The sequence below is a fragment of the Paenibacillus sp. B2(2019) genome, from assembly GCF_008370385.1.
In the GTDB taxonomy this organism is placed as follows: domain Bacteria; phylum Bacillota; class Bacilli; order Paenibacillales; family Paenibacillaceae; genus Paenibacillus_AQ.
This window is the reverse complement of record NZ_VTZR01000036.1, coordinates 1-47,661: the sequence shown is the minus strand read 5'-3', so window position 1 is coordinate 47,661 and position 47,661 is coordinate 1. Positions and strand designations below refer to the sequence as shown.

General features: G+C 45.4%; 43 protein-coding genes and 5 tRNA genes. 45 read left to right on the top strand and 3 right to left on the bottom strand.

From position 1 onward, the window contains the following. The first annotated feature begins 102 nt into the window (after positions 1–102). The 12 genes from PAENI_RS31510 to PAENI_RS31455 all read left to right on the top strand — a co-directional run bounded on the left by PAENI_RS31510 (position 103) and on the right by PAENI_RS31455 (position 9,020). A tRNA-Asp gene (locus tag PAENI_RS31510) sits at positions 103–180 on the top strand. A gap of 66 nt (positions 181–246) precedes the next feature. Further along, a tRNA-Phe gene (locus PAENI_RS31505) sits at positions 247–319 on the top strand. A 9-nt stretch (positions 320–328) separates the two neighbouring features. Continuing rightward, positions 329–414, top strand: a tRNA-Tyr gene (locus PAENI_RS31500). A 5-nt stretch (positions 415–419) separates the two neighbouring features. Next, a tRNA-Lys gene (locus tag PAENI_RS31495) sits at positions 420–492 on the top strand. Positions 493–641: 149 nt separating this feature from the next. Beyond that, complete coding sequence (locus PAENI_RS31490; protein ID WP_042183986.1) at positions 642–1,736, top strand: PucR family transcriptional regulator; 1,095 nt, start codon at positions 642–644, stop codon at positions 1,734–1,736. Between the two features lie 114 nt (positions 1,737–1,850). After that, positions 1,851–2,972, top strand: a complete 1,122-nt coding sequence (locus PAENI_RS31485) for an ABC transporter ATP-binding protein (protein WP_042123255.1) — start codon at positions 1,851–1,853, stop codon at positions 2,970–2,972. A gap of 210 nt (positions 2,973–3,182) precedes the next feature. Beyond that, positions 3,183–4,121, top strand: coding sequence for an HPr(Ser) kinase/phosphatase (gene hprK, locus PAENI_RS31480; protein WP_042183988.1), 939 nt, complete (start codon positions 3,183–3,185; stop codon positions 4,119–4,121). Between the two features lie 12 nt (positions 4,122–4,133). After that, complete coding sequence (gene lgt / locus PAENI_RS31475) at positions 4,134–5,165, top strand: prolipoprotein diacylglyceryl transferase (RefSeq protein WP_149647959.1); 1,032 nt, start codon at positions 4,134–4,136, stop codon at positions 5,163–5,165. Positions 5,166–5,170: 5 nt separating this feature from the next. Further along, complete coding sequence (gene ppaX / locus PAENI_RS31470; protein ID WP_076286834.1) at positions 5,171–5,827, top strand: pyrophosphatase PpaX; 657 nt, start codon at positions 5,171–5,173, stop codon at positions 5,825–5,827. Next, the gene (locus PAENI_RS31465; protein ID WP_179281711.1) at positions 5,824–6,333 is read left to right on the top strand and encodes an acyltransferase; all 510 of its coding nucleotides are present in this window, start codon (positions 5,824–5,826) and stop codon (positions 6,331–6,333) included. Before ppaX ends, PAENI_RS31465 begins: the two co-directional genes overlap by 4 nt. A gap of 293 nt (positions 6,334–6,626) precedes the next feature. Next, entirely contained in the window at positions 6,627–7,823 is a 1,197-nt protein-coding gene (locus PAENI_RS31460) for an acyltransferase (protein WP_149647958.1), read from the top strand. A gap of 42 nt (positions 7,824–7,865) precedes the next feature. Beyond that, complete coding sequence (locus PAENI_RS31455) at positions 7,866–9,020, top strand: acyltransferase (protein WP_149647957.1); 1,155 nt, start codon at positions 7,866–7,868, stop codon at positions 9,018–9,020. Positions 9,021–9,092: 72 nt separating this feature from the next. Here the strand turns inward: PAENI_RS31455 and gntK are convergent, their stop codons facing one another. After that, positions 9,093–10,622 (bottom strand): gluconokinase, encoded by a 1,530-nt coding sequence (gene gntK, locus PAENI_RS31450; RefSeq protein WP_149647961.1) that lies wholly within the window; start codon positions 10,620–10,622, stop codon positions 9,093–9,095. Between the two features lie 379 nt (positions 10,623–11,001). On the opposite strand from gntK, the gene PAENI_RS31445 reads away from it, so the two are divergent. The 27 genes from PAENI_RS31445 (at position 11,002) to PAENI_RS31315 (ending at position 39,167) form a co-directional block, all read left to right on the top strand. Then, positions 11,002–12,219, top strand: a complete 1,218-nt coding sequence (locus PAENI_RS31445; RefSeq protein WP_149647956.1) for an ATP phosphoribosyltransferase regulatory subunit — start codon at positions 11,002–11,004, stop codon at positions 12,217–12,219. A 69-nt stretch (positions 12,220–12,288) separates the two neighbouring features. Then, a complete protein-coding gene (hisG, locus tag PAENI_RS31440) occupies positions 12,289–12,927 on the top strand; it encodes an ATP phosphoribosyltransferase (RefSeq protein WP_149647955.1) in 639 nt (212 codons plus the stop codon). Between the two features lie 36 nt (positions 12,928–12,963). Beyond that, entirely contained in the window at positions 12,964–14,274 is a 1,311-nt protein-coding gene (gene hisD, locus PAENI_RS31435; RefSeq protein ID WP_076286830.1) for a histidinol dehydrogenase, read from the top strand. Continuing rightward, positions 14,261–14,869: an imidazoleglycerol-phosphate dehydratase HisB gene (gene hisB, locus PAENI_RS31430; RefSeq protein ID WP_036687073.1), complete on the top strand. Its 609-nt coding sequence runs from the start codon at positions 14,261–14,263 to the stop codon at positions 14,867–14,869. Before hisD ends, hisB begins: the two co-directional genes overlap by 14 nt. 1 nt (position 14,870) lies before the next feature. Continuing rightward, positions 14,871–15,494 carry an imidazole glycerol phosphate synthase subunit HisH gene (gene hisH, locus PAENI_RS31425; RefSeq protein ID WP_149647954.1) on the top strand — a complete coding sequence of 208 codons (624 nt, stop codon included), beginning with the start codon at positions 14,871–14,873 and terminating at the stop codon, positions 15,492–15,494. A gap of 42 nt (positions 15,495–15,536) precedes the next feature. Beyond that, on the top strand, positions 15,537–16,274 hold the full coding sequence (gene hisA, locus PAENI_RS31420) for a 1-(5-phosphoribosyl)-5-[(5-phosphoribosylamino)methylideneamino]imidazole-4-carboxamide isomerase (protein WP_076286827.1): 738 nt from the start codon (positions 15,537–15,539) through the stop codon (positions 16,272–16,274). A gap of 675 nt (positions 16,275–16,949) precedes the next feature. Then, positions 16,950–17,708 (top strand): imidazole glycerol phosphate synthase subunit HisF, encoded by a 759-nt coding sequence (gene hisF / locus PAENI_RS31415; protein WP_042123282.1) that lies wholly within the window; start codon positions 16,950–16,952, stop codon positions 17,706–17,708. Next, complete coding sequence (hisIE, locus tag PAENI_RS31410) at positions 17,705–18,421, top strand: bifunctional phosphoribosyl-AMP cyclohydrolase/phosphoribosyl-ATP diphosphatase HisIE (RefSeq protein WP_149647953.1); 717 nt, start codon at positions 17,705–17,707, stop codon at positions 18,419–18,421. The genes hisF and hisIE overlap by 4 nt, the downstream gene beginning before the upstream one ends. A 15-nt stretch (positions 18,422–18,436) precedes the next feature. Continuing rightward, a complete protein-coding gene (gene hisJ, locus PAENI_RS31405) occupies positions 18,437–19,264 on the top strand; it encodes a histidinol-phosphatase HisJ (protein ID WP_149647952.1) in 828 nt (275 codons plus the stop codon). Between the two features lie 23 nt (positions 19,265–19,287). After that, on the top strand, positions 19,288–20,238 hold the full coding sequence (locus PAENI_RS31400; RefSeq protein ID WP_042123288.1) for a ribose-phosphate diphosphokinase: 951 nt from the start codon (positions 19,288–19,290) through the stop codon (positions 20,236–20,238). A gap of 234 nt (positions 20,239–20,472) precedes the next feature. After that, on the top strand, positions 20,473–22,209 hold the full coding sequence (locus PAENI_RS31395) for a tetratricopeptide repeat protein (RefSeq protein ID WP_076286824.1): 1,737 nt from the start codon (positions 20,473–20,475) through the stop codon (positions 22,207–22,209). Positions 22,210–22,249: 40 nt separating this feature from the next. Next, positions 22,250–23,203: a thioredoxin-disulfide reductase gene (trxB, locus tag PAENI_RS31390; RefSeq protein WP_149647951.1), complete on the top strand. Its 954-nt coding sequence runs from the start codon at positions 22,250–22,252 to the stop codon at positions 23,201–23,203. 178 nt (positions 23,204–23,381) lie between these two features. Beyond that, the gene (locus tag PAENI_RS31385) at positions 23,382–24,152 is read left to right on the top strand and encodes a class I SAM-dependent methyltransferase (RefSeq protein WP_223179047.1); all 771 of its coding nucleotides are present in this window, start codon (positions 23,382–23,384) and stop codon (positions 24,150–24,152) included. 212 nt (positions 24,153–24,364) lie between these two features. Beyond that, complete coding sequence (uxaC, locus tag PAENI_RS31380; protein WP_149647949.1) at positions 24,365–25,792, top strand: glucuronate isomerase; 1,428 nt, start codon at positions 24,365–24,367, stop codon at positions 25,790–25,792. A 57-nt stretch (positions 25,793–25,849) separates the two neighbouring features. Then, complete coding sequence (locus PAENI_RS31375; protein ID WP_042184018.1) at positions 25,850–26,848, top strand: LacI family DNA-binding transcriptional regulator; 999 nt, start codon at positions 25,850–25,852, stop codon at positions 26,846–26,848. Positions 26,849–27,009: 161 nt separating this feature from the next. After that, a complete protein-coding gene (locus PAENI_RS31370) occupies positions 27,010–28,479 on the top strand; it encodes a tagaturonate reductase (protein WP_149647948.1) in 1,470 nt (489 codons plus the stop codon). 34 nt (positions 28,480–28,513) lie between these two features. Further along, complete coding sequence (locus PAENI_RS31365) at positions 28,514–30,004, top strand: UxaA family hydrolase (protein WP_149647960.1); 1,491 nt, start codon at positions 28,514–28,516, stop codon at positions 30,002–30,004. 201 nt (positions 30,005–30,205) lie between these two features. Beyond that, complete coding sequence (locus PAENI_RS31360) at positions 30,206–30,433, top strand: DUF1858 domain-containing protein (RefSeq protein WP_149647947.1); 228 nt, start codon at positions 30,206–30,208, stop codon at positions 30,431–30,433. Positions 30,434–30,473: 40 nt separating this feature from the next. Beyond that, positions 30,474–31,736 carry a DUF438 domain-containing protein gene (locus PAENI_RS31355; protein WP_076286818.1) on the top strand — a complete coding sequence of 421 codons (1,263 nt, stop codon included), beginning with the start codon at positions 30,474–30,476 and terminating at the stop codon, positions 31,734–31,736. Positions 31,737–31,945: 209 nt separating this feature from the next. Next, a complete protein-coding gene (locus tag PAENI_RS31350; protein WP_042184026.1) occupies positions 31,946–32,896 on the top strand; it encodes an ROK family glucokinase in 951 nt (316 codons plus the stop codon). Positions 32,897–32,941: 45 nt separating this feature from the next. Next, complete coding sequence (rapZ, locus tag PAENI_RS31345; RefSeq protein ID WP_042123306.1) at positions 32,942–33,841, top strand: RNase adapter RapZ; 900 nt, start codon at positions 32,942–32,944, stop codon at positions 33,839–33,841. Positions 33,842–33,898: 57 nt separating this feature from the next. Continuing rightward, on the top strand, positions 33,899–34,846 hold the full coding sequence (locus tag PAENI_RS31340) for a gluconeogenesis factor YvcK family protein (RefSeq protein ID WP_179085868.1): 948 nt from the start codon (positions 33,899–33,901) through the stop codon (positions 34,844–34,846). A gap of 144 nt (positions 34,847–34,990) precedes the next feature. Further along, positions 34,991–35,920, top strand: coding sequence for a DNA-binding protein WhiA (whiA, locus tag PAENI_RS31335; protein ID WP_042123310.1), 930 nt, complete (start codon positions 34,991–34,993; stop codon positions 35,918–35,920). 97 nt (positions 35,921–36,017) lie between these two features. After that, positions 36,018–36,287, top strand: coding sequence for an HPr family phosphocarrier protein (locus PAENI_RS31330; protein ID WP_036687106.1), 270 nt, complete (start codon positions 36,018–36,020; stop codon positions 36,285–36,287). A gap of 148 nt (positions 36,288–36,435) precedes the next feature. Then, on the top strand, positions 36,436–37,191 hold the full coding sequence (locus PAENI_RS31325) for an SIMPL domain-containing protein (protein ID WP_042184030.1): 756 nt from the start codon (positions 36,436–36,438) through the stop codon (positions 37,189–37,191). 127 nt (positions 37,192–37,318) lie between these two features. Further along, positions 37,319–38,419 (top strand): PdaC/SigV domain-containing protein, encoded by a 1,101-nt coding sequence (locus PAENI_RS31320; RefSeq protein WP_149647946.1) that lies wholly within the window; start codon positions 37,319–37,321, stop codon positions 38,417–38,419. 109 nt (positions 38,420–38,528) lie between these two features. Next, on the top strand, positions 38,529–39,167 hold the full coding sequence (locus PAENI_RS31315) for a GDSL-type esterase/lipase family protein (RefSeq protein ID WP_149647945.1): 639 nt from the start codon (positions 38,529–38,531) through the stop codon (positions 39,165–39,167). Positions 39,168–39,262: 95 nt separating this feature from the next. Here the strand turns inward: PAENI_RS31315 and clpP are convergent, their stop codons facing one another. Both clpP and PAENI_RS31305 read right to left on the bottom strand, forming a co-directional pair. After that, the gene (gene clpP, locus PAENI_RS31310) at positions 39,263–39,859 is read right to left on the bottom strand and encodes an ATP-dependent Clp endopeptidase proteolytic subunit ClpP (RefSeq protein ID WP_060626469.1); all 597 of its coding nucleotides are present in this window, start codon (positions 39,857–39,859) and stop codon (positions 39,263–39,265) included. Positions 39,860–40,052: 193 nt separating this feature from the next. Beyond that, positions 40,053–40,127: transfer RNA gene (locus tag PAENI_RS31305), tRNA-Arg, on the bottom strand. A gap of 335 nt (positions 40,128–40,462) precedes the next feature. On the opposite strand from PAENI_RS31305, the gene PAENI_RS31300 reads away from it, so the two are divergent. From PAENI_RS31300 to eno, 6 genes are all read left to right on the top strand, one after another. Next, on the top strand, positions 40,463–41,515 hold the full coding sequence (locus PAENI_RS31300; RefSeq protein WP_042123320.1) for a sugar-binding transcriptional regulator: 1,053 nt from the start codon (positions 40,463–40,465) through the stop codon (positions 41,513–41,515). 102 nt (positions 41,516–41,617) lie between these two features. After that, complete coding sequence (gene gap / locus PAENI_RS31295; RefSeq protein WP_036687120.1) at positions 41,618–42,628, top strand: type I glyceraldehyde-3-phosphate dehydrogenase; 1,011 nt, start codon at positions 41,618–41,620, stop codon at positions 42,626–42,628. Positions 42,629–42,744: 116 nt separating this feature from the next. Beyond that, positions 42,745–43,926 (top strand): phosphoglycerate kinase, encoded by a 1,182-nt coding sequence (locus tag PAENI_RS31290; protein WP_042184036.1) that lies wholly within the window; start codon positions 42,745–42,747, stop codon positions 43,924–43,926. A 27-nt stretch (positions 43,927–43,953) separates the two neighbouring features. Next, positions 43,954–44,706: a triose-phosphate isomerase gene (tpiA, locus tag PAENI_RS31285; RefSeq protein ID WP_149647944.1), complete on the top strand. Its 753-nt coding sequence runs from the start codon at positions 43,954–43,956 to the stop codon at positions 44,704–44,706. Position 44,707: 1 nt separating this feature from the next. Then, positions 44,708–46,252, top strand: coding sequence for a 2,3-bisphosphoglycerate-independent phosphoglycerate mutase (gene gpmI / locus PAENI_RS31280; RefSeq protein WP_042123328.1), 1,545 nt, complete (start codon positions 44,708–44,710; stop codon positions 46,250–46,252). Positions 46,253–46,320: 68 nt separating this feature from the next. Then, positions 46,321–47,607, top strand: a complete 1,287-nt coding sequence (eno, locus tag PAENI_RS31275) for a phosphopyruvate hydratase (protein WP_042123330.1) — start codon at positions 46,321–46,323, stop codon at positions 47,605–47,607. Positions 47,608–47,661: the final 54 nt, after the last annotated feature.

Here is a 47,661-nt window from a genome sequence, read left to right as displayed (position 1 = left end):
GCGGGGTGGAGCAGCCCGGTAGCTCGTCGGGCTCATAACCCGAAGGCCGCAGGTTCAAATCCTGCCCCCGCAACCAATTTTTATCAAGTAATTATATCATGCGGAACCGTGGTGTAGTTGGCCTAACATGCCTGCCTGTCACGCAGGAGATCGCGAGTTCGAATCTCGTCGGTTCCGCCATTTTTTTCCACAAGACTAGGGTGGGAAGTTTAATGCTACCACTTTATTTTTATGTCAATTTAATATGGCTCGATAGCTCAGTCGGTAGAGCAGAGGACTGAAAATCCTCGTGTCGGCGGTTCGAATCCGTCTCGAGCCACTTTTCCCTGGGGGATTAGCGAAGTGGCCAAACGCATCAGACTGTAAATCTGCTCACGTACGTGTTCGGTGGTTCGAATCCATCATCCCCCACCATTTATGAGCCATTAGCTCAGTTGGTAGAGCACCTGACTTTTAATCAGGGTGTCGAAGGTTCGAGTCCTTCATGGCTCATCCCAAACAGAAAGTCATCACCTTATGGTGGTGGCTTTTTTTGTGTTTTATGGTTGTATTATAGTAGCGCGCTACTGTAGCGATTAACATAATATAAGAGAATATGCTAAAATAGGCGAAAAGAGCAAAAGTGGTGGAGCATGGTGACTATGGATAGTGAGACATTGCGGAAAAAATTAGAGCAGCTCACCGGAAAGAGAACCGGAATCAAGCAGTTAGGGAGGCAGCATTCAGCTTCTCTTTTTAGCATGGGATTAGAAGGACAGGATCAGCTGGTAATCCATGAGGGTCATCTCTGGGCACCTTTGTATGAGAGTGACGGACGTATAACCGCTGTCTGGGTAGAAATGGAGGGGCTCACCTCTCTGGAAGTACAACTGGTCAACTATGCAGTTCGAAATTTTGCTATTGCACTTAAAGCTACAGGGCTTAGAGAAGAAGGTGAAGTGGAGGCGCGGCAGCTTGGCGCTTGGTTGAACACGGAGCTAGAGCAAGAGAAGAATGACACTGAAATTCCCGATGAGATCACCCTAAAGGGACGTTTGTTCGGAGATATGATTCCATTCCTCCTTAGTAGTGAGATTGCCCATAGTCCACAGATCTCCTATCGTTCACTGATGAAATTACTGCGTAGCTATTTTGAGAACGAAATTCTGCTCATTCCCCTTCAAGAGAAGGAATGGTTAATTTTAGCTCGAAAAGAATTACTTACGGGCGGGGATGATAAGGATGATGAAGAAGAGAGTGTAGATGATCTTCTAGCACAGACTAGTATGGGGTTACATGAGCTGATAGCTAGTGAATGGGTAGGGGTATTCCATTTGGCAGTAGCTCCGGCTATAGTCCCTGTTAAGGGATTGACTGGATCTGTAGCTTTGCTCAGGGAGACGATTGTACTCGGTCGTATTTTTCAAGTAGGAGAGTATATTCATTTACCTTGGGAACTGCATTTGGAACGTCTGGTTAACAGCATTCCTGATGTACGCCGCAAACAGTTGCTTGGACAAATTGGTGACTATTCCTCTGTACTATCAGATAAAGAAATGCTGCTGACTTTGGAGACCTTTTTTGAGATGGACTGTAATGTAAGTGAAACCGCCAAGAAGTTGTATATCCATCGAAATACGCTGCTTTATCGTCTGGATAAGATAAAACAAGAGACCGGAGCAGATGTACGAAGCTTTGGGGACGCTGCTATTGTTAAGCTTACTATGCTTTTGTATAAAGTGACGAAAAGGAAATAGGTTTTTTGTGAACCTTACAAATAGCCATAGTGTCCCGACTGGGGTAATATAAATGTACAAGGAAACAGAATTTTTATATTAACTAATTAATAATTAACTCGAGGGGGAAATACAATGGCAGGCGTACGTTTAGAGCATATTTTCAAAAAATACCCGGGTTCAGATAAAGCAACAGTAATCGATATCAATCTTGATATTAAAGATAAGGAATTTCTAGTATTGGTTGGACCTTCCGGTTGCGGTAAATCCACAACTTTGCGTATGATCGCTGGTTTGGAAGAAATCTCCGAAGGTAAAATGTACATTGGCGATCGTGTAGTTAATGACGTTGCACCTAAAGACCGCGATATCGCGATGGTATTCCAATCCTACGCCCTGTATCCGCATATGAGCGTATACCAAAACATGGCTTTCGGTTTGAAACTTCGTAAAGTGAAGAAGGATGAAATCGACAAGAAAGTTCGCGAAGCTGCTAAAATTCTTGATATCGAGCATTTGCTAGATCGTAAACCAAAAGCGCTTTCCGGTGGTCAACGCCAACGTGTCGCTTTGGGACGCGCTATCGTACGTGATCCACAAGTCTTCTTGATGGATGAGCCTCTTTCCAACTTGGATGCTAAACTTCGTGGTCAAATGCGTGCTGAAATCACTAAACTGGTTAAGCGCCTTGAAACTACTTGTATCTACGTAACGCATGACCAAACAGAAGCTATGACAATGGGTGATCGCATCGTAGTTATGTATGATGGTATCATTCAACAAGCAGCTTCCCCTGAAGAGTTGTACAATGAACCTACAAACTTGTTCGTAGCTGGATTTATCGGATCCCCTACAATGAACTTTATCAATGGTACTTTGTCCGAAGTGAGCGGTTCTATCCGCTTCCGTGCTGAGAACCTTGATGTTGAAGTACCAGGCGGAAAAGCTCAAATCATCCGCAACAAAGGTTACATCGGTAAAGAAGTAATCATGGGCGTTCGTCCAGAAGATATCCATGAAGAGCCAGTATTCTTGGAAGCTTCCCCGAACACAATCTTCACTTCATTGGTTGATGTTACTGAAAACCTTGGTCACGAAATGCTCCTTTACTTGAGCGGCCTTGGTAAATCTACTGTAATCGCTCGTGTAGATGGACGTTCCACTACTCGCGAAGGCAGCAAGCCTAAATTGGCTATTGATATGAACAAAATTCACTTCTTTGATAAAGAATCCGAAGCTAACATTTTGTTGGGATAAGATTGTAAAGATCTTTTCTCTCTTGATAAAGCCACCCGAAAGGGTGGCTTTATTGTTTAGATGGCCCCTGTTTGGTTAGGCGCTAAGATTGCATTCATAAGCGTTATCAATTAAGATAGCAGGAGAATTACCTCCGGAATGTAAAGAGATCGCTGCCAACCGGACGCAGTAAGCGGACAAATACCGCAGGTGACGAAAGGACGAAATTACATGGCTAAGAAAGTAAAAGTATCTGAATTGGTACAGCATTTTCAATTAGAGGTTATTTCCGGCCAGGAAGGTCTAAAGAGACCCATTACGGTCGATGACCTGAATCGCCCTGGACTAGAGATTGCTGGTTATTTTGAATATTATCCAGAAGAACGTGTTCAATTGCTAGGCAAAACAGAACTCGCTTTTTTCTCCATGCTGCCCGAAGCTGAGCGGAAAAGTCGACTTCGTGGAATTTGTAATGATAACACACCTTGTATTGTAATTACACGTGGTTTGGAAGTGCCTCAGGAGTTAATTGACATAAGTAATGAAAAGGCTCTTCCTGTGCTTCGCAGCTCGATGGCTACGACTATTTTCTCCAGCCGTTTGACGAGCTTCCTAGAAGGAAAATTAGCCCCTACGGCGACTATTCATGGCGTACTTTGTGATGTATATGGTGTAGGTATGCTAATTACGGGTAGTAGTGGGATTGGTAAAAGTGAAACAGCCCTTGAGCTTGTAAAACGCGGTCATCGATTGATTGCTGATGATGCTGTAGAAATCCGTCAGACTTCAGATAACCAGCTGCATGGTACAGCCCCTGAGTTAATCCGTCATTTACTGGAGATCCGTGGAGTAGGTATCATTAATGTAATGACACTTTTTGGTGCGGGTGCCATTCGTAATCATAAACGGATTACACTTGTTGTTAGATTGGAAGCATGGCAGCAAGACAAGCAGTATGATCGACTTGGACTTGATGAGGAAACGACACGGATTATTGACACAGATGTTCCGCTTGTAACGATTCCCGTACGCCCAGGACGTAACCTTGCAGTTATTATAGAGGTTGCAGCGATGAACTATCGCCTGAAACAAATGGGCTTTAATGCAGCCCTGCAGTTCACGAATAAGCTAACTGCGACCATATCTGAAGATATGGATGATCTCGATTAGGAGTGTGAGAGAATGTTCCCATTGGCACTAAATCCTATTTTCTTCTCAATTGGATCACTGCAAGTACACTGGTACGGATTAATACTAGGTTTCGGTGCACTCGCGGGGTTATTTCTTGCGATCCGCGAGGGCAAACGGTTTGGTATACCACAAGAATTCTTTATGGATATGCTGCTGCTAGGTGTGCCTTCGGCCATTATTGGGGCACGGATTTACTTTGTAGCGTTTAAATGGGAGGATTATAAGGATAATTTAATAGATGTCTTTAAGATCTGGAATGGTGGCATCGCCATTTACGGTGCGTTAATTGGAGCCATTATTTGCGGAATTATTTATTTCCGCTATAAAGGCTACCCCTTCTGGCGTATCGTTGATATTTGTGCACCTGGACTACTTGCGGGTCAAATGATTGGACGCTGGGGGAACTTTGTCAACCAAGAGGCATACGGCAGCGTGGTTGAAGAGTCTTTTTTACGGGATAAACTGCATTTACCGGACTTCATTGTGAACCAAATGTACATAGGGGATGCTTTTCATCATCCGACCTTCTTGTATGAATCTCTTTGGAGCTTACTGGGTATCGCGCTACTAATGGTTCTTCGTCGTCAGAAGTTTGTGCGAGCCGGTGAGATCTTCATGTCTTACTTTATATGGTATTCCATCGGTCGTTTCTTCATTGAAGCCATACGTACAGACAGCTTGGCCTTTAATGGAAGTGCAGGCTTGGCATCCTTTATGAACGGATTGTGGAAACCGATGGAATGGTTAGGTTTTGAGCAAGGATACTTGGACCCAAGCTATGGAAATATCCGTATTTCTCAGCTGCTTGCTCTACTGATCATCGTCGCAGCTGTACTGCTTATCATTATTCGTAGGGTCACCGGAGAGCCTAAAGCACATTATTCTGATCCTATCGTATGTACTAAACCGATCAAAGCAGATACCATAGTGCCTGAAAGCGCAGTAAATACACCGCAGAAAGCTCGTCACGGGGCTCAACCTGAGCAAGGACAGCCTGCGGATGGAGATAAGAAGGAGCAGTAAAGCTTATGATAGAGTGCGTTCTTTTTGATCTAGATGGAACGATTGTCGATACGAATGAGCTAATTATTAGTTCGTTTATGTACGCGCTGAAGGACAATGGTCTAGCTCCACTCACTAGGGAAGAGATTATTCCGCATATGGGCACAACCCTTCAGCAACAGATGAGAGTCTTCTCTGGACTTGAGGATGTAAGTGGTGCGCTTGAGAAATCCTACCGTTCTTATAATTATGAACATCACGATGAGTTAGTACGTCCCTTTCCTCAAGTGAATGAGACCATGGAAGAGCTCTTACGTCGTGGAATTAAAATGGGGATTGTGACTACAAAAATTCGTCCAACAACGATTAAATCGCTTGAGATGTTTGATTTGCTAAAGTACATGGATACGATTGTGACGGTGAACGATGTTACTGAACCAAAGCCACATCCAGAGCCTGTTCTGACAGCAGTCAATAACCTTGGCGTTGATCCTCGTAAAACTCTTATGGTGGGTGACAGTACGGTTGATATTCAGTCAGCAAAAGCTGCTGGTGTATATGCGGCTGGAGTATCGTGGTCTTTAAAAGGCGAAGAGACTCTCCGCAAGTATGATCCCGACTATATCATCCATAACATGAAGGATATTATAGAAATTGTGGAGCGAGGAACGAGTGAATCGTGAGAAACGTAACCCGATATCCTGTAGAAGGTCATAACTCACTTTGGTACATTTACCGTACGGTCAGCCCGTGGAAGGGTGTCCGCAACTTTATTTTTATTCAGATTGCCCGTTATTGCCCGATTCTACCGTTAAAGAACTGGATCTATCGTCGGATTCTCGGGATGAAGGTAGGCAAGCATACCTCCTTCGGACTGATGGCGATGGTGGATGTATTTTTTCCGGAAAAAATAACGGTGGGTGAGAACTCTATTATCGGTTATAACACGACGATTCTGGCGCATGAGTATTTAATCAAGGAGTATCGCCTGGGAGAAGTAGTGATTGGTGAAAATGTATTGATTGGCGCGAATACAACGATTCTTCCCGGTGTAACCATCGGTGATTGGGCAGTTGTTGCCGCAGGATCAGTAGTACACAAGAATGTGGCGGCTGGCTCTTTTGTAGGAGGCAATCCACTGCGAGAGCTACGCCCAGCTTCATCGGAAGATTCTTCGGAACAAGTGTAAAAGATGCTTCGTAAACCCTGCAGTTTCATATTGCGTTTTTTTAGCGCAGGATCTGCAGGGTTTCTTGCGTCTTGGAGAAGCTTATTAAGAAAACTTTAAGATCTTCTTAAGTTTTTTATTCGGATATAGGCGGTATAATTAACCTTAGTAATCACGTAAATCCCACGCTAGGCATTCAGCGTCAAATATCAGAATGTAAATTCAGCAAGTGCAGACTTCCTGGTATGTTCAGTTTCCACATTCCGCTTAGCGTCTCTATGAACAACCATCATAGTAGAGAAGAGGAATTTAATATGAATACTGTGAGACAGGAAAGGCTGCCCCAGCTGGATATTTTCAGAGCTCTAGCTATATTAGGAGTGCTGCATGTGCATGCCTCATCTTTTGCTGCTGGAGAGCAGGCACTGCATTCACCTTATTATTACTGGCTGAACTGGATTAACATTTTCTTTAAATTCGGTACGCCCTCATTTATTTTCCTTAGCAGCTTCGTATTGTTTTATAATTATTATGGTCGTCCTGTGACACGTAGCTTGATCATTAATTTCTACCGTCGGCGATTAAAGTATATCTTACTGCCTTATTTGCTAGCTTCTATGGGCTATTATGCACTAACTCTATATGTGAACGGACGATTGATGCAGAGCCTTGGAGATAACTTGTTAAGCTTTTCTAGAGCGTTATTCTCGGGTTCCGCATATGCGCATTTGTATTTTGTCTTTATTAGCATTCAGTTTTATTTGCTTTTTCCAGTGCTGCTTAAGGTACTGCAGAGTTCCCGCTTCTTAATGAAATGGGCGATACCGGTGGGTTTGGCGCTTCAGTGGGGTTTTATTTTTTGGAATAAGTACGAACTGCACATTGTTGAAAAAGGGAGCTTGGCGATCTCCTACCTGGCCTATTATATGATGGGTGCTTATCTCGCCATTCACTTTGAGAAGGTGAAGCTGTGGCTGATAAAGCCATGGAGTGAGCTGGCTGCCAAGCAAAAGAGATGGACTGCCTTATTAGTGAGCTTGTGGTTAATTGCAGCCTTTATCCATGTGCAGCTATGGTATGTAGCCCGCCATTTTGGGGTGTGGACGGATTCGCTGTGGTACGAGCTGTTATGGAATGTTCATACGATGTTATCGGCATTGGTTCTGTTGTACGCTACATTTTTGCTTTATCGAAAGGCCCCTCGTGTGATCGTTGCTTTCTTGAATCGTTTAGGTGAGTTGTCATTTGCAATTTATTTGATTCATCCGCTATTGCTGGCGATATATCGCAGGTTCCGATATCATATTCCCCTGGAATCGCTAACTTATGTTTTCTTCATCTATGGAGGACTTGTAGTTGCACTGGGAGGAAGCTGGTTCATGGTGCAGTTTGCTTTTCGCCGAATTCCTAAGTCATGGATCTTCTTGGGAAGTGTTCCTCGGTCTCTAGAGTCTAGTTCCAAGGTAAAGTCAGGACATGCCTCGGAGGAGATGAGGAAGGTTAATACTTGATTTGGCATCATTTTGATGCGGAGCTTAACAGGAGGAAAGATAATGAGACAAAAAGAAAGAATTCCGCAGCTGGATATTTTTCGAGCGATTGCTATTTTTGCAGTGCTAGCTATTCATGCTACTTCGCGAACGTTGGCGGAGACACTAGGTACAAACATGTTTCATCCGTTCTTATTTATTAATAAATTCAGCCAGTTCGCTGTACCTTCATTCATATTTTTGAGTGGGTTCGTGCTGTTCTATAACTATATTGATCGTCCTCTGGGCGGAAAGACGCTGGGGAAGTTCTACAGTAGAAGGCTGCTTTATATTATCGTGCCTTATGTACTATTTTCACTGTTGTATTTTGCATTAAAAATGACGGCGGGACATACATGGAGTTTACCTCCAGGGGAGATGGCTTCTAAGCTTTGGAAGTATTTGTGGACAGGAACAGCATACACGCATTTGTATTATATTATTATCATTATTCAGTTCTACGTATTGTTTCCACTCATTCTGTGGTGTCTGCAAAAGGTTCGTCGTCTGGCGGCTTGGGCACCGCTAATCGGATTGATTCTACAATGGGGTTTTGTGCTGCTGAATAAATACATGACTAATAATGGGTATTGGCAGTTGTCCAAGGGCAGTCTGGCAATCACTTATTTCTCGTATTTCTTGCTGGGTGCGGGGATTGCAGTATACTATCCTTCTTTGAAAAAGTGGCTGGTACCTTCACGTGAAGGCTGGCGCGCCGGTAAAGGTCCGGTATGGATTACGTTGTGGTTGTTGTGGATCGTAGCTGGGGTTGTTCATGTTGAGCTATGGTTTAACAACTATACGAAGAAAACAGTCATCAATAGTTTATGGTATGAGGGATTCTCTAACCTTCATGCGCTACTCTCTTGTGTGGTGTTGCTACAAGTCTCCTTCTTATTGTACGGAGCGGGCCGAAGCTTGATTACAAGACTGTTGTTATCTGCCGGAGCTTGCTCTTTCGGAATCTATTTACTGCATCCGTTACTGCTATTTTTCTATAGAAAATTACCGTTTCACGGGGGTTCTCTTGCATATACAGCAGCGATTGCTGGGGGTTGGCTCTTTGCGTTATTAGGTTCATGGGTGGTAGTGGAATTTGCCTTCCGATATATTAAATCGGCTTGGATCATCTTCGGCTCGGGTCCACAGAAAGCAAAAGCAGAATCTAAAAGTGCATAGTCTATTGCAAGGAAATATAAAAGCGTCGGTTTTCCCACATATGTGGGCAGACCGACGCTTTTTATTTTTGCCTTATTCTCCAGCTTGTTCTCGCTGAAATTCTGCAATGGCTTGATACTGGCTTTCGAGACTACGGTAGACAGAAATATAGATCGGCAGCAGCTGCTTGTATATTTTGGTATGTTCATCCAATGGATCATGCTTATAGGTTGAACCAATCATGTCAAACACCACGTCAAAGGAATCTACACGACCCGTAGCATAAAGGCCAAGTACAACCGCACCGAGGCAGGAGCTCTCGATACTCTCCGGAATGACAACCTCCTGATCAAAGATATCAGCCATCATCTGCCGCCATACTGAAGAGCGGGCGAAGCCACCAGTGGCAAGGATTCTGCTTGGGCGTCCGATTTGCTCTTCCATAGCAAGGAGAACCATATACATATTGAAGATTACGCCCTCTAGTACTGAGCGAATCATATGCTCCTTATGGTGGTTCATAGAAAGGCCAAAGAAGGAGCCGCGGGCATCCGGATTCCACAGCGGCGCCCGTTCTCCAGTCAAGTAAGGATGGAATAAAAGTCCACCGCTTCCCGCAGGAACTTGCTCTGCAATGCGAGTCAGAACCTCGTAAGGATCAATGCCTAGTCGTTTGGCGGTTTCAACTTCAGAGGCCGCGAACTCATCCCTTACCCAACGGAACAGCATACCACCATTGTTGACGGGTCCTCCAATTACCCAATGTTTTGGGGTTAAGTTATAACAGAAGGTCCGTCCTTTGGGATCGGTGAGCGGGTGATCCACTACGGTACGAATTGCTCCACTCGTACCAATCGTAGCGGCCACTACACCGGGTTCAATTGCACCTACGCCGAGATTGGACAGGACGCCGTCACTGGCGCCAATAACAAATGAGGTTGTAGGGAGCAGCAGAAGTTCCTCAGCCAGACCAGGGAGCAGCCCTTGCATGATCTGCGTGGTGGGAACAAGCCGCGAGAGTTGATCCGCTGTAATATGAGCAATCTCTAAAGCTTCTTTATCCCACTCTAGATTCTCTAGATTGAGCATGCCTGTGGAAGAGGCAATGGAATGATCGATGACGTATTCGCCAAACAATCTTGCGAATATGTATTCTTTAATGGAAATAAATTTATAGGTTTGCTGGAATACGTCAGGCTGCTCTTCGCGAAGCCACATTAGCTTGGTGATTGGAGACATTGGGTGTATAGGTGTGCCTGTGCGTAGATACAATTCATGGCCGTTTAGCTCATCCTTCAAACGAAGTGCGCATCCGGCACTGCGATTATCAGCCCATGTGATGCAGGCAGTTAGGGCCTTACCCAGTTTATCAACTGCAATGACACTGTGCATGGCTGAACTGAAGGAGACGAATAGGATTTCATCCGCAGATACACCGCTTTGCCGCATAACTTTAGAGATAGTATGGAAGACTGCACTCAGGATTTGTTCTGGGTCTTGCTCTGCTATTGAGGGTGAGGGCTGATGTAAGGGATATCCTACATTAGCTTGTGCAGCTATGGCTCCTTTTTCCTCGAAGAGAACTGCTTTGGTACTTGTAGTTCCAATATCAACGCCAATCATATAGGATTTAGTCACGCATTAGCCCTTCTTTCTAGTTGTAAGTAGATTTTTAGAACACTAATTACAGAATTATGAAGTACAATCATATTAGCTCATTATAGTATTGGATAAACGTGGAGGCAAAATAAAGGGATTCCCAAGTATTGGTTCGAAGTACATAAGTGTTTGATTTAGATTTTCTTTGTGAACAATTCAACCTAGGTAGACAAGCTTTAAGCATACAAGCATTAGAATTGAAGTCATAGCTTTACCCCGTTAGATTGACGAAAAAGCAGTGACCATGATACGATATTGAAAATACTTTAATTTGCTACCACTTTACCATAGTAAAGTAAATATAAACAGTATCTAATGATAACTGACGAGGTGAACAATGAAGATGTCCAAACCAAAGGGATTTGAGAAGCCGTCTGGCGTTCGGGACTATCTGCCCCGGGCCGTAACGAAATTACGCAAAATTGAGAATGATGTACTGCATTGCATGAGTCGCTGGGGTTATCAGCAAATGATGACTCCGACGCTAGAATATTACGATACAGTTGGCGTGGCTAGCTCTACGTCCGACCAAAAGCTTTATAAATTGCTCAACAATCGTGGTCAGGCGCTAGTGCTTCGTTCTGAAATGACAGCTCCTGTAGCCCGTGTTGTGGCATCTTTATTAAAGGATGAGCCATTGCCATTGCGGTTGTCCTATCACGCTAATGTTTTCCGTGCCATTGAGGAAGAGGCAGGGCGGGAAACGGAGTTTTTCCAGACAGGGGTCGAGCTGGTAGGTGACGATTCACCTGAGGCTGATGCTGAAGTAGTGGCGCTCGCAATTTCATCTTTGCAGGCTGCGGGTGTGAAATCTTTTAAAATCGCTATGGGGCATGTAGGCTTTCTAAATGGATTATTTCAAGAGGCACTTCCACAATTGCCGGAGGCTCAGGAGGAGCTCAAAAGCCATTTGTTGGGCCGTGACTACGTCTCTTTTCGGGAGACCTTACGCCGGCTGGATCTGACAGAAGCTCAGAAGAATGAACTGGATGGACTATTACGTTTGCGTGGAGGTAAGGAGATCTGTGGACAGGCGCTGGAGCTTAGCGATCATCCGCTTGCCCGTCATTCGATAGATCATTTATGCAAGGTGTGGGAGGTACTGGTCTCTTACGGCGTATCACAGCATGTGCTGATCGATCTGACGATGATCGGGGACTTCTCTTATTATACAGGGATGACTTTCGAAGGCTATGCAGCGGAATTGGGGTTTCCGGTATGTAGTGGAGGCAGATATGATAATCTCCTTCAGCAGTTTGGACGTCCGATCCCTTCTACAGGTTTTTCTTTAAAAACGAATCGTATTCTCGATGGTGTGGCTGGATCGAGCGAAGAGGAAGAGCTGCCTATCTTGATCCAATATGATGCTACTCGCAGAAAAGAAGGTCTGGAAGAGGCAACACGCTTACGGTCGGAAGGGCACGCAGTAGTGACTAGACTGGCAGCAGGTCCAGAAGAGCTTGAAACGGTGAAGCGTCTAGATACGGATACGCTCGAAGCAGATGGTATGCGGTACGGCGAAATCTATACCTTCGTATCTTTTGTAAGTGAACATGGCTGAGATATCGCTAGCAAGAATGAGCGGTTAAGATAAATTTTGTATGGAAATGGAAAAGGAGGCAACTTAACGATGGCACAGATTTTGAAGGTCGCTATGCCAAAAGGTCGGATTTATGAAAAGGCTGCTGAGCTGTTCCGCCAGGCAGGTCTCCCGATTCCACCGGATGGTGAGGCATCCCGCAAGCTTGTTATTCCGCTGCCTGAGGCAGGCATGGAGTTTATATTAGCTAAACCAGTAGATGTACCTACATATGTAGAATATGGTGTGGCCGACATTGGAATCGTGGGTAAGGACGTATTGCTGGAGGAAGATCGTGATGTATATGAGCTGCTTGATCTTGGCATCGCTCGATGCCGGATGTCGATCATTGGATTGCCGAACTGGCAGTCGGGGATTCAGCAGCGTGTAGCGACGAAATATCCGAATGTGGCTTCAAAATATTTCCGGGAGCAGGGACAGCAGGTTGAAGTCGTGAAGCTGAATGGTTCAATTGAGCTTGCGCCGCTGATTGGTCTCGCTGATCGTATCGTGGATATGGTAGAGACGGGCCAAACGCTGCGGGATAACGGATTAATTGAAATGAAGAGCATATTCGAAATTACGAGCCGCCTTGTGGCGAATCGTGTGAGCTATCGGATGAAAAATGAAGAGATACAGCAGCTGTGTGACCGACTACAGGCGGTTATAGGGGAACCAAATTTACGGTAGGTGACAGATGTTAAGGGGTAAAGGGAGGAACCAGCGATGAAGGTTGTATCGAGTAAAGACTTTAAGCTAGAGCGAGAAGTCGAGTATGGAACGCCAGAGCAAAATCAGGCGGTAAAGGAAATTGTATTCGCGATTAAAAAAGAAGGAGACACGGCGCTTCTTCGCTACACGGAGCAATTTGATCGGGTCACGCTCACGCCGAATCAGCTGCGGGTAACGCCGGAAGAGCTTCAGGCGGCGTATGGCCGGGTAGAAGAATCTTTCGTATCCGCTATTCAAGCGGCTGCAGCAAATATCCGGGCTTTTCATGCTAGACAGAAACGGAATTCGTGGATGGATCTTCAGCCCGATGGCACGATTCTGGGACAGATTATTCGTCCGCTGAAGCGGGTAGGGGTATATGTTCCTGGTGGTAAGGCAGCTTATCCTTCCTCGGTGCTGATGAACGTGATCCCTGCACAGATCGCAGGCGTGCCGGAGATCGTTATGGTAACCCCGCCATCCACCGGCGGCAAAGAAGGGATTGATCCTTACATCCTGGTTGCTGCTGCAGAAGCAGGTGTGAATGAAATCTACCGTGTGGGCGGAGCGCAGGCGGTAGCTGCTTTGGCTTTTGGGACGGAGAGCATAGCGCCGGTAGATAAGATATGTGGGCCCGGCAATATATACGTTGCGTTAGCGAAACGCGAGGTATATGGTGCCGTGGACATCGACAGTATTGCGGGACCAAGCGAAATTGTCGTGCTCGCAGATGAGACCGCTGAGCCGGCCTATGTCGCAGCGGATCTGCTCTCGCAGGCCGAGCATGACGAGATGGCCTCGGCGATTCTAGTCACGCCATCGCAGAGCTTGGCGGATAGCGTGGCTGCTGAAGTGGAGCGTCAGCTACAGGAGCTGCCGCGACAGGCGATCGCCCGTTCATCCGTAGAAAATTACGGGGCGATCATTGTTGTGGAATCTATGGAGGAGGGAATCTCCGTAGTGAATCGTTTGGCACCAGAGCATCTAGAGATTGTTGTCGAGGATCCAATGGGCCTTGTGGGCAGCATCGAGAATGCTGGAGCGATCTTCCTGGGAGCGTATAGCTCGGAGCCTGTGGGTGACTATTTTGCCGGACCGAATCATATTATCCCGACCAATGGTACGGCACGCTTCTCATCGCCAGTGGATGTGGATGATTTTATAAAGAAATCAAGTCTGATCTATTACAGTAAAGAAGCTCTCCTGCGGGATGGAAAGACCATTATAGAGCTGGCGCGTCGCGAAGGGTTAGAAGGCCACGCACGAGCCATTGAGATTCGACTCAAGAACGAAGGAAAAGGTGGAGACGGATATGGAGAACAATAATGAACAGGCCTTGCGTCAAGCAGGATTAAGCCGTAAAACAAACGAGACGGATATCAAGCTGTCTCTTAACGTAGATGGAAGTGGAGTTTCCGAGCTGGAGACGGATGTTCCTTTTCTGAATCATATGCTGGACCTATTTACGAAGCACGGCCAGTTTGACCTGTCAGTACAGGCGCGAGGAGATATCGAAATTGATGATCACCACACGGTTGAAGACATCGGGATCTGCCTAGGTCAAGCGCTGCACGAAGCACTTGGTGATAAAAAGGGAATCAAACGTTATGCGAGTGTTTTTGTACCGATGGATGAGGCGTTGGCGCAGGTTGTGATCGATATCAGCAATCGCCCACACTTTGAATATCGCGCAACGTATCCTTCACAGCAGGTGGGCAGCTTTTCGACGGAGCTTGTTCAGGAATTCTTATGGAAGTTCGCGCTGGAAGCTCGGATTACGCTGCATGTGATCGTACACTACGGTTCTAATACACATCACATGATTGAGGCTGTATTCAAGGCGCTCGGACGGGCACTCGATGAAGCGACACTGATTGATCCACGTGTGAAGGGTGTGCCTTCTACGAAGGGAGTGCTGTAGCATGACTGTTGCAATCGTCGATTATGGCATGGGCAACCTGCACAGTGTGAGTAAGGCGGTAGAACGTCTCGGTTATGAGTGTGTAGTGACGGGGGAAGCCGAGCAAATTCTCGCTGCTAATAGTGTCATTCTGCCTGGTGTCGGTGCATTTGGCGATGCGATGGAGCAGCTGCGGGAAAGTGGTTTGGATCGTGTGGTCAAACAGGTAGCTGCCGGAACCCAGCCGCTGCTAGGAATCTGTCTTGGTATGCAACTACTGTTTAGCAGCAGTGAAGAGCATGGCAGCCATGATGGACTTGATATTCTCTCAGGCTCGGTGGTGCGTTTCGCTCCTAGAGATGGCTATAAGGTGCCGCATATGGGTTGGAACAAGCTGAGCTTTAGGCAGCCGCAAAGTCCGCTTTTTGCAGATCTTGATGAGGGTCATGTGTACTTTGTGCACTCTTATCATGCGCTTGTAGCGAATGAGAGTGATCTGCTGGCTGTCACCGATTATGGTTACCCAGTCACAGCTATTGTGGGGCAAGATAATGTGTTCGGCATGCAGTTCCACCCGGAGAAGAGCGGGGAGCTAGGCATCAAGCTGCTGGGAAATTTTTTGAAATTAAAGGGAGAGCGGGCGTAAGCTGCGCTATAAATATAATGTAACGAAAGTGGGGAGCGCCAAATGTCTTCTTTTATTGTATATCCGGCGATTGATATCCGGGATGGAAAATGTGTCAGGCTGCAACAAGGGGATTACAGTCAGGAAACGATATACAATGATAGCCCACTGGAGGTGGCAAAATCATGGGAAGAGCAAGGCGGAAAGTTCATTCATTTGGTGGACTTAGATGGCGCGAAAGCAGGTCATCCTGTGAATGATGCGATTATCGGCGCTATTGCTGCTAATGCTAATGTGCCTGTTCAGGTGGGCGGTGGCCTTCGTAATCTTGCGGACGTGGAAAAATTGCTTGGGCTTGGTGTTAGTCGGGTTATTATCGGAACTGCTGCGATTAACGATCATGCTTTTACTGAAGCGGTATTGGCTAAATACGGTGATAAAGTAGCTATCGGCATTGATGCGCGCAACGGTTATGTTGCGACACATGGCTGGTTGAACACCTCTGAGGTACGTGCTGAGGATCTGGCTAAGGAACTGGCTGCAAAAGGAGCCGAGACGTTCATTTACACCGACATCTCCCGCGACGGGATGATGCAGGGTCCGAACGTGGAGGGCATTGTGTCCATGGCGAAGGTCAGCGGTAAAACGGTGATCGCCTCCGGCGGAGTCACCAGTCTTGATGATCTGTTACGTCTGAACGTACACAGCGGCAGCGGTGTGGGCGGAGCTATTGTTGGCAAGGCGTTGTACACGGGCAATATTGATCTTTCCAAAGCTTTGCAGGCGCTTGGGCAGAAGTAGTGCTGAGTATGTGCGTTAGTTGACGAACCTGACTAATTAACTCGTTCACACTCTGCGAAAAGTCTTATTTAGGGGTGCTGGTTGCATTTTGTGCAATAGAAAGCTGCTTAAAGAAGCTGAATGCTTATCTGATTGCACTTTGTACAATCCAAACAGTACAAAGCTCTTATTTTTGTGGATTTCTCAGGAATCTATTGCACGAAATGCAACAGACGGCACAATTAGATTGTTTGAGGTCGATTCTATTGTACAGAATGCAATAGAACGTTGAACTAGGCTAATAAGCCACTAAGCTATTGAGCGACTAAGGTGGTTTCAGCTAAAGCCTGCTGTGGAATCTGCTGCAATAAGTTAATTAAGCGGCAGGTTGGGCATTATTCCTTTGATAGTATAAGTGTACTTCATACAACTATTGTTCCAATTCAGAATCCTTTAGCTAACGGAGGGCTTGCTGGACGAGCGTTGAAATAACTGCACAATGTGCAATTAAATGAACCGATTATATCATGAGCGCGAGCCCACAGATCGCCTAAATGAATGTGGTCTTGCGGTTGTCGCGAGCCCGTCGTCCTGCTAGAGCAAGAATCGTGGGAACATAGTGATTATAGAGTGAGTGGAGCGGGATTTAGGGGGATCAAAATGTTTTAGGGAAACACATGGAAAGGGGGATTAATAATGTTAGCAAAACGTATCATCCCCTGTCTTGACGTTAAGGACGGACGGGTAGTCAAAGGCGTTAACTTTGTGAATCTGCGTGATGCCGGAGATCCGGTAGAGCTGGCAGCGCTGTATGACCGTGAGGGTGCAGATGAGCTTGTGTTTCTCGATATATCGGCTTCCGTAGAAGGCCGGGCGACCATGATTGAGGTTGTGCGGCAGACCGCAGGTGAAATCGCCATTCCTTTTACAGTGGGTGGAGGGATCTCTACACCTGATGATATGAAGCGGATTCTTCGTGCAGGCGCAGACAAAATCGGCATTAATACGGCTGCTATCACTAACCCACAGTTAATTCTGGAAGGTGCACGCCGTTTTGGTTCTCAATGTATTGTGGTAGCAATAGATGCTAAATATAACGAGGCATTTGGTGAATGGGAAGTGTATACACATGGTGGTCGCAAGCCCACTGGCATCCGTGCTCTGACCTGGGCCAAGGAAGCTGAAAAGCTGGGTGCAGGCGAGATTTTGCTCACAAGTATGGATGCAGATGGGACGAAAGATGGCTTCGACCTGAAGCTGACCTCAGCAGTAAGCGATTTACTTAGTATTCCTGTGATTGCTTCTGGCGGCGCTGGAAAGAAGGAGCATTTTTACGATGTATTTACGGAAGGGAAAGCCGATGCGGGACTGGCGGCGACCATTTTTCACTATAAAGAGATTGCCATTAACGACTTAAAGGCTGACTTGAAGCAAAAAGGGGTAGAGATCCGATGAGCGAAACAGAAAAGAATACATCCATTAGCCAAAAAGAAGCGCTGGCCGGCATTCGCTGGAATGAAGCGGGGTTGGTGCCTACCGTTGTGCAGGATGCTAACACACTAGAAGTTTTGATGGTTGCTTATATGAATTCGGAATCGTTGCAGCTCTCGTTGGAAAGTGGCCAGACCTGGTTCTGGAGCCGCTCACGCAGCGAGCTTTGGCACAAAGGTGGAACCTCAGGCAATACACAAGCGATTACTTCCATATCCTATGATTGCGATAGTGATACACTGCTCGTGAAGGTTGTCCCTGAAGGACCAGCTTGCCATACTGGAGCTACGTCATGCTTTTTCCGTGACATTCCTTTGAATAACCAAGCCGAGGAATCACAGAAATCGGTAGCTAATAGCCTTACGGATGGTGAGCGTTTTGCTGTTCTTGGTGAGCTGGAGCGCGTGATTTCTGAGCGGGAAGTAGAGCGTCCGGAAGGCGCGTATACAACTTATTTGTTCGATAAAGGTGTCGATAAGATCCTTAAGAAGGTAGGCGAAGAAGCCTCTGAAACGATTATTGCCGCCAAAAATAAAGACAATGCCGAGCTGCGTCTTGAAGTTAGTGATCTGATCTACCACTTACTAGTACTGCTACAGGAGCGCAAGCTTCCGCTGGATGAAATCATGGAAGAGTTGAGTACCCGCCACGAGCGCCCACGCCGGGACCAGTACTAGGGAGGGAACTGACGGATGCATATCGATTACCACACGCATCATGAGCGCTGCGGTCATGCCGTGGGCAAGCTTGAGGAGTATGTGCAGCGTGGGATACAGCTTGGTCTTCAGCAGCTAGGGTTATCCGACCACTTGCCGCTCATCCATGTTGATCCCGCTAGCTATTACCCTGAAATGGCCATGCCAATGGCTGAACTGCCTCGTTATGTGGAGGAATGCCTGACGCTGAAGGAACGCTACCGCGGAGTCATAGACCTGCGGGTAGGGCTGGAAGCAGATTATATTGAAGGCTACGAGGATCAAATTCGTGAGATTTTATCTCCTTACCCATGGGATTATCTGATAGGCTCTGTGCATTTTCTCGGGGAGTGGGATATCACAGATTATCGACAGGTTGATGGCTGGGAAGGCAAGGATGAACTAGAGGTATATCGCCTTTATTATGATGCTGTAAAGAAGTCGGCGTTATCAGGATTATATGATATTATAGGACATATGGATGTTATTAAACGGTTCGGCTATGGTCCTCAGACACCAGAAGGTAAAGCAGAGGTGAGAATGCTGGAGCTGGAAACCTTAAAGGTTATAGCGGATAGCGGAATCGCCATGGAGCTGAATGCTTCAGGACTTACCAAGCCATGTGCTGAGATGTTCCCGGCGGAACATCTGCTACAGGAGGCTTTTAAGCTCGGTATACCGCTTACGCTCGGCTCGGATGCACATGACCCTGCCAAGCTTGGTGACGGCTTGCAAGAGGCACGTAGCATGCTTTGGCACACAGGCTTCCGTGAGCTGGCTGTATTTGAGGGACGCCGTCGTACCACTGTTCCGTTCAAACTATAATTTATAATCCGCAGGAGGGTATTATGCATCATCAACAATTACGTATTTTTTCCGGTTCGTCGAATCCAAAGCTGGCGGCAGATATTGCAGAGCGACTTGGTGTTGAATTGGGGCAGATTAAGCTGACCCGTTTCATGAGCGGCGAGATTTACGTGCATTACGAAGAGAGCATCCGGAACTGCGACGTATTTTTGGTGCAATCCCTATCCCATCCCATTAATGAGATGTTCGTGGAACTGCTCGTGATGATAGATGCTGCTAAACGGGCATCAGCACGTACAGTTAACATTATTGTGCCGTATTATGGATACGCTCGACAGGAACGTAAGTCTGCACCTCGTGAACCGATCTCGGCTAAGATGGTAGCTGATGTACTTACGACCGCGGGCGCAACCCGTGTAATTACTATCGATTTGCATGCAGCGGCAATTCAAGGCTTTTTCAACATTCCGGTCGATCATTTGACTGCTCTCGATTTGATCAGCAGCCATTTGAAGGCCAAGGCTATGTCTGATTTGGTCATTGTTTCTCCGGATGCCGGACGTGCATCTATGGCTGAGAAGCTGGCAAATAAGCTGGATTCACCTTTTGCCATTATGATCAAGAAGCGTCCAGCCCATAATGAATCTGTAATCACTCATGTCATTGGTGATGTCGAGGGACGTACGCCGATTATTATCGAGGACCTTATTGATACAGGGACTACCATCGTGAATGTGGTTGAGGGTCTGAAAGAGAGAGGTGCGAAGGACAGTATCGTCTGTGCAACGCATGGATTGTTCTCAGGACCTGCGCTGCAGCGGCTTGACCATCCCTCTGTTCAGGAAGTGGTCATTACGGACTCTATTGCGCTGCCAGATGATCATTCAAGTCGGTTTACGGTCTTATCGGTGGCACCGATGCTTGCACAAGCTACACGTATTATTCTTGAAGGCGGTTCGATCGATAAGCTTTTCAGAGACGCGGGAATTTAATTCCCCGTCTTTTTTGTTTTTATGTGAAAAAGTTGCTGTTTGTGGAGTGGTAGAGTCTTTCTCAACTTGAGAATCTCGCGGTCACATGTGGTATACTGTGTGAAGATAGCCGCACCCATAAAGGGAACGGAATAGCGATTAAGTTTGGAGCTCCGGTATACCCCATTGGGCGCCGTCCTCCTATTTTTTCGTTAGTATAAAAGGAAGCTTCTTATAAGGGGGTGCCTTGCTTCCATGATGGAGAGAACTTCAGAGTATGAGGAGAATGGTAATGTTATTCCTGTCACTCTGAATGCCAATTTTTTCTTTGAAAGAGCCGTTCGGTCCTTGGATCGCTTTCAATATGATAAGGCATTAAAGAATTTTCGCAAAGCTGTAGAGTACGAACCGGAGAACCCGGTAAATCATTGTAACGTAGCAGGTGTATTATCAGAGATGGGTAATTATGAGGCGTCTAACGACATTTTGACCCATGTGCTGGAGAATATTGATCCTGGAATGACGGAATGTTATTTCTATATGGCTAACAACTTCGCCAATATGGAAAGCTATGAGGAGGCAGAACGCTCACTTGTTACTTATCTCGAAGAAGATGTGAACGGTGAATTTCTGGCCGAATCGGAAGAGTTGATGGAACTTCTGCAATATGAGCTGGATCGTCCTGCACCACTTATCCGGATTAGAAGCCGGGAAGGGGTAATAGAGCATGAGCGGGCCCGAGCGCTGTTGGAGGAAGGCAAGTTTACACAAGCCGTAACTTTGCTTGAAGAGATTGTGAGCAATACGCCAGACTTCTTGGCGGCGCATAACAACCTAGCCCTTGCGTATTTCTATATGGGTCGTTTTACCAAAGCCAAAGAATGCATTATGCGGGTGCTTGAACAGGACTCTGGGAATTTGCACGCACTTTGTAACTTGGCGATCTTTTTGCAGTATGAAGGTGACCGCGGGCAACTGGCTGGATTATTACGTCTGCTAGAGACGACTATTCCTTTTCACCAGGAGCATTTATTCAAGATGGCCACTACGATGGGGATTCTGGGACGGCATAGAACCGCCTATGGTCATTTTCGGCGCCTGCTGAAAGATGAGGAAGTCGGCGGTGACGCCAGTTTGTACCATTACTGTGCGGCAGCAGCAAGTAATAGCGGTCTCTATGCAGAGGCTCAGCGTTGCTGGCAAAAAGCTGCTAAGCTGGATCCGGAATCGGCTGTGCCGAGATTTTTTCTGGCCCAACTGCAGCAAGCGCAGGGGGAAGGCAAGGCGTTGTCTCCAATCAGTTACAACTATCAGCTCCCCTTTCAAGAGCAGCTGAAGCTGTGGAAAGATAACAAAGGCAGTTTTGCTGAAGAGGTGCGGAACAATCCACTGCTTCGGTCTTCCTTCTTCTGGGCACTTCGCTACGGTGATGCCAATACGAAGCTTCAGGTTACGGAAGCTCTGCGCTGGATTGAGGATGAAGAAATGTCCGAGATTCTACAAGGACTTCTGAAACAACAGCCATTGCAGGAAGAAAAGCTGCAGGAAGCTGCGCTTCTGAGCCTGCAGCGACTGATTGGTAGTGTTCCGGAGGAAAATGTACTTCAGGAAGCCAAAGAAACTTCTAATGCACGTCTGAAGGGATTGCCAGAATGGAGAGAAGATTGGCAAAAAGTCATCGACCAGACGGTAAGTATGATGGACCGGAGATTTGATGCCGTCCAGAAAAAAGATGCTGAATTACTTTGGAAGCAATTCGTGAGTAGCATATATCCAGATGTTCCTTTTATCCGTCAAACGGAAGGCTGGTGTGCTGCTTTAGAATATCTGATCGCAAAAATGCATAACCTTCCAGTCACCTACCGCGAGGTAGCTCAGCGTTATGACGTATCCGTGTCGATGGTCAGTCGTTATGCTCGGCGTATCGATGATGAATGTAGTTTTCAGGGAAGTGTGAGCGACAGTCTTCCCCCGTTTACTGAAAATATCTAAATTCTTGATGCATAAACCCTATTGTGAGGAGGCCACTGTTATGTACAAAACGATTGTAATCGGAACAGGCCCGGCCGGGCTTACTGCTGCTATTTATCTGGCACGTGCCAACCTTAACCCACTTGTAATTGAAGGGATGCAGCCAGGTGGACAACTGACAACGACAACGGAAGTGGAGAACTTTCCAGGTTTTCCCGAAGGGATTCTCGGCCCGGATTTAATGGACAACATGCGGAAGCAGGCTGAACGTTTTGGTGCTGAATTCAAGAATGGTTGGGTGGATTCAGTGGATTTTTCACAGCGTCCATTTAAAGTGACAGTAGATGGTTTGGGTGTATTAGAGGCAGAGTCGGTAATTATCTCTACCGGTGCTTCTGCCAGATATTTAGGAATACCAGGGGAGCAGGAGAATGTGGGCCGTGGGGTCAGCACTTGCGCTACTTGTGATGGCTTCTTTTTCCGGAACAAGAAGATTATCGTGGTCGGTGGTGGAGACTCTGCGATGGAGGAAGCCAGCTTCTTAACAAGATTTGCTTCTAGCGTAACCGTGGTTCATCGTCGTGATGAGCTCAGAGCTTCAAAAATTATGCAGGACCGCGCACGCGATAACAGTAAGGTTGTGTGGGCACTTAACCGTACACCGCTTGAAGTAACAACCGGCGAGTCTGGAGTTAAGGGACTGACGGTTCGCAACAATGATACAGGGCTTGAAGAACTCATCGAAGCGGACGGCGTGTTTGTCGCTATCGGTCATACGCCGAATACCGGATTCTTGGGCGGTCAGATTACGACCGATACCAATGGTTATATTGTAGTAAATCCAGGTACTACCGAGACGAACATTCCGGGTGTATTCGCTTGCGGCGACGTACAGGATACCCGTTACCGACAAGCGATCTCCGCAGCGGGCACCGGCTGTATGGCAGCAATGGACGCTGAGAAATATCTTGAGGGCACAATGGTACATGACTGGAGCGAAAACTTGGGTAGTTAATTTATCGAGAATTCGTAGTCTAATGACTTATAAGCAGGCAATCCTTTTCCTAAAGGTTGCCTGCTTATTTGTTAATAAATGCCGATCTTATCAGCACTTGTGAAACTTTACACATATATATCCCGTAAAACATTTCATGAAATCATGGGGAGTGATGAGCATAGATACTATGGATTGGATGAAACAAAGTAAAAGTTTTAATAAGGCTGCGGATTATTACGATGTATATAGACCCAGTTATCCATCCGAGGTAATTGGTTGTATTGAAGCTAATACCTCTCTTCACGTAGCTTCCAAAATACTAGAAATCGGAGCGGGCAGCGGAAAAGCTACGGAATTATTTTTGAATCGTGGATATGAACTCTTATGTATAGAACCAGGGGCACAGTTAGCGGAAATTGGCGTGCAGAAGCATAGAGATAAAAAGTTACAATATGTAGTCACTCGATTTGAAGATTGGGAGGAGCCCCGAAAAGGCAATGATTTGGTGTTCTCTGCTCAAGCCTATCACTGGGTTCCACAACCTGAGGGATATAAGAAATGTGCCGAAGTGCTTAAGCCGAACGGGCATTTAGCTCTTTTTTGGAATTTCTATTTATGCGGAGATAGTAAGTTGGATAAAGAGGTTGCTGAGCTTTGCAATCAATATCATGCTTTTACGATTTCCAGCAAAGAAGAGATAGATGGAAGAATAAATAGTACTTCAGCTGAGATATCAAATAGCGGATATTTTGAGGCACCGTCCATTTATAAATTTCCATGGTCTCATAAAGAGGATGTCGATAGTTTCATTGGTTTCTTAAATACTACGAGCTCTTTTCTGGTTCTTTCGGAATCAGAGCAAAATAAATTTATTGCTGAGCTAAGGCTGCTTTTTTCTAACAATGGTGGGGTTGTGTGCAGATATTATATATGCTGCTTGTTTATTTCCTCTCGGAAGTTAGAATAACTGTAACAATGTCCTTAGAAAAAAACTTGCGAATTCTTAAAATACGTTTACAATGAAAATACAATGTTAACGTGAACAATTTTCGAGAAACCATATTGTATTCTTTAATTTTAACTTTATAATAATTATAAAGAAATCATCTGATTAACTAAATGTTCACGTTAAACTTTGTGTAACTCCCATTATGATTATAAAGGAGAGCAGCAAACCTCATGAGCAAAAAATTCATGGATGAGAACTTCCTGTTGTCGAGCGAGACCGCCATTAAGCTGTTTCATAATCATGCGAAAGATATGCCTATTATCGACTATCATTGCCACCTCAGTCCTCAAGAGATCTATGAGAACAAGACGTTCAACAATATTACCGAAGCTTGGCTGTATGGCGACCATTACAAATGGAGAGTGATGCGGGCAAATGGTGTAGAGGAGAAGTTCATTACTGGTGATGCTAGTGACTATGAAAAGTTCTTGGCATGGTCTAGAACCGTTCCTAAGATTATCGGGAATCCGCTCTATCATTGGACACATCTTGAGTTGCAGCGTTTCTTTGGAGTATATGATTTGCTAAATGAGGCTAATGCTCCGAAGATTTGGGATGAAGTGAACAGACAGTTGCAAGGTGAAGGATATGGAGCGAGAGACCTAATTGTTAAATCGAAAGTAACTGTTGTATGCACCACCGATGACCCAGTAGATTCTCTGGAATATCATGAAAAAATCAGCAGCTTGAGTGGATTCGATGCCAGCATAGTTCCGGGGTTTCGTCCAGATAAAGCCCTTGAGATTAATCGTCCTACCTTCAAGCCTTGGGTAGCTCAGCTAAGCGAATCCTCAGGAATGGATGTTGAGAATTATGGTCAGTTTCTAGAAGCATTGGAGAGCAGAGTGAGATTCTTCCATGCCAGAGCGGGCCGTGTATCCGATCATGCTTTGGATGCAGTAATGTTTGAGCCTGCTACCTTGGAGGAAGCTACGGCTATATTCAACAAAGCTCTTCGTGAAGGCGCTGTAAGTGAGAGAGAAGAAAAGAAATATAAAGGGTTCACATTAGTATTCCTTGGCAAATTGTACAACGAGCTGGATTGGGCGATGCAATTCCATATCCATGCGCTACGCAATAATAACAGCGTAATGTTCGGACGACTCGGCCCTGATGCCGGCTATGATTCGATTAATGATGGCGTGATTGCTAAACCGCTGGCAGGTCTGCTAGATGCGCTGGATCGTGAGAATGCGCTGCCTAAGACGATTTTGTACTCGCTGAATCCAAATGATAACCATGTCATTGCTGGTTTAATGGGCTGCTTCCAAGGCGGCGGAATTCCAGGGAAGATTCAATTCGGGACGGCATGGTGGTTCAACGATAACAAGGATGGCATGCTGGAACAGATGAAGACGCTTGCTAATCTAGGTGTGCTTAGCCAGTTTGTCGGAATGTTAACAGACTCCAGAAGCTTTTTATCATATACCAGACATGAGTATTTTAGAAGAATTCTATGTGATCTTGTAGGTTCTTGGGTAGAGAATGGAGAAGCCCCGGATGATATGGAACTGTTAGGCGGTATGATTGAGAATATCTGTTACAATAACGCTGATCATTATTTCAATTTCTCGAAACAGGCATTGGTGACTAGGTAATCGTTATGATATCCTTACATGGAAGAGCCAAACCCGTTTGATAAGGAAGGTTGACCCATGGCACCTACAATCAAGGATATCGCCAAACTGGCGAATGTTTCACATACAACTGTATCAAGAGCACTTAACAACAGTCCCCTAATTAAAGAAGTTACACGTAAAAAAATTGCCGAGATCGCTGCGCAAGTGGGTTATGTCCCCAATTACAATGCCAAAAGCCTTGTGATGCAGCGGTCATACACCATTGGCTTGTTCTTCACGAGTATCGCCAACGGCACCACGTCTGGTTTCTTCTCTGATACGATTCGTGGTGTAAATAGTGTCATAGATGTAGAGTATAATCTGTTCATCCGTGGGATCGACGATTATGCGGAATATTCCTCTATTCATCGCAAACGCTTTGATGGAATTATTCTAATGAGCCAGAGTGAAGCAGATAATAAATTCATTTACCATGTTGTGCAGCAAGGCATTCCAATCGTTGTGCTGAATCGGCAGATAGATGATCGCTCCATTATTAATATCATCTCGAATGACCGGGAAGGCGCTTATCATGCAGGCAAACACCTGATTGAGTCCGGGCATCAAGACATTGCGATCATTGAAGGTGTTGAGGGCTTTAAATCCACGCAGGAACGCAGAGACGGTTTTATAAAAGCTTTGATTGACCATAATATCCCTGTTCGTAACGATTATATGAGAAATGGTAATTACGATATGCAAAGTGGATATGAGGCGATGGGCAAGCTGCTAGATTTGGAAAAACCGCCGACGGCAGTATTTTGTTCCAATGACGATATGGCGATCGGGGCTATGAAAGCTGTGTTTGAGCGCGGGCTGCAGGTGCCGAACGATGTTTCTATTGTTGGTTTTGATGATATTGGATTTTCGCTCTTTGCGAATCCTTCGCTTACCACAGTTAAACGTCCTATTGAGAAGATCAGCGAGCAAGGAGCCCGCAAGCTGCTAAGCTTAATTAAAGAACCTTTGGAGAATGACGGGCTAACCTCGATTGATACGGAGTTTATTGCGAGAGAATCGGTTAGGAAACTGTAGAAGCAAAAGCTGCGCATAGCAGCTTGATCCTTTCACTCGTAAAGGATTTTGAATTAAAATTTTCACGTGTGCATAAATTAAGAAAATAATAATAAATATATTGAATTATAAAGTATATTTAATTAGTTTATCGTGTGCATTAATAATCAGGAGGCGTTTATATGAACAGATTAAATAGTGATAGTTGGAAAGCTTACAAGCAATATCCTGAGAAGGTTCTGCAATTTGGTGAAGGCAATTTCATGCGCGCTTTTGTAGATTGGCAGATTCATACCATGAATCAAAAAACGGATTTCAATGGTGGCGTGGTGGTTGTACAACCGCTGGGTAACGGACTTGCAGAAATGCTAAATGCTCAGAACGGTTTATACACGTTGTATCTCCAAGGAATCAAAGATGGAGCAGCGGTAAAAGAACATGAGGTCATCAACTGTATTACACGAACGCTTAATCCTTTTGCCCAGCATGAGGAGTATGTGAAGCTTGCCGAGAATCCAGAGCTGCGCTTTATCGTGTCCAACACCACTGAGGCGGGAATTGCTTTTGAAGCGTGCGACAAGTTAACCGATGCTCCGCAGAGCAGTTTTCCAGGTAAACTGACGGCCTTATTGTATAAGCGTTTTGAATTTTTTAACGGTGATGCTTCTAAAGGTTTTATCATCATTCCGTGCGAGCTGATTGACCGAAATGGGGATGAGCTTAAGAAGGTTATTTTGAAATATGCTGACCTGTGGAATCTTGGAGAGGGCTTTGTAAACTGGCTGAATGAAGCCAACACCTTCTGCTGTAGTTTGGTAGATCGCATCGTTCCCGGATATCCAAGAGACACCATCGCTGAGATTACGGAAGAGTTGGGCTATGAGGATAAGTTGGTCGTTGTCGGCGAGCAGTTCCATCTATGGGTAATTGAAGGGCCGCAGTGGATGAAAGAGGAGTTCCCGGCTGAAGTAGCGGGTCTTAATGTGGTCGTGGTAGATGATATGACCCCTTACCGGACGCGTAAAGTGAGAATTCTAAACGGAGCTCATACCGCATTGACACCAGTAGCGTATTTGTACGGCATTGATACGGTTGCCGAGGCCATTGAGCACGAAGAGGTTGGGGCGTACGTGAAGTCCTTAATCTACGATGAGATCATTCCGACGCTGGATCTGCCGGTAGAGGAATTGAATTCTTTTGCAGACGCGGTATTGGAAAGGTTCCTGAACCCTTATGTGCAGCATTACTTGATGAGCATCTCCCTTAATTCTATCTCGAAATTTAAGACAAGAGATCTGCCTTCTTTACTGCAATATGTAGAGTCCAAAGGACAATTACCCGAGAAGCTTATTTTCTCAATGAGTGCATTAATTGCCTTCTATAAAGGACGTAGAGGGGAAGAAGAAATTCAGCTGGCGGACGATGCGGATATTTTGGAATGGTTCGCCTCCTTGTGGGGAGGATGGGATGGCACAGACACTGGGTTACGCGCACTGGCTGTCGAAGTATTAGCAGCGACAAATCGCTGGGGCTGTGACCTGAATGAAGTGGCTGGTCTTACTGACAAGGTGACAGAAGGGCTCATTGCGATTGAGAGAACAGGTATGAAGCAAGCGCTGCAAGCGTACGTGAAGAGACCTGCACACAACTAATACACAGGAGGTGGATAACGACATGATTAAGACTATGAAAGAGGTACTGCAGATCAACGAGGCTGATAACGTGGCAGTTGCACTTAAAGACTATCAAGCAGGCGACACCATTGTGATTGGTTCAAAAGAGATTAAAATTACGGAAGATATTGCTAGAGGTCATAAAATTGCACTAACCAGCATTAGCGAAGGCGAGAATGTATTGAAGTATGGTTATCCCATCGGTCATGCTAAAGCGCCTATCGTGCCGGGCCAGTGGGTGCATACCCATAATACGAAGACAAACCTAACAGGGGTTGAGGAATATACTTTTGAGCAGAAGCTGACCCCCAATCCTTTTAAAGTAGAGAATTTGACCTTTAAGGGGTATCGTCGCTTTGACGGATCCGTAGGCATTCGTAATGAGCTGTGGATCGTCCCTACGGTTGGTTGTGTGAATGGAGTGGCGGAGCAGATCATCAATATTTTTAAGGCAGAGGTTGGTGATATCGCTCCGTTCGATAACGTGCTCGTACTGAAGCATAACTATGGTTGCTCCCAGCTGGGTGATGATCATGACAATACTCGTACAATACTTGCTAACGCGGTTAAGCATCCAAATGCGGGCGCCGTACTTGTGCTCGGACTAGGTTGTGAGAATAACAATTTGCATATTTTTAAAGACATGCTGGGTAGTTACGATGAGGATCGAGTGCGTTTTCTTGTCTCCCAAGAGGTTGGAAACGAGATTGAAGAAGGCGTAAAGCTGCTGAAGGAACTCTACAATAACGTACAGGGCGATCATCGGGAAGAAGTCTCACTCTCTGAGCTGAAGATTGGTCTGAAGTGTGGAGGCTCGGATGGCCTGTCCGGGATTACAGCGAATCCGCTTCTTGGACGTCTGTCTGATTATATGGCTGCTCAAGGCGGGACCACTGTACTGACTGAAGTGCCTGAAATGTTTGGTGCCGAAAAAATTCTAATGGAACGTGCTGCGGACGAAACTATTTTCCACAAAATTGTCGATCTCATTAATGACTTTAAGCAGTATTTTATGGACTATAAACAGCCGGTATATGAAAATCCTTCACCAGGCAATAAAGCCGGAGGGATTACTACGCTTGAGGATAAATCGCTGGGTTGCACTCAAAAATCCGGTAATTCTACGGTAATGGATGTACTCAAGTACGGAGAGCTTATCACTAACAAAGGCTTAAATCTTCTTAACGCGCCGGGCAATGACCTAGTGGCTTCGTCGGCTCTGGCTGCTGCTGGCTGCCAATTGGTGATCTTTACGACCGGACGGGGGACACCTTTTGGTACATTCGTGCCAACAATGAAGGTGTCTACCAATACCCCATTGTATGAAGGCAAACGTCACTGGATCGATTTTAATGCGGGTGTGTTGGTTGAAGATGGTTCTCCAGATGAGGTTCTGCGTGACTTCATTAACTACATTATCAGCGTGGCTAGTGGGGAATGGGTAAATAACGAGAAGAATAACTTCCGCGAGATATCCATATTCAAAACAGGAGTAACGCTATAATAAATAATTTATTACGAATTAGACTGTCCCTTATGCTATTTAGCGTAGGGGCAGTTTTTTTAATTTCACATTATACATAATCCATCTTTAAAAGAACGGTCATTGCTTTCTTCTGATTTAGTGATTGCAATCACTATTGCCTTGTACGGCCTGTGCTAATCTGTTGTTGAGAATAGTTCTCATATAAAGGAGAAAAGTCCAATGGAAAAAATGCTGCGAATGGATGAGTCTATCTTCGAGATGGTATCCCGGCATCCAGAGGTCGTTGAGATTATGGTAGAGCTGGGCTTTAAGGACATTGCTAAGCAAGGTATGCTGCAGACCGCTGGCCGTTTCATGACCTTATCCAAAGGAATCAAGCTGAAGAAAATGGATCTCAACACCGTGAAGTTAGCATTTGAACGACATGGCTTCGAGATTATGAAATAAAGGAATCTATCATCAAAATTTCATTAAGGAGAGATCAATAATGAGTGAACTGATAAATAACCGCGAGGTTGATGTACCGGAGCAAACTCGTCGCCAAGCCATGCTCAAGGAGATTATTAAAGAACTGCATGCAGGCAAAAGCGTTGAAGAGGTTAAGGCACGCTTCGAGGAAGCTGTAGGTGATGTTACTGTTGCGGAAATCTCTGCAATGGAGCATTCGTTAATGACTGAAGAGGGAATTCCGGTATCCGAGGTACAGCGGCTTTGTTCGGTGCATACAGCAATATTCAAAGGCTCTATTGAGCAAATTCACCGCTCCTCGAAGCCTGAAGAACAACCCGGCCACCCAGTCCACACCTTCAAGCTAGAAAACCGTGAGATTGAAAGACTTGTGAACTTCCGGTTAGATTTGCATGCTACCAAATTCCAGAAGAATGACAGCGAGGAGCTGATCTTTAAGCTGCTGGAGGATCTTAGCTTACTGCTGGATCTAGATAAACACTACAGTCGAAAAGAAAATCTGTTGTTCCCTTACCTTGAAAAATACGGCATTTATGGACCAACCAAGGTAATGTGGGGCGTGGATGATCATATCCGTCGTATGATTAAAGAGGCAAAAGCAGCGCTCAGCAGCTACAGCGGAAATGCAGCAGATATTGGTGTTCAACTTACGGAGATCATCAAGGAAGTTAATGAAATGATTTTTAAGGAAGAAAATATTTTATTGCCTATGTCGCTGGATAAATTGACGGAAGACGAATGGGTCAAAATCGCTCGGGAGAGCGATGAGATCGGATTCTGCCTAACGGCGCCGGAACAGGAGTGGATACCTGAACGTGCCGCAGAGCCGGAAGGTGCAGCATTGCAGGGTGAAGCAGTGGGAGCCGCTCCGCAAGAAGGGTTTATCCGTTTTGAGACAGGGCTATTGTCACTGCATCAGCTCGAAACAGTACTCAATCACCTGCCAGTAGATCTGACATTCATTGATGAGAATGATGTCGTTCGATATTTTTCACACGGGAAGGAACGTATCTTTGCCCGAACTAAGGCAGTTATCGGCCGCACGGTCCAGAACTGTCATCCGCCTCAAAGTGTTCATGTGGTGGAGAAGCTTCTGGAAGATTTTAAGGCAGGTCGTAAGGATGCTGAGGACTTCTGGATCAACATCAAGGATAAATTTATCTATATCCGTTATTTCGCTGTCCGCGACGAGACTGGTCGGTATATGGGTACGCTGGAGTTTACACAGAATATCGCACCTATCCGTGCACTGGAGGGGCAAAAGCGTATTTTGTCAGAATAAATGGGTGTTTTAGGTTATTTTCCAGATAATAATATAGTCAGAAGACTCTCTTACTTAGTCGTAAGGGGGTCTTTTTAGAATATAATAGAGTATAGTATTAAAATAAGGAATTCCCGGGTGTGTTGTCTTTCCTTGACCACAGAGGGGGCTTCTATTATAGTTGGTACTTAGGATTAACTATTTTAGTATAAAAAAAGGTGGCTTGTTACATGTCTGAGAATATCTACGTTGGCGTGGATTTGGGTGGAACTGCAATTAAGGTTGGAATCTGCAATGCTGAGGGAACGCTACTGCATACTTATGAGGGACCCACAGGAACTGCAGAAGGTGTCGATACTGTTATCGATAATATCGAGAAGTATGTACGCCAAATTGTGGAGGATTCCCCGTACTCTTGGGATCAGCTTGCAGGTGTAGGCGCGGGCGTAGCAGGGTTCACAAATATTCGTGAAGGAATCATTATCCTTGCGCCCAACATAGGATTTAAAGATGTGCCGATTCGCTCCATTTTGGAAGATCGCTGGAACAAGCCTGTCAAAATAGACAATGATGCGAACGTGGCTGCACTGGGTGAAGCCTGGAGTGGTGCAGGACGCGGGATTGAAAATTGTGTCTGCTATACGCTAGGAACAGGTGTTGGTGGCGGAATCATTATTAACGGAAAGATTTATCAGGGTTTTGCAGGTCTAGCAGGTGAGCTTGGCCATATCACTGTAGTGCCGGATTTGGAAGCCATTCAATGTGGTTGCGGTAATATGGGATGTCTGGAAACCGTTTCCTCCGCTACAGGAATTATTCGTATGGCTAACGATGCAGTAGCTCGTGGTGATCGTACTTCCCTCTCAATGGTAGAGAAGATTGCTGCGAAGGAAGTCTTTGATGCGGCTAAGGCTGGCGATGAAGTAGCGATTCGCATAGTAAACCGTGCAGCATACTACCTGGGTAAATCTATGGCTTCTGTTGCAGCCGTGCTTAACCCTGAGGTCTTCATCATTGGTGGTGGTGTGTCTAAGGCTGGAGATATTCTATTTGATGAAGTTCGTCGTGTGTTTGCTAAGCTCGCACCGGCTCCGCTTCAGACTGGTGTTTCGATTATTCCTGCAGAGCTTGGTAATGATGCAGGTATTGTGGGTGCAGCAGGTCTTCTGCTTCGTTCTTAAAAGATAGGGAGTATTCATATACTAATTTAGGGAGGGGACGCTTTAATGACCGAATTGGACAATACTCCAACGGCTGGAGCCACCCTGATCATTATTACCGGAATGTCAGGTGCGGGTAAGACAATTGCTGTGCAGAGTCTGGAAGACCTAGGGTTCTTCTGTGTCGATAATTTGCCGCCGGTGCTGATCCCTAAGTTTGCAGAACTGATTGAGCAGTCGAAGGGTAAGATCGCCAAGGTAGCGCTTGTGATTGACCTGCGCGGTAGGGAATTCTTCACTGCTTTGTCCGAATCTCTAGCCTATATCAAAGATGAGTCAACCATTGGCTGTGAAATCTTGTTCTTGGATGCTACGGATTCGGTGCTTGTGCAGCGTTACAAGGAAAGCCGGCGTCATCATCCTCTAGCGCCTAAGGGACTTCCGCTTGATGGTATCAAGCTGGAACGTAAAATGCTTGAGGAATTAAAGAATTCAGCTACATTATGTCTGGATACTAGCAGTATGAAACCAGTGCAGCTCAAGGAGAAGATCGTTTCTCGGTTCTCGCATTTAGGAAAAAGTACACTCTCCGTCAACATTACATCGTTCGGATTTAAGTATGGTATTCCTATTGATGCAGACCTCGTCTTCGATGTTCGCTTTTTGCCTAACCCACATTATGTGGATCACCTGCGGCCAAAAACAGGTCAGGACAGCGATGTCTATGACTATGTAATGAAGTGGCCTGAAACACAGGTGTTCCTGACCAAACTGCTCGATATGCTTCATTTCTTAATTCCGCAATATCGTAGGGAAGGTAAATCCCAGATTATTATCGGCATTGGCTGTACAGGCGGGAAACACCGTTCAGTAGCCATTTCTGAATATTTGGGCAAAATGCTGGGCGTCAGCGAAACGGAATCCGTAGCCGTTAGTCATCGGGATTCCGAGCGTGATCGGCACTAATGAGAGAAGGGGTCCATAGTGGCTGAAGAACAAAGACAGCGTCCACGTATCGTCGTTATGGGCGGTGGCACGGGGCTATCTGTCATGCTTCGCGGCTTAAAAGAAAAGCCGCTAGATATTACAGCTATAGTTACCGTAGCAGATGATGGAGGAAGCTCGGGCATTTTGCGCAGTGAACTGCAAATGCCGCCTCCTGGGGACATCCGCAACGTATTAACAGCTATGGCTGATGTAGAGCCGCTCATGGCGGATATTATGAGATATCGTTTCAACACGGGCGAAGGCTTGGCGGGTCATAGTCTTGGCAATTTAATTCTTGCCGCGCTTACAGATATATCTGGCGATTTTGTCACAGCTGTTCGTGAGCTTAGCCGATTATTTGCTGTTCGCGGACGGGTATTACCCGCTGCGGGGGATGCCGTAGTATTGCGTGCAGAAATGTCGGACGGCACGATTATCACGGGTGAATCTAAGATACCAGAAGCAGGCGGGATCATTAAACGGGTTTCTTTGGAGCCTGCTGATGTGGAACCGTTGCCTGAAGCACTTGAAGCGATTCGAAATGCTGATGCAATTCTTTTGGGTCCAGGGAGTCTATATACGAGCATTCTTCCGAACCTACTTGTTCCGAAGCTAGCAGAAGCAGTTGTATCTTCTGATGCAATCAAAATTTTTGTCTGCAATGTAATGACTCAGCCTGGTGAAACGGATAATTATACTGTAAATGACCATCTACAAGCTGTTTATGATCATATTGGGATTCATTTATTTGATTATATTATTGTGAATGACGGTGAAATTCCTGAGCAGGTGCAGTCGAAGTACGCTGAGAAGGGTGCGCGTCCGGTACAGCTCGATAAGGATGTACTAGAAGGCAGTGCATATAAAGTTATAGCGGATAAGCTAGTGTTATTCCGAACTTATTTAAGGCATGATACCGATAAGCTTAGTCATCATATCTATCAGCTTGTGCAAGATTGGATAAACAGAAACCCTAGGGTATAACTTAAAATATAAGAAAGTATAAGTTTTACACCTATACTTTCTTATATTTCTCGCTTAAACGCTTACCGTCCTCAAAAGGACGCCGAAGGCGTTTATGCTTGTATATATGAATGACGTACTTATTTTCAGAAAGAGGTGAGACCCTTGTCTTTTGCGGCCCTTACCAAAAAAGAGCTGACGATGGTGGAGAGTGAGCCCTGTTGTGAGAAGGCGGAAATGTCAGCGCTTATCCGTATGAATGGATCTGTGCAGCTTTCAAGCAAAAAGGTGATTCTCGACATTTCGACGGAGAACGCCGCGATTGCAAGGCGGGTATATTCTTTACTTAAGAAATATTACCAGGTCCATATTGAGCTACTCGTGCGTAAAAAAATGCGTTTGAAGAAAAATAACGTTTATATCGTTAGAATCCCTAGTCGCGTACAGGAAATCTTAAATGATCTCAGAATTGTGTCCGAAGGATTTATTTTTACCGACGGTATTGATAAAGAGATTGTTGGGAATAACTGCTGTAAGCGTGCTTATTTGCGGGGTGCCTTTTTGGCGGGCGGATCCGTTAATAATCCGGAGGGTTCCTCTTACCATTTGGAGATTTCCTCGATGTATGAGGAGCATTGTAAGGCGCTGGTCGATCTGGCTGGTGAATTTCACCTAAACGCACGCTGCATTGAACGTAAAAAAGGGTTCATTCTATACATTAAAGAAGGCGAGAAGATTATCGAATTCTTAAGTCTGATCGGGGCGCATCAAGCGTTGTTCAAATTTGAGGATGTAAGAATTATGCGTGATATGCGTAATTCCGTGAATCGGATCGTGAACTGCGAGACCGCGAATCTCAATAAAACGATAAGTGCCGCGGTGCGGCAGATTGAGAATATCAAACTGCTGCAGCGAGAAGTGGGGCTGGAGAGCCTACCGGATAAACTGCGGGAAGTTGCAGAAATTCGAATGGCACATCCAGATATCAACCTTAAAGAGGTTGGTGAAATGCTGAAAGGTACGGTTAGTAAGTCCGGAGTAAATCATCGTCTTCGTAAGATTGATGAACTGGCGGACAAGGTTCGAGGCGGCTAGTCACTTTTTTTCTAGTGTGGTTTACGTTATAATGATATAATAATATAAAATTAATGTGAAATTTTTGGGGAGAACTCAATTAGGGGGTAAGCGTTTCATGACAAAGCACCCGGTAGTTGTTCGGTTGAAGACAGGGCTACACGCTCGACCGGCAGCATTGTTTGTGCAAGAAGCTAACAAGTTTTCGTCGGAGATTTTCGTGGAAAAAGACGATAAAAAAGTAAACGCCAAAAGTATTATGGGTATTATGAGCCTAGCGATCAGTTCCGGCACGGAGATCTATATCAGCGCGGATGGTGCAGACGCGGATCAAGCTGTAAACGCTTTGACGAGTCTCGTTAGCAAAGAAGAGCTTGAGAACCAATAATCTTTTGAAATGACTTTCTATCGCATGACTAAAAAGCCCCTGGGGGCTTTTTTTTATACCAAAAAATAGATTTAGTTGTGCAACATTTACCAAAAAGACTCGTCTAGAGGATAATAACAAATCACAAAGGATGAAAGGGGCTGGCAATATGAAAGGTTTGGTAAAGAAGATTGGTTCAGTGTTGATTGTAGGGAGTTTGTTAATTGGAGGGATTAGCATGAGTGGTGTCTTCCAAGGCCCTGCAAAGGCTTACGCAGATGAAGTGCAGAAAAATGTCGTTAGTGTAGTAGGTAAAGGTGAATTGTCCATCAAGCCGGATATTGTATACTTGTCCATCGGTGTGGATACTACGGCTACAACTGCGCAAGAAGCGCAAAAAACAAATGCTGCTAAAATCCAAAAGATCACTACACTACTGAAGGGGACTTGGAAAATCGCAGATAAGGATATTCAAAGTACCCAATTCTATGTGCAACCCAACTACAGTTATAGCGAAAAAGAAGGACAGCAAGTGAAAGGATACAACGCGAATCATACACTGTTAGTGTCCTATAGAGATCTGACCAAGGTTGGTGAATTGCTAGACGCTGCATCTGCGGCGGGGGCAAATAATATCGGAAATGCACGTTTTTCCGTGGAAGATACTTCTGCCTTTGAAGCTCAGGTGATTGAAAAGGCGATGGCGAACGCAGATGTTAAAGCAGGTGCTATTGCTAAGGCAGCTAAACGTAGCTTGGGTCAAGTAATCACGGTCAGTCAAAATGATGGCAATGTCACTCCGGTTTATTTTGAACAAAATCTAAAAATGGAAATGGCTGCAGCAGATGCTGGTGCAAGCACATCCGTTCAACCGGGAGTAGTTAAAGTTACAACACAACTGAGCGTAATGTATGAATTGAAATAGTAGCAGAACAAGATGATTGCAGAGAGGAGAGGTGATCTTCCACTAGTAATAGTGGGGGGGCGCCTCTTTTTTTGTGTAAATTCTCCAAGATTAGGTTTAATAAACTGGAAAGGAGTGGGAAAACAAGATGATGAATATTTCAAAAGAAACAGTACGCAAATGGGGCATAGGTTTGATGTCGGCGGGATTATTGCTTGGTGGAGGATTGCTGCCTAGTGATAAGGGTTATGCAGCGTCTGATCAGACGAAGAGCAAGGCTATTGCTGCAAGTATAGTTTTAAAGGCGAACGGGGTAATTTCTCAGCAGACAGGTATTTTGCAGGAAGGGAAGGTCTGGATTCCGATTACCTTTATGCGTGATGTGCTGCAATTACCTCTAACTTATGATAAAAAAGAAAATGCATACACGATCGGAAAGGGAACGACTAAGGCCAAGTTGCTGTTATCTAGCTATGGTACTTCAATTTGGGTGAACAATTATTACATTCGAGAGTATGAAGGAAAGCTAATAAACAACCGGCTCTATATTCCATCAGGTCTGTTAAATGATTATTTGGGCTATAAAGTGGATTGGAGTCGGGGCTCTAGTAGGTTGAATGTGGTGAAAAGATCACAGAATGCGTTGATAGTAACCACGGAGACCTATGCTAAGGATCGAAAAGAGGCTTTGATCCAGCTTGATTATCCGAAGTTTAGTGGATTAAGCAATTCCAATGCACAGCAGGCCATGAATGATATTTTGAAAGAAAGTGCCATGAAATTCGCTGCAGGCGCAGAGAAGGATATCTCGAATCGATCCGGGTCAGAGCCTAAGTATACCTATGATATAGATTATGTGGTGACCTACAATCAGGATGGTGTGATCAGCTTAGTGATGTCACAGTATAGCGATACGGGCGGCGCTCATGGTATGACCAATCGGGAGGCTTTTACCTTTTCGCTCAAGGATGGCAAACGTCTGTTGTTGGGCGACCTGTTCGGAGCTAACCCAAACTACAAAAAAGAGTTGAATGCTAAGTTGAACAAGCTAGTAAAAGCGGAGGAAAGTTATTTGGGAGGATTCAACGGATTGAATACGGAAAAGTATTTTTATCTGAAGGATGATCAGGTCGTTCTGTTCTTCCAATTGTATGAATACACAGCTTATGCTGCGGGGTTCCCGGAATATCCCTTTACTTTCAAAGAACTGTTGCCGGAAGGCGGTAGCCCATTTGCTGCTGTAAAATAAATAGAGAAGTCGTAACCGCTAGTGTCACCACTGGACATCTCCCCCTTACCAGAATCACCTCGAATTCATATGCTAAATGGAGTAACTAGTTTATGAACGGGGGAGAGCTATGAGCTATCAATACACTGCAATTGGCGATTCCTTGACGACTGGATTTGGCGCTCTGCCAGGGAACGGTTTTGTACCGGTGTACCGTAGAATGGCGGAAGGGAGACTGCGTTCTAATGTAGCCTCTACGAATTTGGGCGTGAATGGATTGACTACTTCTGAACTGGAACAGCGGCTACGGGGATGTGCAATGACTCGCGAAGCCATTCGAGCAGCCGACATCATCACTCTATCCATCGGTGGCAACGATTTAATCCATGCTGCGAAGGCTGCAGCTAGACAACCTGAAAATTTATCTAAAGAGCTGCGAAGATCATTGCAAGAATGCAAACAAAATTTTGCTGCAATTATGAGTATCCTCTTCCAATTGAAGACGGGAACGCGTAGACCTTTTATCATTCGGATTGTGGGACTGTATAATCCTTATCCTCAGGTAGTGGGTGCTACAGAGTGGGTGCGGCAGTTTAACCGCTATGCCTCACAGTACAGTAGCCGAGTATGTGGGTTTGCTTCTATCTATAGTGAGTTTGCAGGAAATGAGAGAGGGCTATTATCGATTGACCACTTACATCCGAATGGCCGAGGCTACCGTGTGATTGCTGAGAAACTCGATGCGCTTGGATATGGCGGTTTGATTTAACTGAGATTCGTATGAAGTGGTGGTCTGAAAAGTAAAGAGGCTGTGCGCTAACCATCAAGTGGATAGGGCACAGCCTCTTTGTGTTGTTTTATAGCTTACACACCGCTAGGCAATGTTTTCTCGATGACTTTATCAACGATACCGTAAGTTGCCGCATCTGCAGCAGTCATGAAGTAATCACGATCTGTATCCTTCTCAATACGTTCTAGCGGTTGACCCGTACGTTCTGCAAGAATACGATTCAACTTATCACGCAATTTGAGGATACGGCGGGCACGGATTTCGATATCCGTTGCTTGACCTTGAGCACCACCCAGAGGTTGGTGAATCATGATCTCACTGTTAGGCAGTGCGAAGCGTTTGCCTTTAGCGCCAGCGTTAAGTAGGAAAGCTCCCATAGAAGCTGCCATACCCACACAGATGGTGGAAACGTCCGGTTTAATGTACTGCATTGTATCAAAAATAGCCATACCTGCAGTAATGGAACCGCCTGGGCTATTCACATAAAGGTGAATGTCCTTCTCCGGATCTTCGGCAGCCAAGAACAGCATTTGTGCGATGATAGAATTGGCTACCACGTCATTAACCTCCGTTCCAAGGAAAATGATGCGGTCCTTCAGCAGGCGGGAATAGATGTCATAAGCGCGCTCACCGCGGTTGCTCTGTTCTACTACCATAGGAATATAACTCACGTGGAAAACCTCCTTGATATTGGTTCTTCAAATGTATTCATTTTTACTCTTGCCGTATTACCCACATGATAAACAAATTCAAACAAAAAGTCAAAGAAAGTCAAACTTATATTCAAAAAAAAGAGCCGACACGCGGCTCTTTGGTTAAGTAGTAGTATAGGCACTACTAAATTATGTACAAAAGTGAAATTAATGGCGCGCCCGCCAAGAATCGAACTTGGATCTCAGGCTTCGGAGGCCTACGTCATATCCATTGGACCACGGGCGCAACAAAAATGATTATAATACAATTTCTGTGCAATTGCAATGAATTAATAATACTGTACACAGGCTCTATCCCTAGTCTTCAAGGTGGACAAGCGTACATTGTGTTTCAATCAGCGAAAGAATCTGGATTGTTAATGACAGGTTTTTTGGAGCTGAACCTCTTTCCCAATCTTATAAATGTATAAGAAGACAAGCGCTTGAGAATTCTACTCTCGGAAGACTTGCACTTCGAGCAATATTTGGTTAGAATATGAGTGGGACTTAAAAAGTTTACCCGGGACATTTTGAGACCATGAACAAGGGAATAGAGGAAGACGAAGTTGCAGGAGTGAAAGTATGCGTAATTTATTAGATATCCAAAAGCAGCTTCTGCCTGATCTCATGGAAACCCTTAAGAGACGGTACACGATTCTTCATCAGATCATGCTGTCCGATATAATTGGGCGCAGAACGCTTGCCGCTTCGCTTGATATGACTGAGCGGGTACTGCGTGCCGAGACGGATCTTCTGAAATCGCAAGGGCTCATTGAGATCGAGAGCGTTGGCATGCGCATTAGCGCTGCTGGACGTAGACTGCTTGATTTGCTAGAGCCGGTCGTTAAGAGCCTGTTTGGTCTGGATGAGCTGGAAGAGAAAATTCGGGCAACGTACGGTCTGGATAAAGTTATTGTGGTGCCGGGTGATTGTGAGTCATCGCCGTTCACCAAACGTGAGCTTGGCCGAGCGGGTGCAAAAGCGCTGCTCAGTGTACTTCGTACAGATGATATAGTTGCTGTCACAGGTGGATCAACGCTTGCCGACATGGCTGATCAACTGACACCGCCGTTATCCCTTTCCTATAAGAACGCTTGGTTTGTTCCGGCGCGTGGTGGATTAGGAGAGAGTATGGAGATTCAAGCCAATACGATTGCCTCAACAATGGCAAAACGGGTAGGAGCGAATTACCGGTTGCTGCATGTACCTGATTTACTTAGTGGGGATGCCTACCAGTCACTAGCACTTGACTCTAATATTGGAGAGATTGTACAAATCATCCGCAGTTCGCGTATTATTGTACATGGGATTGGGGATGCCATTGAAATGACTCGCCGCCGCAAGCTGGATGAGGCAACTGTCTCAGAAATCCAGGGTGAGGGAGCCGTGGCTGAATCCTTTGGGTATTACTTTAACGAAGATGGTCAGGTTGTCCATACGATGCTTACGATGGGACTACGTCTAGAAGATATTGTTCGGACGGAGACAGTCATCGGTATTGCTGGAGGCAAACCAAAGGCCAAAGCCATTCATGCCATGCTGCGTTTCGGGCAGGAGAATATACTCGTCACCGACGAGGCTGCTGCTGTGGAAATCGGCAAGGAAATTGATAATCAGTTACAGATATCCTCGTAACTCACTAGAACATATATCTTGCATCATACTTAACATTGTTGTCATGACAGGCTTCACGGTCTGTTTTGAATAAATAAAACGAATTCTAGGAGGAACTATTCAATGAGTGTAAAAGTTGGAATTAACGGATTTGGACGTATTGGACGCCTTGCTTTCCGCCGTATTCAAAATGTAGAAGGTATCGAAGTGGTAGCAATCAACGACTTGACTGACGCTAAGATGCTTGCTCATTTGCTTAAATATGATACAACTCAAGGTAAATTCCAAGGTGATGTTGAAGTGCATGATGGCTTCTTCAAAGTCAATGGCAAAGAAGTTAAGGTTCTTGCTAACCGCAACCCTGAAGAATTGCCATGGGGCGACCTAGGCGTTGATATCGTACTTGAGTGCACAGGTTTCTTCACAACTAAAGAAGCAGCTGAAAAACACTTGAAAGGTGGAGCTAAGAAAGTAGTTATCTCCGCTCCAGCTACTGGCGACATGAAAACTGTCGTTTACAACGTTAACGATGACATTCTTGATGGTACTGAGACTGTTATTTCCGGCGCATCTTGCACAACGAACTGCCTAGCTCCAATGGCAAAAGTATTGAACGACAAGTTCGGTATCGTTGAAGGCTTGATGACTACAATTCACGCTTACACTGGTGACCAAAACACTTTGGATGCTCCACACGCTAAAGGTGACTTCAGACGCGCTCGTGCAGCAGCTGAAAACATCATTCCTAACACTACTGGTGCTGCTAAAGCAATCGGTCTTGTTATTCCAGAACTTAAAGGTAAATTGGATGGTGCGGCTCAACGTGTTCCAGTTGCAACTGGTTCCCTGACTGAGCTTGTAACTGTTCTTGATAAGAGCGTTACTGTTGAAGAAATCAACGCAGCAATGAAAGCAGCTTCCGATCCAGACACTTATGGTTACACTGAAGATGAAATCGTATCTTCCGATATCAAAGGTATGACTTTCGGATCCCTGTTCGATGCTACACAAACTAAAGTATTGACTGTTGGCGACAAACAACTCGTTAAGACTGTTGCTTGGTATGACAATGAAATGTCCTACACTGCACAATTGGTTCGTACTTTGGAGAAATTCGCTAAAATCGCTAAGTAATTGACTTGATATAAGTAACATCTATAGAGCGGAAACAGAAGTTCCTTGTTTCCGCTCTTTCTAAATGTATTTCTTGTTTCCTGCTAGAAACAACTTTGGGTGTGGAGGAATTAATCATGAACAAAAAGAGCGTCCGTGATGTAGAAGTAAAGGGTAAACGCGTATTTGTACGCGTGGATTTCAACGTACCTGTAGAAGACGGTAAGATTACTGATGATACTCGTATTCGCGAAACCCTTCCAACCATTAAATATTTGATTGAGAACGGTGCAAAGATCATTCTTGCGAGTCACATGGGTCGTCCTAAAGGTCAATTCGTAGATTCCATGCGTTTGACTACTGCTGCTGAACGTCTGTCCGAGCTTCTCGGCAAACCAGTAGCTAAAGCTGACGAAGCTGTTGGCGAAGCTGTCAAAGCAAAAATTGCTGAGCTAGGCGAAGGCGACGTACTTGTACTTGAGAATGTTCGTTTCTATCCAGGCGAAGAAAAGAACGATCCTGAATTGGCTAAACAATTCGCTGAACTGGCTGATTTGTTCGTCAATGATGCGTTTGGTGCGGCTCACCGTGCACATGCATCGACAGAAGGTATCGCTCATTTCCTACCAGCTGTATCCGGTCTTTTGATGGAGAAAGAATTGACCGTTCTTGGTAAAGCTCTTACTAACCCAGAACGTCCTTTCACTGCGATCATCGGTGGTTCGAAAGTTAAAGACAAGATTGATGTTATTGATAACTTGTTGTCTTTGGCTGATAACGTCCTGATCGGCGGTGGATTGTCTTATACATTCACTAAAGCACAAGGCTTTGAAATCGGTAAGTCACTTGTAGACAACGACAAACTTGACGTTGCTCTTGGATTCATCGAAAAAGCTAAAGCACTTGGCAAAAACTTCATGCTTCCTGTTGATGTTGTTGTTGCTGATAAATTCGGTGCTGATGCTAACACTAAGATCGTTAATTACAATGAAATCCCAGAAGGTTGGGAAGGACTTGATATCGGACCTAAGACTCGTGAACTTTATGCCGATATTATCAAGAACTCCAAGCTGGTTGTCTGGAATGGACCTATGGGCGTATTCGAAATCGATAAATTCGCTGAAGGTACACTTGCAGTAGCAAAAGCTTGTGCAACAACTGAAGGTTACACTGTTATTGGCGGCGGAGATTCCGCAGCAGCAGCAGAAAAATTCCACCTGGCTGACCAAATGGATCACATCTCCACTGGTGGCGGTGCATCCCTTGAGTTCATGGAAGGCAAGGCGCTTCCTGGCGTAGAAGCACTGAACGACAAGTAAGACGTATAGAAGGAGGCAATTTAATTCATGAGAACACCAATTATTGCGGGTAACTGGAAGATGTTTAAAACAGTTCCTGAAGCAGAAAGCTTTATTGCTGACATCAAAGGCAAAGCAGAAGTAGAAGGCGTTGAGACTGTAATCTGCGCCCCATTTACTAACCTGCCTGCACTTGTAGCAGCTGCAAAAGGTACAGACATCAAGATTGGCGCACAGAACCTGCACTTTGAAGATAACGGTGCTTACACAGGAGAAATCAGTGGTGTAATGCTTAGCGATCTTGGCGTAGACTATGTAATCATTGGTCACTCAGAGCGTCGTGCTTATTTTGGCGAAACAGATGAAATCGTGAATAAGAAAATGCATGCTGCATTCCGTCACGGTATCACTCCAATCGTATGTGTTGGCGAAAAGCTCGAAGAGCGTGAAGCTGATCAAACTAAAGTAGTATGTAAAGTACAAACTGAAGCTGCATTCCAAGGACTTAGTGCCGAGCAAGCAGCAAAAGTTGTCATTGCATACGAACCTATCTGGGCTATTGGCACAGGTAAATCTTCCACTTCCCAAGATGCTAACGAAGTTATTGCTTACATCCGCAGTCTTGTAAAAGATTTGTATGATGTTGCAACAGCTGAAGCTGTTCGTATTCAATACGGCGGCAGCGTGAAGCCTGAGAATGTAACTGAGTACATGGGCCAAAGCGACATCGATGGTGCGCTTGTTGGCGGTGCCAGCTTGCAGCCTGCTTCCTTCGTTCAATTGGTTGAGGGGGCGAAGTAAGATGTCAGCTCCAAGACCTGTAGCTTTGATCATCATGGATGGTTTCGGTTTGCGTGGAACATCTGAAGGTAACGCCGTTGCTCAAGCTAACAAACCTAACTATGACCGTTACTTGAAACAATATCCTAATACTACCCTTACTGCTTGTGGTGAAGCTGTTGGTCTTCCAGAAGGCCAAATGGGCAACTCTGAAGTAGGGCACTTAAATATTGGTGCAGGACGGATTGTATACCAGGATTTGACTCGTATCGATAAATCGATCCGTGAGGGCGAATTCTTCGATAATGAAACACTGGTAGCCGCAGTTAGAAATGCTAAGAACACAGGTAAAAAGCTTCATCTTTACGCGCTTGTATCCGACGGAGGGGTACATAGCCATATTAATCACCTGTTTGCTATGCTTGACCTGGCTAAGAAAGAAGATATGCACGAAGTGTATATCCATGCTTTCATGGATGGCCGGGACGTACCTCCAGATAGTGGTAAGAAGTTTGTTCAAGATCTGGTTGCTAAGATTGAAGAAGTTGGAGTAGGTACAATTGCAACGGTATCCGGGCGTTATTACGCAATGGACCGTGACAAACGTTGGGATCGTGTAGAAAAAGCCTATCGTGCTATGGTTTATGGCGAAGGACCGAAATACACAGATGCTCTGCAAGCTATCACTGCATCTTATTCAAATTCCGTATTCGACGAATTCGTTGAACCTAGCGTGATTGTAGACAGTGAAGGCAAGCCGGTAACGGCAGTAGAGAGCGGCGATTCCGTCGTGTTTCTCAACTTCCGCCCTGACCGTGCTATTCAGTTGTCACAAGTGTTCACGAATCAAGATTTCCGCGGTTTCGACCGGGGTCCTTTGTTCCCGCAAGACTTGCACTTCGTATGCCTGACTACTTTCAGTGAAACGGTACAAGGTTATGTAGCCTATTCACCGAAGAACCTGGATAACACATTGGGTGAAGTACTTGTGCAACACAACAAGAAGCAACTGCGCATCGCGGAAACTGAGAAGTATCCGCACGTAACGTTCTTCTTCAGTGGTGGACGTGATGAGGAACTTCCAGGAGAAACTCGTATCTTGATCAACTCTCCTAAAGTGGCAACCTATGATCTTCAACCTGAGATGAGTGCTTACGAAGTGGCTGCAGCCTGCGTAGCAGAAATCGAAGCGGAAAGACAGGATGCTATTATCCTTAACTTTGCAAACCCTGATATGGTTGGACACTCCGGTATGTTGGAGCCAACAATCAAGGCTGTAGAGGTAACTGATGAGTGTGTAGGTAAAGTAGTGGACGCAGTAGTTGCCAAGGGTGGCGTTGCGATCATTATCGCCGATCACGGTAATGCAGACATGGTATTTGATGAGAACGGTCGTCCGTTCACAGCTCATACTACTAACCCGGTTCCGTTCATCCTTACGGATGAAAATGTTGTATTGCGCGATCGCGGTATCCTTGCTGATGTAGCACCAACCATTCTGGATCTGATGGGAATTCCGCAACCTGCGGAAATGACTGGTCAATCCATGATCGCTAGTCGCAAATAAGGAAACAATACCTAAGATTAAGCTTCAACAATCAAAACCAAAACATTGTTTAAAGGAGATTAACTAAAATGACTATTATTTCTGATGTATATGCTCGCGAAGTCCTTGACTCCCGTGGTAACCCTACTGTAGAGGTTGACGTTTATCTTGAATCCGGTGCTAAAGGCCGCGCTATCGTTCCTTCCGGCGCTTCCACTGGTGCTCATGAAGCTGTAGAGCTTCGTGATGGTGACAAATCCCGTTACATGGGTAAAGGCGTTCTGAAAGCTGTTGAGAACGTAAATGAAATCATCGCTCCAGAAGTTATCGGTATGGACGCTCTTGACCAAGTGGGCATCGACAAATTGATGATCACTTTGGACGGAACTCATAACAAAGGTAAATTGGGCGCTAACGCAATCCTAGCTGTATCCATGGCCGTAGCTCGCGCAGCTGCAGCAGCATTGGATATTCCTTTGTACGTATACCTGGGCGGATTCAACGCTAAAACTCTTCCAGTACCAATGATGAACATCATCAATGGTGGTGAGCATGCGGACAACAACATCGACGTTCAAGAGTTCATGGTTCTTCCTGTAGGAGCTCCAAGCTTTAAAGAAGCTCTTCGTACAGGTGCTGAAATCTTCCACAACTTGAAATCCGTACTTCAATCCAAAGGCCTGAACACAGCTGTTGGTGACGAAGGTGGTTTCGCACCAAACCTTGGTTCGAATGAAGAAGCAATCACTACAATCATCGAAGCTATTGAAAAAGCTGGTTACAAACCAGGTGTTGACGTATTCTTGGGTATGGACGTTGCTTCCACTGAGTTCTACAAAGACGGTAAATACACCCTTGCTGGCGAAGGTAAATCTTACACTTCCGCTGAGTATGTTGACCTTCTTGCTTCATGGGTTGAAAAATATCCTATCATCACAATCGAAGACGGTATGTCCGAAGACGACTGGGATGGTTGGAAATTGCTTACTGAAAAATTGGGAGACAAAGTTCAATTGGTTGGTGACGACTTGTTCGTTACAAACACTGAGCGTCTTGCAACAGGTATCGAAAAAGGTATCGGTAACTCCATCTTGGTTAAAGTTAACCAAATTGGTACATTGACTGAAACTTTCGATGCTATCGAAATGGCTAAACGTGCTGGTTACACAGCAGTTATCTCTCACCGTTCCGGTGAATCCGAAGATAGCACAATCGCTGACATCGCTGTTGCGACTAACGCTGGTCAAATCAAAACAGGTGCTCCTTCCCGTACAGACCGTGTTGCTAAATACAACCAATTGCTTCGCATCGAAGACGAGTTGGGTGAATTGGCTCAATACAACGGCCTGAAATCCTTCTACAACCTTAAAAGATAATCTGCTTTTATAGCAGAGTACGAAGACCCGCCATATGGCGGGGATTTTTTTTTT

What these genes read in the sequence shown, in the direction of transcription:
- gntK (WP_149647961.1), bottom strand. Translation starts at nt 10,622, where the DNA reads ATGATTGGCGTTGATATTGGAACTACAAGTACCAAAGCAGTTCTCTTC.
- PAENI_RS31360 (WP_149647947.1), top strand. Translation starts at nt 30,206, where the DNA reads ATGGAAAAAATGCTGCGAATGGATGAGTCTATCTTCGAGATGGTATCC.
- PAENI_RS31355 (WP_076286818.1), top strand. Translation starts at nt 30,474, where the DNA reads ATGAGTGAACTGATAAATAACCGCGAGGTTGATGTACCGGAGCAAACT.
- hisB (WP_036687073.1), top strand. Translation starts at nt 14,261, where the DNA reads ATGGAGAACAATAATGAACAGGCCTTGCGTCAAGCAGGATTAAGCCGT.
- uxaC (WP_149647949.1), top strand. Translation starts at nt 24,365, where the DNA reads ATGAGCAAAAAATTCATGGATGAGAACTTCCTGTTGTCGAGCGAGACC.
- PAENI_RS31365 (WP_149647960.1), top strand. Translation starts at nt 28,514, where the DNA reads ATGAAAGAGGTACTGCAGATCAACGAGGCTGATAACGTGGCAGTTGCA.
- PAENI_RS31325 (WP_042184030.1), top strand. Translation starts at nt 36,436, where the DNA reads ATGAAAGGTTTGGTAAAGAAGATTGGTTCAGTGTTGATTGTAGGGAGT.
- hisA (WP_076286827.1), top strand. Translation starts at nt 15,537, where the DNA reads ATGTCTTCTTTTATTGTATATCCGGCGATTGATATCCGGGATGGAAAA.
- rapZ (WP_042123306.1), top strand. Translation starts at nt 32,942, where the DNA reads ATGACCGAATTGGACAATACTCCAACGGCTGGAGCCACCCTGATCATT.
- hisD (WP_076286830.1), top strand. Translation starts at nt 12,964, where the DNA reads ATGAAGGTTGTATCGAGTAAAGACTTTAAGCTAGAGCGAGAAGTCGAG.
- PAENI_RS31375 (WP_042184018.1), top strand. Translation starts at nt 25,850, where the DNA reads ATGGCACCTACAATCAAGGATATCGCCAAACTGGCGAATGTTTCACAT.
- PAENI_RS31300 (WP_042123320.1), top strand. Translation starts at nt 40,463, where the DNA reads ATGCGTAATTTATTAGATATCCAAAAGCAGCTTCTGCCTGATCTCATG.
- PAENI_RS31485 (WP_042123255.1), top strand. Translation starts at nt 1,851, where the DNA reads ATGGCAGGCGTACGTTTAGAGCATATTTTCAAAAAATACCCGGGTTCA.
- PAENI_RS31445 (WP_149647956.1), top strand. Translation starts at nt 11,002, where the DNA reads ATGTCCAAACCAAAGGGATTTGAGAAGCCGTCTGGCGTTCGGGACTAT.
- PAENI_RS31330 (WP_036687106.1), top strand. Translation starts at nt 36,018, where the DNA reads ATGACAAAGCACCCGGTAGTTGTTCGGTTGAAGACAGGGCTACACGCT.
- hisH (WP_149647954.1), top strand. Translation starts at nt 14,871, where the DNA reads ATGACTGTTGCAATCGTCGATTATGGCATGGGCAACCTGCACAGTGTG.
- hisF (WP_042123282.1), top strand. Translation starts at nt 16,950, where the DNA reads ATGTTAGCAAAACGTATCATCCCCTGTCTTGACGTTAAGGACGGACGG.
- PAENI_RS31395 (WP_076286824.1), top strand. Translation starts at nt 20,473, where the DNA reads ATGATGGAGAGAACTTCAGAGTATGAGGAGAATGGTAATGTTATTCCT.
- ppaX (WP_076286834.1), top strand. Translation starts at nt 5,171, where the DNA reads ATGATAGAGTGCGTTCTTTTTGATCTAGATGGAACGATTGTCGATACG.
- hprK (WP_042183988.1), top strand. Translation starts at nt 3,183, where the DNA reads ATGGCTAAGAAAGTAAAAGTATCTGAATTGGTACAGCATTTTCAATTA.
- lgt (WP_149647959.1), top strand. Translation starts at nt 4,134, where the DNA reads ATGTTCCCATTGGCACTAAATCCTATTTTCTTCTCAATTGGATCACTG.
- PAENI_RS31460 (WP_149647958.1), top strand. Translation starts at nt 6,627, where the DNA reads ATGAATACTGTGAGACAGGAAAGGCTGCCCCAGCTGGATATTTTCAGA.
- PAENI_RS31320 (WP_149647946.1), top strand. Translation starts at nt 37,319, where the DNA reads ATGATGAATATTTCAAAAGAAACAGTACGCAAATGGGGCATAGGTTTG.
- PAENI_RS31455 (WP_149647957.1), top strand. Translation starts at nt 7,866, where the DNA reads ATGAGACAAAAAGAAAGAATTCCGCAGCTGGATATTTTTCGAGCGATT.
- trxB (WP_149647951.1), top strand. Translation starts at nt 22,250, where the DNA reads ATGTACAAAACGATTGTAATCGGAACAGGCCCGGCCGGGCTTACTGCT.
- hisG (WP_149647955.1), top strand. Translation starts at nt 12,289, where the DNA reads ATGGCACAGATTTTGAAGGTCGCTATGCCAAAAGGTCGGATTTATGAA.
- PAENI_RS31340 (WP_179085868.1), top strand. Translation starts at nt 33,899, where the DNA reads ATGGGCGGTGGCACGGGGCTATCTGTCATGCTTCGCGGCTTAAAAGAA.
- eno (WP_042123330.1), top strand. Translation starts at nt 46,321, where the DNA reads ATGACTATTATTTCTGATGTATATGCTCGCGAAGTCCTTGACTCCCGT.
- PAENI_RS31315 (WP_149647945.1), top strand. Translation starts at nt 38,529, where the DNA reads ATGAGCTATCAATACACTGCAATTGGCGATTCCTTGACGACTGGATTT.
- PAENI_RS31370 (WP_149647948.1), top strand. Translation starts at nt 27,010, where the DNA reads ATGAACAGATTAAATAGTGATAGTTGGAAAGCTTACAAGCAATATCCT.
- tpiA (WP_149647944.1), top strand. Translation starts at nt 43,954, where the DNA reads ATGAGAACACCAATTATTGCGGGTAACTGGAAGATGTTTAAAACAGTT.
- gpmI (WP_042123328.1), top strand. Translation starts at nt 44,708, where the DNA reads ATGTCAGCTCCAAGACCTGTAGCTTTGATCATCATGGATGGTTTCGGT.
- PAENI_RS31400 (WP_042123288.1), top strand. Translation starts at nt 19,288, where the DNA reads ATGCATCATCAACAATTACGTATTTTTTCCGGTTCGTCGAATCCAAAG.
- gap (WP_036687120.1), top strand. Translation starts at nt 41,618, where the DNA reads ATGAGTGTAAAAGTTGGAATTAACGGATTTGGACGTATTGGACGCCTT.
- PAENI_RS31385 (WP_223179047.1), top strand. Translation starts at nt 23,382, where the DNA reads ATGAAACAAAGTAAAAGTTTTAATAAGGCTGCGGATTATTACGATGTA.
- PAENI_RS31490 (WP_042183986.1), top strand. Translation starts at nt 642, where the DNA reads ATGGATAGTGAGACATTGCGGAAAAAATTAGAGCAGCTCACCGGAAAG.
- hisJ (WP_149647952.1), top strand. Translation starts at nt 18,437, where the DNA reads ATGCATATCGATTACCACACGCATCATGAGCGCTGCGGTCATGCCGTG.
- hisIE (WP_149647953.1), top strand. Translation starts at nt 17,705, where the DNA reads ATGAGCGAAACAGAAAAGAATACATCCATTAGCCAAAAAGAAGCGCTG.
- PAENI_RS31290 (WP_042184036.1), top strand. Translation starts at nt 42,745, where the DNA reads ATGAACAAAAAGAGCGTCCGTGATGTAGAAGTAAAGGGTAAACGCGTA.
- PAENI_RS31350 (WP_042184026.1), top strand. Translation starts at nt 31,946, where the DNA reads ATGTCTGAGAATATCTACGTTGGCGTGGATTTGGGTGGAACTGCAATT.